This window comes from Gemmata obscuriglobus (assembly GCF_008065095.1).
Lineage (GTDB): Bacteria > Planctomycetota > Planctomycetia > Gemmatales > Gemmataceae > Gemmata > Gemmata obscuriglobus.
This window is the reverse complement of sequence record NZ_CP042911.1, coordinates 8,048,984-8,106,654: the sequence shown is the minus strand read 5'-3', so window position 1 is coordinate 8,106,654 and position 57,671 is coordinate 8,048,984. Positions and strand designations below refer to the sequence as shown.

Here is a 57,671-nt window from a genome sequence, read left to right as displayed (position 1 = left end):
GGTTCGCGGCGCTGACGCCTGTAACGCAGCCGCCGCCCGGGGAGCAACTGCTGGACGCGCCGCGCCCGTTCGACTGGGTGCCGGGGCTGCCACTGGAGAGCGGCGACCCGCTGTTCACGCTCGGCGAGCTGCTGACGAAGCTCGTACTGTTCGGGCTGCTGGGGGTGATCGTGGCCGCGTGGCGGCTGCCCCCGCGGTGGCGCGGCGGGCCGACCGGGTCCGTCCGGGTTTCGGCCGTTGCGGCGGGCGGGCTGGGGCTGTTCGTGTCCGCGCTGATCGAGAGCGGGCAGCGGTGGACCGGCACGCACACGCCGTGCGTCACGGACGTGCTGCTGGGCGGGGCCGGGGCCGCGCTAGGCGTGCTCGCGGTCAGCCGGCTCATCGCCGCACGAGCGGTGCGCCGCTGACGTTTAGGTCCGGTCGCGTGTGCTAAGTAGAGGACATGGTGGTTTCCGACGCAGAACCCAAAGCCGCTCCCGCGCCCGGCGACGCGCCCGTGGCGCCGGCTCCGATCGCTCCGGGGGCCGAACCGCCGCTGTCCGTGATCGAGCCCGGCACGCGCACGCTGCCCGACCTGCGCGAGCTGTGGCGGTACCGAGAGCTGCTGTTCTTCCTGGCCCTGCGCGACGTCAAGATCCGGTACAAGCAGACGGTGTTCGGGGTCGGGTGGGCGGTCGCCCAGCCGCTCGCCACGATGGGCGTGTTCGCGCTGTTCCTGGGCCGCATCGCGGGCGTGGGCGCCGGCGTGGAGCACTACCCGCTGTTCGTGTTCGCCGGCATGGTCGCGTGGGCGTTCTTCTCGAACACCGTGACCTCCGCGGCCAACAGCGTGGTGGCGAACGAGCGGCTCATCACCAAGGTCTACTTCCCCCGGCTCGCGATCCCGCTCAGCACGGTCGGGGTGGGGCTGTTCGACCTCGTGATCGCGTCCCTGTTGCTCGCGGCGATGGCCGCGTGGTTCGGGGCCGCGCCCGGGTGGTCGGTGCTGCTGTTGCCGCTCGTCGTGCTGGCGCTCGCCGTCAGCGCCGCGGGCGTCGGGGTCCTGCTGTCGGCCCTGATCGTGGCCCAGCGGGACTTCCGGTTCGTGCTGGGGTTCGGTGTGCAGTTGTGGATGTTCGCCACCCCGAGCCTGTACGTGCCGGCGGAGGCGCTCGGGCCGCGGGCGCAGGCCCTGCTCCCGCTGAACCCGGCGCACGGGCTGGTGGCGGCGTTCCGCCAGGCGGCGCTGGGCGGCCCGTTCGACTGGTACGCGTTCGCGGTGTCGGCGGCGGTCGGCACCGCGGTCGCGGTCGCGGGGTTGGCGTACTTCCGGCGCACCGAGCGCTCGTTCGCGGACACCATTTGAGGCGGCCATGCGACCGGCGATCCGGGTCGAACACATCTCGAAGCGGTACCGGCTGGGGGCGGCCCGCGCCGACAACAACCTGACCGAGAGCCTGCGCGCGGCGGCCGGGCGGCTGTTCGGCCGGTTCCGCGGCGGCACGGCCGCGCGCGCCAACGAGTTCTGGGCGCTCAAGGACGTCTCGTTCGAGGTGCTGCCCGGCGAGGTGGTCGGCGTCATCGGCCGCAACGGGGCGGGCAAGAGCACGCTGCTGAAGGTGCTGTCGCGGATCGTCGAGCCGACCGGCGGGCGCGCGGAGATCCGCGGGCGGGTCGGGAGCCTGCTAGAGGTCGGCACCGGGTTCCACCCGGAACTGACCGGCCGCGAGAACGTGTTCTTGAACGGCAGCGTGCTCGGGATGGCCCGCGCCGAGGTGAAGAAGAAGTTCGACGAGATCGTGGCGTTCGCCGGCGTGGACCGGTTCCTCGACACGCCCGTGAAGCGGTACTCGTCGGGCATGTACGTGCGGCTGGCGTTTGCGGTGGCGGCGCACCTGGAGCCCGAGATCCTGATCGTGGACGAGGTGCTGGCGGTCGGGGACGCGGAGTTCCAGAAAAAGTGCATCGAGAAGATGCGGGCGGTGAGCCGGGGCGGGCACACCGTACTGCTGGTGAGCCACAACCTGGCCCAGGTCGAAAGCCTGTGCCGGCGGGCGCTGACGCTCCAGCAGGGGCAGGCCGTCGGGTTCGGACCGGCCGCCGAGCAGGTGCAGAACTACCTGGCGCTCGCCCGCGCCGGCGGCCCGCCGGAGGTCGACCTGCGCGAGCACCCGCAGCGGGTGAACGGCTCCACGCCCATCCTGACCGGGCTCACGCTGACCGCGGGCGGCGCCCCCTCGACGGTGGCCCGGATGTCCGGCGGGTTCGGGTTCGAGCTGAGCTACGAGCTGCCCCGCGCGCCGCGGGACCTGCGCGTCGGGGTGGTGCTGGAGAACGAGTACAACGTGAAGGTGACGGCCGTGTCGCCGACGTTCGAGGACCCGCACCTGCTCGACAACCCGCCCGCCGCGGGCCGGGTGTGCGGCGAGGTGCCGGTCCACAACCTGGTCGCCGGCACCTACGCGGTGAACGTGTACCTGCAAGCCGAGGGGCTGTCGGACGGCATCACGCCGGCGGCCGATCTGGTGGTCGAGGCGGACGACGTGTTCGGCTCGGGCCGCATCCCGGACGGCCGGACGGCCGCCACTTACCAGCGGTGCCGCTGGAGCAAGTCCTGGTAGAGGTGTCTCGTGGGATCGCTGAAGGGGGCGCTCGCCGCCGCCGTGAACTGGGCCGCCCGGCCGCTCGGGGTGACGGTCGTGCCGACGTGGCAGTGGACCGAACTGTCGTCGGGCTCGATCCGCGCGTTCACCGCCGGCGGGGCCGAGGTGCCGTTTTTCTACCACCACCACAACTGCGGCGGCCGCGCCGCCACCGCGACCGAGCGCACGATCGAACTGGCGCTCGCCGACCGGTGGCTCGATCACGTGCCGGAAGACAAACTGGTCGAGGTCGGGGCGGTGACGCCGTACTACTGGCCCGGCCGGGTGCGGCGGGTGGTTGACCCGACCGACCCGCACCCGCGCGTGACCGAGCGGGCGTCCATTCTGGACCTGGACATGTCCGGGGCGGCGGTGCTGTGCATGTCCACCCTGGAACACGTCGGGAGCGGCGAGTACGGGCTGCCCCCGGACCCGGCCGCCCTGCGCCGCGCGGTGGACAAGCTGTTCGCCGAGGCGGCCGCGTTCCTGGTCACGATCCCGGTGGGGTACACGCCGTACGCGGACGCGGTGCTGTTCGACCACCCGACCCCGCCGGACGTCACCGTCCACCGGTTCGCGCGGTCGGCCGTGTCGCCGTACTGGCACGAGGTCGGCGCCGAGGCGGCGCGGGTGCCCTACGGCCCCGGCGCCAGCCCGGTGCCCGGCGCGCGGGGGGCCAACGCGGTGGTCGCGTGGGTCCGCGGCGGGAGCCTGGAGCCGCGCGCGTGCGGGTGACCATTTACCAGGAACCGGCCGGGGCCGGAATCGGCGGTTCGGAGCTGGTGGTCGCGACGATGGCCGCGGCGCTGCGCGAGCGCCATACCGTGCGCATACTGCACCACCACCAAGCCCTCACCAGCGCGCGCCTGGAAGCGTTCTCCGGGTGCGAACTGGACGGGGTCGAACTGCGGCAGTTGCCGCCCGTAACCGCAGGCTGGTTCCCGGCAGGCGCGTCCGTTCGGGGGCTGCGGGCCGGCTACCGCGCGTGGAAGGCCGAGGCGGTCCGCGGGTGCGACCTGTTCGTCACCTCCACGCACAACCTGCCGCCGTTCTGCCCGGACGTGCCCGGCGTCTTGTACGTGCTGTTTCCGGGGCCTGACCGCGCGAAGTTCTGGCCGTGGAACGCGCCACCGGCCCGCGGGCTGGGCGCCGTCAAGCAGCGGGTTGTTCGGTTGCTTCACGACCGGATGTGGCGCGAGCGGTTCGCCGGGTACCCGGTGCGGCTCGCCGACTCACAGTTCTCCGCGGACTGGACGCAACAGTATTGGGGCGTCGCGGCGGACGTGCTCTACCCGCCGGTCGTGCTGCCCGAGCGGGCCGCGGCGGCGAAGCAAAACCGGATCGTGGTCCTGGGCCGGTTCGCGCCCAACAAGCGTCAGGCGGACCTCGTGCGGCTCTTCCGGGAACGGGTCGTCCCCCGGCTGCCCGAGTGGGAGCTGGTGTGCGTCGGGTCCGTTGGTACGTCCGAGCCGGACCGCGGGTACTTTGAGCACGCGTGGGCGGAAGTCGGGGGCGCGCCGGTGCGGTTCGTGACCGACGCGACGCGCGAACAACTGGCCGCGGAACTGGCCGCGGCGAAGCTGTTCTGGCACGCGACCGGTCTGGGCATCGACGCACAGGCCGACCCGTTCGCGGTGGAGCACTTTGGCATTGCGACGGTGGAAGCGATGGCCGCCGGGTGCGTGCCGCTGGTGCCCGACCGCGGCGGGCAACCCGAGATCGTGCGCCACGGCGCGGACGGCTTCCTGTGTGGTGCGGTGAGCGAGTTGGGCGACCGCGCCATCGAACTGGCGGGCGATGAGCCGCTCCGTGAGCGGCTCGCGCGGTCTGCCCGGGCGCGGGCGGAAGAGTTCGGGCGCGAGCGGTTCGTGAGCCGGTTTCGGGCGCTGCTGCGCCCGCTCACCGGCGATTCGTGAGGAGCAACAGCGGTGGCGTTCACGGCGGTGTACGTTCTGGTGGACCACGGCCGCGGGGCGTACGCCTCAATGGTCGAGGTGTCGGTGCGGGCGCTCCGCCGCGTGCAGCCCGGCGTGCCGGCGGTGCTGATCGGCGACGAGGACAGCCGCGCGTACCTGACCGGCGACCGCGGCCGGCTGCTGGGGCAGTTCGATCGCGTGATCTGGGCCGCGGCCGACCTGCCCAACTTGGTCGCGCGGAGCTTCGAGCTGAAGACCCGCGTGCGGAGCCTGGTCGCGGGCGACCTGACGTACCTGGACGGCGACACGCTCCCGGTGCGCCCGTTCGCGGACCTGTTCGAGCGAGCGGACTGGGACGTGGCCCTGGTCCAGGACCGGAACCACCACCGCCCGGTACACCCGACGGCGCCGAACTGGATCGAGCCGAAGCTGCAAAAGCATGGCTGGGGCGGCCCGCTCCGGCGGTATTTCAATGCGGGCATTCAGTACCTGCGAGACGTTCCGGCGGTGCACCAGTTGGTCGCGGAATGGCGGGAGCGGTTGCGGGAGTCGCACGCGGTGGGCGAGCACGACGACCAGTTGCCGCTCAACTACACGCTGCACACGACCGAAATCCCGGTGCGCGTCCTTGAACTGCCAACCGCATACAACGCGATGGTCGCGGCGCACCCGGTTCACGCCCGCGGGGCGAAGCTGCTGCACTTCTTCGCCGGGCCGGCCGCTTTGGCGGGGAACACGCTGCTCGGGCACCTGGTGCGGCACCTCGACGCCACGGGCGAGATCGACTGGCCGAGCTTCGACCGGGCGGTCGCGCGGGGCCACCCGTGGGTGCCCCCGTACTGGCCGCGGCGCCTGTGGCAGACCGGGAGCCCGGTGCGGGCGGTGGCCACCGCGCTCGGGCAGCGGCTGAAGTTACTACCGAAGGCCACAAACGAGGAGGCCCGATGAGCGCCCCGGCCCTCACCGTCATCGTCCCGACGTTCAACCGCTCGGGGTACGTCCGCGACTGCCTCACGACGCTCAAGCAGAGCGGCGTTCCGGACCTGGAGGTCATCGTCGCGGACGACGGCTCCACCGACGACACGCGCGAGGTTGTGGCGGCAACCGACCCGCGCGCGAAGTACCTGTGGCAGCCGAACAGCGGCACCCCCGCGACCGCGCGCAACGCGGCGTTCAAAATCAGCACCGGCCGGTACGTCGGGTTCCTCGACTGCGACGACGAGTGGCTCCCCGGCGCCGCGGCCCGGGCGGTCGAATTTCTCGACAAGCACCCCCAGGTGGACGCGCTGTTCGCCGAGGCGCGGATGGGCAACCCGCAGGAGGGGTACGTTTCGTGGATCGAGTCCGCGGGCCAGGAGGCGTTCTTCAACCTCCCGCACAAAGAGCCCGAGCCCGGGTTCCGTGTTCTGGACCGCGGGCCGTTTTTTCGGCGCATGGCCGTTCGCAACCCGGTCTTTATCGGGGCCACGATCGTTCGGCGCGAGGCGTTCGAGTCGGTCGGCCGGTTCGAGCCGACGTTGTGCGGCGCGGCCGACTGGGAGCTGTGGCTGCGGATGGCGCACCGGTTCACCTGGGCGTACATGGCGGAACCGCTGGCGAAGTACACCCGGCACCTCGACAACATGTCGAGCAACCACGACAAGATGATCGCGGAGTTCGTTCAGGCGCTTCGCAACGTGCTGGTGAAGTGCGACCTCGCGCCGCCGGACCGCGCGTTCATCCAGCAGCAGCTCCGAACGCACCTGTTCGGGCACGCGTACCTGGCATACGACCGCGGCGACACGGCGACCGCGCGGAAGCGGTTCTGGCGGTCGCTCCGGGCGGGCGACTGGCGGCCGTACACGCTGGCGCTGACGGCACTGTGCCTGATGCCGGGGCCGCTGGCGCGCCGTGCGCGCGGGGCGAAGCAGACCGTGGGGGGGACACGCGCGTGACGCCGAACGTGTGGATCGTGCCGGTCAACTACAACGGCCTCGACGACACGCGGAAGTGCCTGCGGTCGCTGGCCGACCTGTCGCCGGCCGCGAACGTGGTCCTGGTCGACAACGCGTCCGAACCCGACCCGACGCCCGCGCTACGCGCGGAGTTCCGGTGGGCTCACGTCGTCCGCAACGGCGCGAACCTCGGCTGGTCCGGCGGGAACAACACCGGCATCCGTTACGCGCTCGAACGCGGCGCGGATTACGTCCTGCTGCTCAACAACGATACGACGGTCGCTCCCGACATCGTCGGCCGGCTGCTCGACGCGTTCCGGTCGCACCCGTCGTTCGGTGTGATCGGTCCGGTCATCCGGTACATGGACGAGCCCGACGTGGTGATGACCGACGGGGTGACGTTCAACCCGCCGGGCTTTCCCGGGTTCTTCCAGCGTAAAGAGGTGCCCGAGCGCGCCGCCGAGCCGCCCGCGGTGGACGACACCGACATCGTGAACGGGTGCTGCATGATGGTGCGGCGCGACGTGCTCGAGCGCGTGGGCCTGATCGACGATCACTTCTTCCTGATCCACGAGGAAGCCGACTTCTGCCTGCGGGTGAAAGAAGCGGGCTACGGGTGCGGGGTGCTGGCCGAGGCGCTCGTGTGGCACAAGGGCTCGACCGCGTTCAAACGCGCGGGGAAGAAGTGGCAGCGGTACTACGACACGCGGAACCTCGCGCGGCTGATCCGCAAGCACCGAAAGCTGAGCGGGCGCGGGCTGTTGTCGGCGTACAGCGCATACCTGCGCTACGCCTACCACCGTTACTGTCACGAGCGCGAGGACGCCCAGCCCGCCGCCGCCGACGCGGTGCTGGAGGGGCTGATCGACGCCGCGACCCGGCGGACCGGCCCGTATCTTACGCGGAAGCGTTGGGGCGTACCGGTGCTGCGCGGCGTGTTCGAGTTGGGGCGCCGACTCAAGGGCGGCTGAGAGCGGCGCCGCAGCGCGAGCCTCTGGCCCACGTTCGGGTCCCGGCGGTCGCCCGGTGAGGTGCCCGAGCCGGGCCGAAACATTTGAACGGCCGAGCTGCACACGCGGCCGAGGATAAAGTTAAGTGCTACCGTGCCCGGCGGCCCACGTGCCGGGCCGGGAACTACAATGCACGCATGAAGCACGTTACCGAACTCTTCGCCACGGTCGCGCACCGCGTCAAGCCGCCGGTGCTGATCGCGGTCGGCCCGCCGTGGCCGGTCGCCAACCTCGTGAAGGCGCTCAACCTCCCCGAAACCGAAGTCACCTGCGCGCAGCTCGACCTGCACCAGACCGACCGCGTGCGCGAGACGCTCGCCGAGGTGGGCGCGAGCGCCGAGGTGGTCACGGTCGCGGACATGTGGGACCTGCCGCAGCGGTTCGGCACGGTGATCTTCCCGGCGTCCTCGCAGGCGGACCGCGAGCTGAAGCTGGACATCGTGGAGCAGGCCGCGCACGTCCTCACGGTCGGCGGGCTGTTCCTGACGCTCTCCGAGTACGAGCGCGACAGCCAGTTCGCGAAGCTCCAGAAGAAGATCTTCGGCAAGTGCGGGGAGACGCCGGCGAGCGAGAACGGCATGGCGTTCTTCAGCACGAAGGCGGAGGAGAGCGGGAGCCGCCGGCGGCACGAGGTGAAGTACCACGCGAAGATCGGCGCCGGGGCGTCGATGGAGTTCGTGTCGCGCCCCGGTACGTTCAGCTACGGCCGGTTCGACGCGGGCTCGCGCGCGATGCTCGAGGTCGCGGAGATCCGCCCCGGTGACACCGTTCTCGACCTGGGGTGCGGAAACGGTGCGGTCGGGTGTCTGGCGGGCGCGATGGCGGGGCCGGACGCGCGGGTCACGTTCATCGACAGCAGCTTACGGGCGATCGCTCTCGCGGAACTCAACGCCAAGGCGAACGGCGTCACGAACACGCGGTTCGTGAACGCGACCCGGCTTCAGGGGTTGGAGGAAGACAAGTTCGACGTGATCCTGGCGAACCCGCCGTACTACGCGAAGTCGGAGATCACGCGGCTGTTCATTGAGGGCGCGCGCGACCTGCTGAAGCCCGGCGGCCGGTACTACCTCGTCACGAAGATGCCGACCGCGGTGATGCCGCTGATCTTCGACACGTTCGGCGACTGCTCGGTGATCGAGAACCGCGGGTACGCGGTGGTGCTGTCCGGCGCGGGCGAAGAGTAAAGGCCGGGTTCACCGCAGAGGGCACGAGAGGGCACAGAGAGAAAAGCCGAAGAGCGTTGAGCTTGCCCTCACGCTCTTCGGCTTTTTCTCTCTGCGCCCTCTCGTGCCCTCTGCGGTGAACCCGGCCTTTATCACCCCAACGGCGCGCGAAGCTCTGCGACGAACCGCTTCACGTCTTCCAGTCCCTTCGCGCGGTCGGCGCCGGCGGCTTCAAGCTTCTTCACCACCGCGCTGCCCACAATGACGCCGTCGGCGATCTCCTTGAGGTCGCGCACCTGCTCCGGCCGGCTCACCCCGAACCCCACGCACAGCGGCAGGTCGGTCATCGTGCGGAGCCGCGCGAGCTGCTCGCGCAACGCGCTCGGAAGCGCCTCGCGCGCACCGGTGATGCCGACCACGCTGACCACGTACACGAACCCGCTGCACGCCTGCACCACCTTCGCGGCGCGCTCGGGCGAGGTGGTGGGGGTGACGAGCAGGATCAGCTTGAAGTCGCGGTCGCGGGCGAGCTTTGACAGCTCTTCGGCTTCTTCGACCGGCACGTCGGGAACCACGGCCCCGCTCACGCCGGACTTCTGGGCCGCTTCGATGAACGCGGTCGGCCCCATCTTGAACATGAGCGAGTAGGACGCCATCGACACCAGCGGCGCGGACCAGTTGGGCCGCGCGGCGGTGTCGCGCAGCGCCGCGAACACGTCGGCGATCTTGAGCTTGTGGTTCAGCGCGCGGGTGTACGACGCCTGAATCACCGGGCCGTCGGCGATCGGGTCGGAGAACGGGAACCCGATCTCCATCAGGTCGGCGCCGGCGTCGGCGACCGCGGGCAGCAGCTCGCGGGTGAACGCGATGTCGGGGTCGCCGGCGGTCAGGAACGGCATGAACGCGGCGCGCTTCTGGGCGCGCAGCCGCTGGAAGAGGCTGTCGATTGGGTTCATGCGGGTGTTTTACGCGCGAGGGGCGGATTTTCCGCACGCGCCGGGCGGTTTCCGGACACTATGGGGGCATGAGCCGGCTTCTGACAGTCCTTCGCGGGTGCGGTGCGGTGCCCGCTCCCGACCAGAACCTGATCGACCGTTTCCTGCGCGAGCGGGACGAGGCCGCGTTCACCGAACTGGTCCGCCGCTACGGGCCGGTGGTGTGGGGCGCGTGCCGCCGCGCGCTCGCCAACACGCAGGACGCCGAAGACGCGTTCCAGGCGACGTTCTTGGTGCTGCTCCGCCGTGCGGCCAAGCTCGATCGTGACACGCCGCTCGGCCCCTGGCTGTACCGGGTCGCGGCGCTGACCGCGCGCAACGTGGTCCGCGCCAACCGCCGCCGCGCCGCAGTGAACGGTCCGATGGAGCACGAACCGCTCGCGCCAGCCGACCCGAACGCGGAACGGCTCGATCTGGACGCGGCCCTGCTCGCCCTGTCGGAACGCGAACGAGCGGCGGTGGTGCTGTGCCACCTCCAGGGGTTCACCCGGCGCGAGGCCGCGGAGCACCTGGGGTGCCCGGAGGGAACTCTCTCGGCCCGGCTTAACCGGGCGCTGTCGCGCCTGCGGGCGCGGCTCGGGACGGGTTGGTCGGCCGCGCTGGCCGGCGCGGCGGTCGCGCTGCCGGCCGGGTTCGCTCGCGCCACGGTTCGGTCCGCGACCGTGTACTCAACATCCGCGCTGGCCGCGCCGGGTTTGTCCCCGGCCGTAGCCCAGCTCACCGACGGAGTGCTTCGCATGTTCTGGATGAAGAAGGTGATGACCGCCGCGGCAGTTCTGGTGCTGGTGGCCGGGGCCGGGGTGCTCACGTTCGGCACAGCGGGGCGTACGGCAAACGCCGCGCGCGCGACCGAACCGCTGGCCGCGCTCAGCGTACCGCCAGCGCCGGCCGAGAGCGATCCGATCAAGAAGATCGAAAAGCAGTTGGCGGATCTCCAGAAGCAGAAGGAACTGATCGACCAGATGCATGCCGACCTGTCGAGCGAGAAGACGAAACTGGAAAACGCGAAGAGAGACAAGGACGCCGCCAAGTTGGGTCAAGACATCGCCGTCGAGATCGGCGACCAGTGCGGGACGCACCCGTTCGTGGTGCGTGAGACGGTGAACGGACAGGTAGCCGAAATGCTCTGCTCCAGTCTTGACGCCCTTACGAAGTATCTGACCCGAGCACACGCTGACCCAAAGGGACCCAAAGCGGTCCGCATTTCTGCGTACAAGTTGCATCCAGCCGAAGAGCTGCGGGAGGTTTTCGGAGCATGTGCCGCGGCCGGGTACACGAGAGCGGCGTTTACCCCGCTCGATCAGGTGCCGACGCAAACCAGAATATGGTTAAACCTATTCAACAGTCGACCCCTCTCCCGCGAGCCTGAGCGGTCAGCCGGCGAGATCGACCTGCGCCAGTACGCCGCGCCGAAGACGAAACCGTGACTGCGGTCACAGGTACTTCACGCACACCACCCCGACCACGACGAGCACCGGGCCGAGCGCCCGGCCGGGGGGGGCGTGCCTGTTGCGCCAGCCGCATCAGCCCGAAGTGATACTCGGAAGCCGACACCTCCCGCGCCTCGCACATCCAGGCGACCGGCCACTCGTCGGTGTTGTCGGCAATGAACCGGAACGTCCGGTGGGTTGGGGAAGTGCGCGGCGGCTTGTTAGCAGATCCCTCTTGGTGCCGGAGACGGGGCACCTCGGCGGGCGTCGAGGTGCGTGCCCCGAAAAGGCAGCGTCGCTACCGGCGCGGATCTGGCACGACATGGGGCGTTGTGCGGCGACCGCATCGCCCGGTGGTGATCGGTGCCATTGGATTAGAGACGGACGTGTCTTCGGTCGTGGGGTATCGGGGTACGTGATGCGACGATCGCAGTTCTGCGGCTCCTTGCGCGAGGCGATAGAACGAAGGCGACGAAACGGGCGGCGCGTGCATGATGGCGACTGCCGGTTGTGTGTCTGGTACGTTTGATTGCACCGCGCAATCAACCTGCGGCGGTGCGGTGCTCGCGGGCGGCGCTGTAACCCCCGTTACAGCGCCGGCAGATTGCAGCCGATGGGGCACCGGCGGGACATCTGCTGGCGTGCGACTACCGATTCGCTACCGGTTTGCTGGGTACCTGCGACCTCTCGGAATCGAGCGTTTGCGACCCAAATGCGACCCGAAGGAAACGAGGGCCGATTCCAGTGTGGCTCATGTAGATCGGCGCAAGGTATTGAAGCGAATGCGCTTGCGTGCATCCTGGCCCGTGGGGAGTGAGCGACCTTTAGCACGTGAGAACCGGGCACCCACCGCTCCACCCCGCGTCTGCGCGGGCGGTACGAACTTCCGGAAGCCCCGCAATGAGGGAATAGTGGTGGAGGGATGCCAGTAATACCGAATGTTCGACCGGCCGCCGCGATGCGACATCGCCCAGATCGAACGGACGCGGCCGATCCGGAAGATACCCGGGCGGGTTTAGGAAGGCAGGGCCTTTCCTTATTTCACCTTGCTTACACGAGGGAACGTGGCTATGTGGGGCGCCTTCTCGCAGCCAGGAAGGTACCCATGTCTCCTTGCACCCTGGTCGATGCCCTGGCGGCGGTTCCCGATCCCCGCAGCAAGCACGGCCTTATCCACCCACTCGCCCCCTTCCTCGGACTCGTCGCCCTCGCCATGCTCATGGGGCGCACCAGCCTCAATGGCATCGCTCGCTTCGGGCGACAGCACGGACCCGCCCTCGCCCATGCCCTCGGCTTCCGACGCGGCAAGACCCCGGCCGTTTCCACGCTCTCCCGCACCCTGCGACGCTTCGACGCCGACCAACTGGAGCACGTCCTCTCGTACTGGATCGCCAGCCGCGTCGACCCGGCCGCCTTCACACACATCTCCATCGACGGCAAGACCCTTCGAGGCTCTCGCAACGGCGCGATCCCCGGTCAGCACCTGCTGGCCGCATACGCCCCCACCGTCGGTGCCGTACTCGCCCAGGTCAAGGTCGATGCGAGCACCAACGGGCACAAGGCCGCCTTGACGCTCCTCGGCATTCTGCCGCTGCGAGGGAAGGTCGTGGTCGGCGACGCCATGTTCTGCCAGCGAGACCTGGCCGAGGAGGTGGTCGGGGCCGGCGGCGACTACGTGCTCACGGTGAAGGACAACCAACCCGGATTGGGGATCGACATCCGAGCCGGGTTCGCCTTCGAGACCGCCGCCCGATCGATCGCGGCGGCCACTTCCCCCTGGGGATCGGCCTCCGCCCGCCCCGAGCCGCATCGCCACGACCGTCGATAAGGGTCACGGCCGCATCGAGAAGCGGACGCTGCAAACGACCTCGATTCTGACGTGCTCGCCGACGTGGGCGGGGGTGAAGCAGGGCTTCCAGTTGACGCGTGAGCGGACGGTCCGAGGCCAAACGACGGTCGAAGTGCATTTCGGCATCACGAGCCTGTCGGCCGAGAAGGCGGATGCGGCCACACTCCTGAACCATGTGCGGACGCACTGGCGCATCGAGAACGAACTGCATTACGTGCGTGACGTGACACTGGGCGAGGACGCGTGTCGTGTGCGCATGGGGCACGCACCACAGGTGCTGGCGGCGCTGCGGAACGCCGTGGTGCACCTGTGGCGTGAGGTCAAGGCGGTGAGTTGCCCGGAGGCGATCGAGCGGCTCCAGATGGACCCGGCAATGGCCAAGGGACTTATCGGAGTTACGTAGAGTGAATCAAGGAAAGGCCCTGTTTAGGAAGGGGGCGCAGCCGAAAGCCGGGTGTTCGCGGCGCGGCTGATCGGGTATCGTGTGAGCCACTATACTAGCCCGACTCGGTTCCCTTCGATCACAACCACTGGAGTGTTGCGGATGTTGCGTGCGATCCGTCTGTTCGTCGGTGCGGCACTGGTTCTGTTCGGCGGGACGCTGCTGGCGCAGGCGCCCAAGGACGCGCCCCAGGCCGAAGGGTACTTCCCGCTCAAGGTGAACGCCAAGTGGACCTACAAGGTCGGCGACAACACCATTGAGGTCAAGGTGGTCAAGGTGGACAAGGTCGGCGGCGAGGAGCAGTACCAGGTGGACACGGTCGTCGGCAAGGACCCGAAGACGAGCGAGTGGTACACGGTCAAGGGCGACGGCGTGTACCGCGTTCGGGTGAAGGACGACAAACTCGACCCGGCGGTGAAGGTGCTGCCCCTCCCGATCAAGAAGGACGCGACCTGGGACATCAACAGCAAGGTCGGCACGCAAACCGTCAAGGGCGCCATGAAGGTGCTCAACGACAAGGAGAAGATCAAGGTCGGCGAGACCGAGTACGAGACGGTGTTCGTGGAGGGCAAGGACCTGGACATCGCCGGGGCGAAGACTACCGTGCGGCTGTGGTTCGCCAAGGGCAAGGGCATCGTGAAGGAAGAGTTCGTCCTCCAGACCAACGAGGTCGTGAAGCTCGAACTGACGAAGTACGAAGAAGGGAAGTAAGCTCCGTTCAGGGAACGGCGCGGCCCGGGCCGCGCCGGCGCTTCTGTGTGCCCCGCTCGTGTCTACCTGCGGTGCCGATCCCATCCCGGGCACCGGCGACGGAATTGCGGTCGGTGCCATCGGCCGGGTATGGGCACCTCAAAGTCGACGACCCGGTCAACGCGTTCCGCTCACGGCCGTAATCCGCCGAACATTTTTCGACCGCGCCGCACGCGACGCGCTCCACATTCGTTCCATCATCTTTGCCTCATTTCGGCCTCGTCGGGCGTGGTACGGAGCGCCCATCTTGAGGTTTGGGCCGCGGTCCGGATAATGTCCGTGCGCAACTTTCCTACGCGCTGCCATCATGGTTCTCACTTGCCCGCACTGCCACCGCTCGCTGTCCTCCGTGTCCGCGGACGGGCCGCCGCAGTTTTGCATGTTCTGCGGGCACAAACTCGCCGGCAGCACCCACCCGCCGGCCGCCCGCACCCAGACGTTCGCGCCCGGGGCGGACGCGCTCTCGGGTGTACCCGACGAAGACGACCTCTCGGCCGCCCCAGAGCCGGCTCTGAAGGAAATCGGCGGGTACCGGATCGGGAAGCTCCTCGGGGCCGGGGGCATGGGGTCCGTGTACGAGGCCGAGGCGCTCGGAACCGGGCGCCGGGCCGCGGTGAAGCTGCTGTCGTCCCGGCTCGCGTCCAGCCCGTCGTCGGTCGAGCGCTTTCGGCAGGAGGGGCGGCTCGCCAGCCAGCTCGCGCACCCGCGGTGCGTGTTCGTGCTCGCGGCCGACACCGAGCACGGCCGCCCGTACATCGTCATGGAGCTGATGCCGGGCCGCACGCTCAAAGACCTGGTCGATCAGGGCGGCCCGCTGAAGCCGCACGAGGCGATCGGCCGCATCCTCGACGTGATCGACGGGCTGATGGAGGCGCACCGGGTGGGGATGATCCACCGCGACGTGAAGCCGTCCAACTGCTTTCTCACCGAAGACGGCCGCGTGAAGGTGGGGGACTTCGGGCTGTCCAAGTCGCTCGCCGGGAGCGGCGCGAACCACCTCACCCAGACCGGCGCGTTCCTCGGGACGGTGCTGTTCGCGGCGCCCGAGCAAATCCGCGGCGAGCCGCTCGACTACAGCTCCGACGTGTACTCGGTCGCGGCCACGCTGTACTTCCTCCTCAGCGGCCAGGCGCCGTTCCACCACGACAGCGCCGCGACCGCCCTCGCCCGGGCCATCTCGGACCCGGCCCCGCGGATCCGCGCCACCCGCCCCGACGTGTCCGAGCAGCTCGAGCGGATTATTCTGCGGGGGCTGGAGCGGGACCGCTCGCGCCGCTGGCAGACGCTCGACGACATGCGCGAGGCGCTCGCGGACCTGCTGCCCGAGCGCCAGCGCCCGGGGCGCCCCCGCGCGCTGGTCGGCGCGTACGTGCTCGACCGCATCCTGCTGGCGTTCATCGTGTTCCCGGCGGAAGCGGCCCGCATCTGGGTGACCGAGGCCGGGGCCAGCAAGATCGACGTGCTCGAGCTGCGGTGGCTCGCCGTCAGCATCACGCTCCTGTACTTCGGGCTGTTCGAGGGGCTGCTCGGGGCGACGCCCGGGAAGATGCTGTTCGGGCTGCGGGTGAGCCGGGCGGGCGAGACCGACCCGCCCGGGGTGCCCCGCGCGCTCGCGCGCACGTTCGTGTTGCACGCGGTGCTCGCGTGCTTTTTCCTCGTCCCCGACTGGGTGAGCGAATTCATCGGGACGCGAGGTGGCGGGGCGGTTCGCGGGATCATGTTCGGGATCGGCGCGCTGGCCCTCTCGGTCCAGCTCCGGAAGCGGTTCGGGTTCCGCGGCCTGCACGACTTCGCGAGCGGGTGCCGGGTCACGCAGGTACCGCTCCGCGCGCGTCGGCTGCGGCTCCCGGTCGCGCAGCCGACGCCGATCGAAACGCTCCTTCCGCCCACGCCCGAGGCGCTGCCGGAGGCGGTGGGCGGGTACGTGGTGAACGGCCGTCTCTCCGCCGATCCCGTCGGCGAACAGGTCTGGATCGCGGAGGACCGCACACTCGGACGCAAGGTGCTCCTGTGGCTGCGGCCGTGGGGCGGACTCGCTTCGGGCGCGGAACCGGCGCGCACCACACGGTTACGGCGTCTGGGGGCCGGCAGCGTCGGGTGGGGCGAAACGGTGTACGACTGGACCGCTTACGCGGCCCCACTCGGCGGCCCCCTGATCGAGGCAGTGCGCCCGGGTGCCACCCTCCCGTGGGCCGACGCGCGGTTCCTGCTCGAGCAAATCGTTGAGGAGTTCCGCGCCGCAGAGGCCGACGGCTCCGTGCCGTCGCGCCTCGCGCTGGACCACGTGTGGGTCGAACCCGCGGGGCGGGTGCAGGTGCTCGACTTCCCGCTGGGCACGATCCGGTCGCGCCCGGGGCCGCCGTTGCAGGTGCTTCGCGAAGCCGCGGCGCTCGTCCTGGAGGGGAGCCCCCGGCACACGCCGGGGCCCGTCGCGGCCCCGCTCCCGCCGCACGCGGCCCCCGTGCTCGACAGGCTGTTCACGACGGACCCGCCGCTCGCGGAGTTCCAGAAGGAACTGGCCGACACCCACGCGCACAAGCCGGAGGTGACGCCGGTGATGCGGGCCGCGCACCTGGGCATTCAGGCCCCGCTGCTGGCGGTGCCGCTCGGCTCCATGTTCGGGTTCGCGTTCGTCGTATCGGTGATGACGACCTGGCTCGCGACGAGTTCCGTCGAGATCGCCGAGCGGGCCGCCGCCGGGTTCACCGATCCGGACGCGCGAGCCAAGCTGTCCGCCGGCGACCGGGACGCCCGTGCCGCGCTGAGCAACCCGCAAGCGCGGGCGCGGGTCGAGGAGGTGCTGGAACGCGCCCGGGCGGACGCGCACACGCGCCGGGCCGCGCTGTTCGCTCCGCAGCGGAACATGCTGGAGCAGGGCGAACTGGCGCTGCCCGACCACGGGGTGGCGGCTGAGGAGCACGACGCGGCCGCGCGGGCGCTGCTCGCGTGGGCGGGTGCCACCGACCGCGGCGACGACCCGCCGTGGGGCGGCCTGGAACCGCTACTCGTGCTGTTCGGTGTGGTGCCGCTCGGGTTGGTCACGGTTGCGGCGGTGCTGCGCGGGGGCGCGTCCATGATGCTCGCTGGCATGGCGATCGTGCGGGCCGACGGCCGGCGCGCCCGCCGGTGGCAGTGCGCGCTGCGGGCGGCGGTGGTGTGGGGGCCGCTGTCGGCGCTGCTGCTCGCGTGCGCGGCTGCACAGATCTACGCCCCGCACCGTCCGTACCTGGCCGCCGGGCTGTGGCTCGCCGGGGTGGTGCTGCTCCCGGTCTACGGGGTGATCGCCCTACGCTACCCGACCCGGCCCCCTCAGGACCGCATCGCCGGGACGTACCTCGTCCCGGTGTGACGCCCCGGTTCGGTCGTCTCTATTTCAGAGCCACGAGCGCTGCGAAAGCCGGGCGCGCCGGTCGGCGCGCCCGGAACACGTGCCGCACGCGGCTACTTCAGCTCTTTGATGTACACGTTGCGGAAGTCCACGCGGACGTTGTAGCTCTGGAACCCGATGTGCCCCTTCTCGCGCTTCAGCCCGGGGTGGTTCTTGTCCGCCTTCGCCTTATAATCGTCCAGGTTCGCGTTGACCAGTTCGATGTCGTTCTGCGTCACGGTCACCTTGCGGCCCTCGCACACGATCTTGACCGTGTTCCACTCGCCGATCTTCTTGTTCTTGGCCGCCTTGGCGGGCTGAACGTCGTAGATGGAGCCGGTGTGCTGGTAGTCGGCCAGCCTGGACTTGTGGACCCCTTCCCAGCCCTCGTCGTCGATGAGTTGGATTTCCATGCCCTGGTACGCCGGGTCGCCCTTTTCGGGCGTGCGCAGGCCCACCCCGCTGTTGCCGCCGGCCTTCGCCCACTTGTACTCGCACCGGAACTCGAAGTTGGCGTACTCCTTCTCGGTCAGCAGGTACCCGCCGCCGCCGCCCTTGCAGACGATGAGGCCGTCCTCGACGCCCCAGGCGTCGGCCTTGCCGGTGGGCTTCCACCCGCTCAGGCTCTTGCCGTCGAACAGCGCGGTGAAACCTTCCGGCGGTTTTTCGGCCGGCTTGGGCTTGTCGTCCGCGCGCAAGGCCGCGGCGCACACCGCGACCGCCAGAACGCCGAACCGCAACGCAGTTTTCATGTGGGAACTCCTGAGTGCCGCGGCGGAGGGACGGGCGCGCGGCTCGGGTGGTGGGAGGGACCGACGACATCTTACCCGCCGGGCGTAGAATGGCACGAAGAACCTCTCCACCCACCCCTCCCTGAGGAAGCGAGCCGGAGAGAGGGCCGCCTGGAGAACACATGCGCCGATTCATGATGAAGTCGAAGCTGCACCGCGCGACGGTGACCGAGACGAACGTCGAGTACGAGGGCAGCCTGACCATCGACACCAACCTCCTCGAGGCGGCGGACATCCTGCCGCACGAGCAGATCCACGTCTGGGACGTGACCAACGGCACGCGGCTCGTCACTTACGCCCTCGAGGGGCCGCGCGGCAGCGGCGTGATCTGCGTCAACGGGGCCGGGGCGCACCTGATCCGCACCGGCGACATCGTCATCATCGCGACGTTCGCCGAGTTCGAGGACGCCGAGGCCCGTAAGCACCAACCCCGCGTCGTGTTCGTCGATCCGAAGAACCAGGTCAAGGCGCTGGCGGCGGTGCCGGGCGCGGTTCCGGGTTGAGCGGCCCGAGCAGCACCAGCAGCGCGAGCGCCAGCGCCCCGCCCGGTCGGTAGTAATCGAAGACCGGGCTCGCGCTGTCGAACGGGACCGTTTGCACCGCCAGTAGTAGCACCGCCGCGGTCCCCCACCCGCGCCGGCCCGCGGCGAAGAGGTCTCGCACCCACGGCACCGCGATCGCCAGCGTGAGCATTTCATAGGCCAGCACCTGCGCGCAGACGGTGGCGCCCGCGACCGCCGCGGCGCACGCCCACCCGGCCGATGGCAACTGCCCGGCGGCGCGGCACCGCCCCAGCACCAACCCGCCCCACACCAGGTATCCCGCGAGCGTCGTCACCGCGGTCAGTTCGATCACCGGGCCGCCGAGCGACACGAGCAGCCGGTTCCAACTCGTGATCTGCGGGTTCAGTTCGGCCTGGTTGTACCGAACCGCCTTGTGACCGGTCGGCAGGTAATCGAGGTAGTCCTTCAGGAACAGCGGCGACCCGCCGGCGACGGTCGCCCCGATCAGGTTCAGCCCCGCGACCAGAGCGGCCAGCGCCAGCGCCCGTTTCCACCCGCCCAGGTACCACGCGAGCGGTATCAGCGGCAGCGCCACGTGCGGCTTCACGAACGGGACCGCCCACAGCAGCACCCCGAGGGCCGGGCGGTTCCGCGCGAAGCACCACAGCCCGGCCGCCACGCACCCGACCGAAACGATGGTCACCTGCCCGACGAAGGTGATAGCCAGTACGAACGGGTTGAGCACGAGCAGGAACGGGACGACCAGCCCCCGCGCTCCCGGACGGACCGGCCCGTCGGATCGGCGGAAGAGGTCCGGGATCGTGACGATACCGGCTGCGGCGCACCCGAGCACGACGCCCCACGCCACTTTCGCCGCCGGCCACGGCACCACCGCGAACGGGGCGAACGTGAGGATCGCCAGCGGCGGGAGAAAGTACCCGCAGTTCCGGACGAAACTGTTCTCGCCCGGGGCTTCCGGGTTCTCGTCCGGGAACTGCGCCGCGGCGAGTTCTCGGATGCGGGTGAGGTCGTAGGGCGATTCGCCGCGCAGCCCGATCGCGGCCCCGGCGCGGTAAATGAACAGGTCGGGGAAGTTGTTCGTTGCGAGCGCCAGGTACAAGCCCAGCGCGCCGAGCAGTACCGCGGGAACGAACCGAAGACCGCTACCCGGCGCCGCGTCCGTCCGAGAGGTGTCGATGCCCTTCTCAGCGGTGCCGGGATGGGCAGAGCCGTTTCCGTTCGCGGGGCTGTCAGCCGGCACATCAGGCATTACCCACCCCTAATTCGACTCAGTTTGATAGTTCTGGAAGTCCGCAACGCGCCTGGTGTAGTGACCGCACCCGGTTTTCGTTCACCGCGCCGAAACGAACGGCGCGAGCCAGCTCGGTCACAAACGCTTATACCGCAATACGTTACACACCATCATATCGAGTCGTCCGGGTTCTGCTCCGATCGGCTTCGAGAGCCGTATCCGGGCTCGGAAGCCTGTGATTCGGTGGTAGCTGTACCCCAGCGGGCCGGTAGCGAGTGGGTAGCCGGCTGGCAGCGAATGTCCTGTCGGTGACCCATTCGGGGGCCGCCGGTGCCGGGGTGTAACCCTCGTTACAGCGCGCCGTGCAAACTGCGGGCTAGGGCAACTCCGCAACTCGCGCTCGCTGCCCTGTCTACCAACCGGCACTCCCGCGCGCAAATACCGGGGGGCTTGATACCCCGGAAGGGCGACCAGCTAGCCGCCAGAGGCGCACACACGTGGTCGAGAAAACGCCCCCCAATACCAGATGGCACGCGGTGGATGGCGCGCGCGGCGAAAAGCCTACGGAACGCGAATACCGGTGCGCCAACGCGGTCGGGCGACGGCAAAAGTTTTCCACTACGAGCTTGACAATTTCCCTGCGATAAGACAGCATTCAACCCGCACAACTGAAATGCAGTGGTTCTCCTGACGACCCGCACCTCCGCGTTCCGCCACCGCGATTAATTGCATCTATGTCGATTTCTAACAATCTCGAAATCATTTTATATTTACACAATCGATCATTCCGGGTGATGGTAGTCCTGGATAGCAAAAACAATGATTTGATAAAGGGAAATGTGAATTCCGTGTAAATGATCGCCATATATCGAATATGGTCGCCATTTTAATAGACTGTACGTCAAATCCGAATTCTCCCAATGTGTTGTAAATCAGCCATTTAGGGGTTTATTCAGGGCAAACGCACTTAGAGGTGGTGACCTACTTGCGCTGCACGAACCTGGCTGGGTAGGCCAGCCACTCCGCCAAGGACCACACGTGATCCGTTGACCCGGCGACCATCGCCGGGGTCCGCTTCTGCCACCGCCCATTCTCACCCTTCACCCGCAGCGTCCGAACCGGCCAACAGAAGTTGTAACTGAAGTCGCGTAAGCGTTCACGGGGGATTTGCCCCGCGTTTTCCCGTGCCTTTTGAGCCCTTTCCGTGGGCGGTTGCCACTGGCGAGTGTGTCCTGTGACCGAGCTAACGCCATGACACCTGTTCCTCAACCGCCGGACCTCCCAGACGACCTGCCGCCTCACGTGGTGGCGTATATCCGGGCACTCGAAGCCACGATTGCCCAGCTCACGGACCAGGTCCGCGGGCTCACGGCCCAGGTCGCCGAACTGACCGCCCGTCTCAACCAGAACTCGACCAACTCGTCGAAGCACCCGTCGTCCGACGCCCCGCACGTGAACCCGGCCCCGCCCAAGGGGGCCTCGGGCACGCGTCGCGGGGCCAACCGGGACACCCCAAAGCGGAACGCACCGTTCTGCCGCCCGATGAGATCCGGGCCCTCCAGCCGTCCACGTGCCGGGGGGGGGCGCGCCCGCTGACGCCGTGACCACGCTGGTGGTGGCGTTCCTGATCCGCCGGACCCGTGGCCGAGCCGCCTTGGACGACCTCCGGGCCGGTTCGACCCAGGTGCACACGACCGACCGGTATCCGGTGTACACCCACTTGCGCCCGCACAAGCGGCAAGTGTGTTGGGCGCACCTGCGACGCGATTTCCAGGCGATGATCGACCGGAGCGGTTCCGGACAGGCGATCGGCGCGGCTCTGCTGGCGTGTTTGGACGCCCTGTTCGAGAACTGGTATCGGGTGCGGGACGGAGCCCTCGCGCGGTCCACATGTCGCTCGACCTACATCCCCGCGTTGCGTCGTCAGGTCGGCACGCACCTGCGGAGCGGGGCGGCGTGCGGCTGCGCCGAGACGGCCGCCACCTGCGCGGAGTTGTTGGCGGTCGAGGCGTCGCTGTGGACGTTCGCGCGGGTGGTGGGCGTGGAACCGACCAACAACGCGGCCGAGCGTGAGGTGCGTCACGCCGTGTGCTGGCGGAAGACCAGCTTCGGAACCGACAGCGAACGCGGGAGCCGGTTCGTAGAGCGGGTCCTCACGGTCATCGCCTCGTGTCGCCGGCAGAACCGCCATGTCCTGGAGTTCCTCACCGACGCCGTGACCGCGCACCGGACCGGCGCGAAGGTACCGACGCTTGTTCCAGCTGAAGCTCAACAACAGAACGTTGTGAATCCGCTCCTCGCCAACTGTTGATACACTGCCGCATCACCCGTGAACGCTTACCTTTAGGATAATTCGGATTTGCCGTACACCCTCTTACTCTTCAACCGGATTTGGTATGAGTTCCGGTCCGGCCGTTCGCGTGGATCGCTACCGCGCCGATATTCGGCCCGCGCGGCGCGCTGGCACGCCGCCCCCCCCGTGTGCGCGGGACACTCAATCGAGCTTGAACGGCGGAAGCGCGTTGTCCCCGTCACGGATCTGCACTTTGAACGTACTCTTGGCCGGGTCGCTGTACTTGCCTTTCCAGCGGTCCACTTTAATATCGCCTTCGTCCGGGTTCTTCGACGTGTCGTAGAGGGCGAACGTCACAGCGTACTCACCGACCGGCGCCCCGTCGCTGGTGCTCGCGGACCCGAGTTGGAACCGGCCGGCGCCGTCCGTCACCGCGGACGGGGCGAACTTCCGCGGCCCGACATCGAACAACGGATGGAACACCACCTGCACCCGGGCGGCCGGCTTGTTCTGGTACAACACCGTCCCATGCACCGGTGTCATTTTCGGAAGCGGCGGCGGGCCGGCCGGTCCACACCCGACCGCCACCGCAAGCAGGCTTCCGAGGAGTATTCCCACCGGTACGTGCGTCGTCATCCGAATGGCCCTCGCCGACGTGCTGAGAAGTGTTTACGCGACGAAGGACCGCCGCTCCGCAGCCCTTCGTCGCGGGCCGCGGTTTAGTAGTTGCCGACGGCTTCACCATCGTCGCGGATCAAGAGCTGGCCGAGGGTGCGCCCGCTGATACCGGCGGAGACGAACCGTACCGCACCGTCGCCGAGCAGCAGCACCGCCCCGCCGCTGTGGAACGAGTACACGCCCTGCTGGTTGTCGCAGTTGATGGTGCAAGAGAGCAGGTCGCCCGCGGCAGGAGTGTTGCCCGAGTGCTGAGTCATCAGCCCGTTCGCGTCGAGGCTGCTCGGGTTGTAGGTGTAGATGGAGATCGATCCGTACCCGGCCCACGTTCCGCGGGTGCTGTTCGAGGCCGGTGCGGTTTCGTCGCCGTACTTCTTTCCGAGCTGCCACTTCTGCGGGCGCCCGGCCTGTTCAAAGATCACGGCGGTGTTCGAGAGGCCGTCGGTCGTCTGGCTGAACTTGACGTAAATGTTATCGTCCACCGGCTGGTGGCGGTTGGACCCGACGTCCTGATTCCACCCCGTGCCGTATCCGGTGGTGGGCATGCTGAACCCGTTCGACATCATGTAGTCGTTCGACCCGGCCGCTGCCGTGAACGTCGTGCTCTTGTCGGGGTTCGCGGACACGTCCGTGGCCCGGGCGCTCACCGCGACCGTGCGCGTGAAGGGAACGGACGGGCACATAAACGTCTTGATCGGGGCGGAGACGTAGGGGGCGTTAATCGGGTCGTAGAAGTCGTAAGCCGGGTTCATCTTCGACGCGACGGCGTTTTGCTCGATGTACGGCAGCAGCAGCAGCCCCCACCCGCCGATCGGACGCACGGTCGCGCCGCTCGGGCCGAGGGTAGGGGAGTTCGTCAGCCGCCGGGCCGGAAAGCCGCCGTTCGTACCCTCGAAGTTGTGACACGCAAGCCCGAGCTGTTTGAGGTTGTTCTGGCAGCTCATGCGGGCGGCGGCCTCGCGCACCTTTTGCACGGCGGGTAGCAGGAGGCCGATGAGGATCGCAATAATTGCGATCACCACCAGCAGCTCAATCAGGGTAAAAGCCCGGCGGACGGCGGTTCGCATGACAAACCTCCACAGAGGGTGCGAGCCGCATTGCGAGGGCGGGGACGCCGCCAGTAGCTTAGCAGGCTGAGCAAGTTGAGACGGAGTCGCAAGAGGGCGATGGTAGAATTAGGCATTCACCGATCAGGGGGCAAGGCCGAAGAACTGGCACCCCCACCCGCCCGAGCCCGTGCGTCCCGATCCGGCGTTCGGTTCACGCATACTTGGCGGTGTAAGTCGTTTCACGTTCCAGGTTTCTAGTTCCACGTTCCACGTTCCACGTATGGTCCGGAACTTGGGCCGAGTCGGTTCCCACTTGGAACCTGGAACTTGAAGCCTGAAACGACTGGGTGTGGTATCCTGGGCCGCATGAAGCTCACCCTTTCCGCGCTCGCCGCAGCCCTCGCGCTGGGGGCGCACGCGCGCGCCGCCGATCCGACCCCGAGAAAACCTGTGGACACCTCGTTTCTCAAGCGATTCGCGGAGACGCGCCGGTTCATGCTCGGTCGCCCGCAGAACCCGAAGGTGGCCCCCGACGGTAAGACGGTTCTGTTTCTCCGCGCCGACGCGGACAAGCCGGCGCTCAAGCTGTTCGAGTTCGACGTGGCCACCGGCCAGACGAAGGAGTTGCTGTCGCCTCAGGCGCTGCTCGGGAGCGGTGACGAGAACCTCACGCCCGAGGAGAAGGCGCGGCGCGAGCGGATGCGGCTCACGGCCGGCGGCTTCGCCGACTTCCACTTCGACGCAGCCGGCAACAACATTCTCCTGCCGCTCTCCGGACGGCTGTTCGTGTACGACCGCGCCACCCGGAAAGTGACCGAGCTGAAGACCGGGGCCGGCGGGGCCGTTGTGGACCCCAAGTGGTCCCCGGACGGGAAAAAGGTGGCATACGTCCGCGGGTTCGACGTGTACGTAATCGACCTCGCGACTAACACCGAAACCGCAATCACGACGGGCGGCACGGTGCAAAAGACGCACGGGCTGGCGGAGTTCGTGGCGCAGGAAGAGATGGGCCGGTTCACCGGGTACTGGTGGTCCCCGGACTCCAAGTACATCGCCTACGAAGAAGCCGACCACGCCGGGGTCGAAACGTGGTTCGTCGCGGACCCGTTCAAGCCGAACGCGAAGCCGCTCGAACAGTTCTATCCGCGTCCCGGCAAGAAGAACGTGGCCGTGCGGCTCGGTGTGGTGCCGGTCGCGGGGGGTGAAACGGTGTGGATGGAGATGCACCGGTATGAATACTTGGCCCGGGTCGATTGGGGAAAGGCCGGGTTGGTTTACCAGTTGCAAAGCCGCAACCAGAAAGAGTGGGGCCTCCAGCGGTACGACCCCGACACGGGAAAAACGTACGGCGTTTGCCACGACCTCGGGGCGCCCGAACTGCCCTGGCAGGAACTGGTCCCGCTCCTCCCGCGTTCGACCGAGTTCAACGGGAACTCGGTCGTCCTCTACGGGTCCGATCAGTGCGACAGGAACACTTTACCGAAGCTGCCCGGTGCCGGAAACCACATCCTCAACATGACCGAACACCTGCCCGACGGGCGATTTCGGCACTACACGCTGACCCGATTCAACCAGTTCCTGTCGCTCGACTCGGCAAACAAGCACGCGTACATCGTCGATTCGGCCGACCCGACTCAGGCCCACGTCTGCCGGGTCGGAATCGACCGGGACCGCACGTTCGAGCACCTGACGAGTGCCCCCGGCCAGCACACGGCCGTGTTCTCGAAGAACCACGCCATCGGCGTGTTCACGTCGACGACGCTCACTCGAATGCCCACCTCGACCGTCCGCATCGCCGATCCGTCGGGTGCCAAACTGGGCGAGTTGCCGTCGGTCGCCGTGGAACCCGACCTCAAGCTGAACGTGACGATCGCGAAGCTGGGCGACTTCTGGACCGCGGTCGTGCGCCCGCACGACTTCGACCCGAAGAAGAAGTACCCGGTGATCCTCGACGTGTACGGCGGGCCGCGGCACCTGCACGTCGTTCAGGCGATGCGGAACTGGCTGGTCCCGCAGTGGCTCGCGAATCAGGGGTTCGTGGTGGTCGCGGTGGACAACCGCGGCACGCCGGGCCGGGGCCGCGAGTGGGAGCGCGCCGTGTACCAGAAGTTCGGAACCGTCCCGCTCGACGATCAGGTGAAGGGGCTCCGGCTGCTGTGCGAGAAGCACCCCGAACTCGACGGGGACCGCGTGGGAATTGTGGGCTGGTCGTTCGGCGGGTACATGGCGGCCAACGGGGTGTTGCGGCGCCCCGATGTGTTCAAGGCCGCGGTCGCGGGCGCCCCGGTGACCGACTGGGAGGACTACGACACGCACTACACCGAGCGGTACATGGGTCTCCTGCCAGAGGCTCAAAAGGCCTACGACGAGGCGAGCCTGCTGCCGCTCGCGAAGGGCCTGACGCGCCCGCTCCTCCTGGTCCACGGAACGGCCGACGACAACGTGTACTACCGGCACTCGTTGAAGCTGTCGGACGCGCTGTTCCGCGCCGGCAAGAACTTCGACTCGCTCCCGCTGCCCGGGGTGACGCACATGTACACCTCGGACCCGGTGGTGACGGAACGGCTGTGGGGGCGTGCCGCGGTGTTCTTTGCAACACACCTCGGCGCGCCGAAATGAAGAAGAAGGCCGCGGGCGCACCGCCACCGCAGTCGCGATTGCCCGACAGGGTTACGAGTCGCGAGACTTCTCTGCGCTCCCGATCTTGGCGAACGCCCGTCAGGACGCCGGGTGCGACTCCGCCGACGTTCTGCAACACTGCCGCGACCCGAACGCCGCACACGTGCGCGGGTGCTGGGTGGTGGATCTGGTGCTCGGAAAGGGATAGACGGGGCCGAAAACCGCGAACGGCGGCTCGCGAGTTGTCACCGTCCGGCGCGTCTCCTATGCTGAAAGCGGGTGAACCTTCTAGCGCCGTCGGGCGTCCGTAGGTTCATCCCACCTGGAGAGGTGGCAGAGTGGTCGATTGTGCAGCACTGGAAATGCTGTGTACGGGAAACCGTACCGAGGGTTCGAATCCCTCCCTCTCCGCTCGAAAAGAGCCCGCAGTTGCGGGCTCTTGTTTTTTAGTGTTGTGAGCCCGCCTTCAGTAACTGACAGGTCGACCGAACCTCCCCTCCGCAACGAACCGAACGCGAGGCCGGTATGGCACGGGCCGGACAGGAGCGCGAAGCGCTGACCGCGGAGCAGGCGTTCGACCGCCTGACCACCGAACACCTCCGACCATTGGTGAGGCTTCTCGGCTCCGATCCGCCCAAGAGGAAGGGAGAGTTGGTCGCGGCGGTGGCCGGGGCGATGACGACGCCCGCCCGCCTACGTGCCCTCTACGACCGGCTCGAACCGCTCGCGCAGCTCGCCGTCCGCGAAGCCGCCCACGCCCCCGACGGGCGCTACTCCCGCACCCGGTTCGTTGCCGCACACGGTCGCGAGCCGGACTGGTTTCAGCCGTCGAACAACCCGCACTCGTACTGGGACCGCCGCGAGACCCCGACGCACCTCGTCCTGTTCTTCCCCGACTACGAGCACCTGCCGACCGACGTCCGGCCGCTCCTCCGGTTTCTCCCGCCGCCGGACCCGTTCCGGATCCCGACACGCACGGAACCGCCGGCCGAACACACCCTCCCTCAAGCGAGTTGGGACCAAAAGGGGCCGGACGAAACGGTTCCGGTCCGGGTGCGGGAGACGGCCCGCGAGGCGGAGGCGGATCTGTTCGCCGTTCTCCGGCTGATCGACGCCGGCAAGGTCCGGGTGACCGACAAGAAGCAGCACCCGACCGAATCGAGCCTCAAAGTGGTCGCGGGGGTGCTGACCGGCGGCGACTTTTACACGGCCGAGGATGAGGACGAGTTCGACCACGACCCGGCCGCGGACCTCGCGATCAAGGCGTTCGCCTGGCCCATGCTGGTGCAGGCCGCGGGGCTCGCCGAGAAGCGCAGCGGCGTCCTGAAGCTCACACCCGCCGGCCGGACGGCTCTGAACCGCGAACCGTCCGAGGTGCTGGGTAAGGTGTGGGCCGCGTGGGAGAAGAACCGGCTGTTCGACGAGTTCGCGCGGGTCGAGGCCGTCAAGGGGCAGGGGCGCGCGAGCCTGACCGCGGCAGCGACCCGCCGGAAGGCCGTGTTCGCGGTGCTCAAGGACTGCCAGCCCGACGCGTGGTTCGCGATCGACGACCTCTGGCGCTTCATGCGCGCGACCGAGCGCGGGTTCTCGCTCGTCGGGGAGCGGGACGCCTGGAAATTGTACATCACCGACGCGGAGTACGGCAGCCTGGGGTACGACGACGAGCACTCCTGGGAGCAACTTCAGGGGCGGTTCGTGCTGGCCCTCCTGTTCGAGTACGCCGCCACCGTCGGGCTGCTCGACGTGGCTTACGTGCCGCCCCAAGGGGCGCGCGGGGACTTCTGGGGGCGGTGGGGCGCGGACGACCTGTCCTGTTTCAGCCGCTACGACGGCCTGCTGTACGTGCGCATCAACCCGCTCGGGGCGTGGGTGCTCGGCCAAGTGAAGGCGTACCAGCCCGCGGCCCCGCAGAAGACGGACGCCGTCCGCGTGCTGGCGAACCTGGACGTGGTCGCCACCCATACACCGTCGGCCGCCGATCGGCTGACGCTGGAGCGGTTCGCCGACTCGACCTCGCCGGCGGTGTGGAAGCTGTCGGCGGCGAAGATCGTGAGCGTGGTCGAACAGGGCGGCCGGATCGAGGAGCTGCGCGAGTTCCTGGCGACGCGGTCGGCGGAACCGGTGCCCGCGACCGTGGAAACGTTCCTGGCCGATTTGCAGCATAAGGCCGAGCAGATCCGGGACGACGGCCCGGCCCGGATCATCGCGTGCGCGAGCGCGCACGTGGCGGCCGAACTGGCGAACGACCGGCAACTGAAAGGGAAGTGTTTCGTCGCCGGGGACCGGTTGATCGTCCGCGAGAGCGACCTTGCGGCGGTGCGGAAGGTGGTCCACCGGCTCGGGTACGTCTGGCCGATCCCGAGCGAGTGACCGCCGCCCGGGCGAACGCGGGCGTTACTTTTTGTCCCCGCCCTTTTTCATGTTCAGGAACGGGTTGGGCTTCAGCTCGATCTTCTTCACCGATTGCAGGTAATCCACCATCCTGTCCGCATCGGGACCGGCGAGCTGCGCGTGGAAGTGCAGGCTGAACCCGTGCGGCCCCTTCGCGTCGATCAGCTTCGGCTGGAGCGTGAGGAACGCCTTCACCGCCTCGAGCTGCCCCATCATCGTGGCGCAGAAGATGTCCATCCGAGCGCCGCGCTCGAGGAGCAGCGCGACCATCTCGCGGTTGCCCATGTGCGCCGCGGCGCCGAGCCCGCTCTCCCAGTCGCCCCCGCCCCAGTCCATGAACGCGTTCGCCAGCGCGGGCTCGCGGTCGAGGAGCTTCTTCACCATCGCGATGTCGGTGTGCGCGAAGATGACGAAGTCCTGCACCATGAGTTTGTTGATTTGCGGCCGGCGCCACGCCGGGTTAAACCCCGGCTTGGGGTAGTCGCGGGTGAAGGGCGCCTCGGTGGCCTTGGCGTGCGGCAGCGGCGCCACCTCCGCCGGTGTGTCGGCGCTCAGGGCTTCGCGACCGAGCACGACGGTCGCGGTCAGCGCCGCGAACGTGCGGCGGTCTATCGGTTCGGACATCGGGAGGCACTCCTGTAGCGGTTGTGTGCGTTCAGGATACCGCGACGGCCCGGGCGCGCCCCGTTAAAAGCCGTCAGGTGACCCGCGGATTGCCTCGCAAGGTGAGCACACGCCGGTGCGAGACCGTCTGCCGCCCGCCGGGAAACTGGTTTGAGTCACGGCGTTCGTGACCGCGTCGAGCCGCGCGACCAGTTCCAGGCGCAACGCGCGGCCCGCACTTCCGTAAACCAACCCCGATGGCCCTTTCGCGCACCGGACGACGAATGCTGGCGACGCTCCGGGACACCACGTTCCGCTCGCTGCGGCACCGCAACTACCGCCGCTACTTCGCGGGGCAGATCGTGTCGTTCGTCGGCACGTGGATGCAGTCCGCGGCGCTCATGTGGCTCATGTACGACCGCACCGGCGACCCGCGCTGGCCGTCGTGGCTGCTGGTGGCCCAGGTCGGTCCGACCCTCGCGTTCGGTGCGTGGGGCGGTGCGCTCGCCGACCGCTATCCGAAGCGCACGCTCGTACTCTTCACGCAGACCGCGTTCCTGGTGAACGCGGTCGTTCTTACCGTGCTGGTCGGGACCGGGGTGGCTACGCCGTACCTCGTGCTGGCGCTGATCGGGTTCAACGGGGTGATCCAGGCGGTCGATTTCCCTGCCCGTTTGGCGTTCGTCCCGGACCTCGTGCCCAAAGAAGACCTGATCAACGCGGTGGGGCTGAACTCGCTGGTGTTCAACTCCGCCCGCGCGATCGGGCCTGCGATCGCGGGGTTTCTGTTCGTTGCGGCGGGCAAGGTCGCGCCGCATTTACCCGAAGGGGCGAGCGGTGTCACGATCGGCGCGACCACGTGCTTCGCGCTGAACGCGCTGAGCTTCCTGGCGGTGTTGCGGGCGCTGCGGCGCATTCCGGAGCCGCGGCGGCACGAGAAGCCGGCGGCTTCGCCTCTCGCCGGCGTCCTCTACCTGCGCGAGCACCCGGCGCTCGGCGCGGTGGTGCTGTTCACGTTCGCGCTCAGCGCGTTCGGGTGGCCGGTGATTACCGTCCTGCCCGCGTACACCCGACTCCAGCTTGGGCTGAAGGAGGAGGCATACAGCTTACTGCTGAGTTCGCTCGGGGCGGGGGCGCTGGGGGCGGCGCTCGCCACCGCGACGTTCGGCAGCGTATCTCGGCGCGGCGCGTTCCTGATCACGGGCGCGGCGGCGTGCGCCGCGGGCATGGCGGGCTTGGGTTTCGCCCAGGTAATCGGGCTCGCGTGCGGGTGTTGCGCGGCGGTCGGGTTCGGGATGATCCTGTTCCTTTCCACCGCGCAGTCAACGCTCCAACTCGCGGTGCCGGACGAGGTGCGGGGCCGAGTCATGGCGGTCTGGGCCATGACGCTGAGCGGCAGCGCCCCGATCGGGCACCTGCTCGCGGGGCATGCGATCACGGTGGCGGGCGTCGGCCCGGTACTGTTCGGCATGGCCGCGGGAATCGGCGCGGTGTTCTTGCTGCTCGCTGGGATGGCGCTGGCGCGCAGGAATTCTCCCGAACCTGTCTCTTGAGCAGCGAACGCAGCTACTCCGCGGCGATCCGCTGGAGGTCGGCGCGCTTCGCCTCGTAGGTTTCGGCGAACGCGAGCGCCTGCGGGTCCGGCTCCGTGCCGTCCGCGGCGCACGCCATGCGGTACACCGCGGGCCACCAGTTTTCGTGCTGCGTCAGTCCCTGTTCCTTTACGGTGGCCCAGTTGCTCAGCACCTTCGACCACGCCGCGTCGCCGTAGTCGAGCGCCTCGCGTAGGCTACCGAACTGCGGCACGTACCACGACCGGCCGATCTGCGAGTGCAGCACCTCGTCCGCCCAGTCGAAGTCCTGAATGGTGGCGATGAGCGGCAGCCCGGACGCCTGTCCCACCTCGAACTCGTACCGCTTGCCGGTGCGCGGCATCAGCCCCTGCTCGATGAAGTACAGCACCCCGTGCCGCTCCATCGGGGTGCATTCGGTGTTGAGCCGGTGCGACCAGTTGAACGTGATCTTGGCCTTCGTCCAGTCGACGCCGAGCGCGACGAACCCGACTTCGCCCATCATCGCGTGCCGGGCCTCGTCCCACAACTGGCGCGACATGTCGCGGTAGTACCCCCACGGCTTGCCCGGCGTCTGGGCGATGATGCTCGCCATCATCTCGGGCACATCGATCTCGCGCAGGCGCTTGTAGAGCATCATCAGCGCCTTGGCGCGGGCCGGGTACGCCTCGTTGTAGAGGAACGCTTCCGCGTTCACGCCCTGGTTCCACGGATCGGTGAACCGCTCATCGCGCTTCGGGACCGGGTCGTACTGGTAGGGTGTTGCGGAATAACGGCGCGGCGGCCCTGCCCCCCAGCCCCCTCCCCGCAGGGAGGGAGAGTAAGTCGGTGCTCCTTCTTGTTCCCCCTCCCTGCGGGGAGGGGGCTGGGGGGTGGGTTCTTGTGAACCGTCGAGGCCGCCTGCCGCTTCGAGCAGCCGACCGAGGTAACGGCACCACTCCAGGCGCTGTGCTTCGTTCTCGGGATCTGCAATTCCATTGAGGGCCAGACTGCCCCAATTCATCATGTCGTCAACTTCGATCCGAGCAAAGCGAAGCAGGCGGCGAGACGGGGCGTCCGTGAGCGGGTTGGTGTCCGCCTCATATTGTGCGATGGCGTTCCAGAGCGCGTACACCGCCGCCCCGTGCCCACTCACCAACTCCTCCGTCGTTGGCGCGCACAGGATCTCATCGAAGAAGACTTCCAGTGCCGGGTGCGGCACGTCTTCGAGTCCCAGTGGCGGTTCGCGCATCTCGCCGATGCGCGTGCGCAGCGCGGTGACGTGTTCGGCGCAGAGGTAGGCGTGGTGAGCGAAACCGGTTTTGAGTTCGTAGATCGGCTCCGCGGTGATGCGGGCCGTCAGGATCTGATGCAGTCGCTTAAAACAGTAGTGGAACCGCTTCAGCCGCCGAACGCACTCCTCCACCGACAACCCGGGCTTGGCCGCTTCTTCAACGGTACAAAGCCCGGCGAGTGGGGGCAGGTTCTTGTACGGAGTGTATCCCGCGAGCGGCGTCGGCATGGGTTGCTCCTGTTCCCAGAGGGTTCGGGAGCATTCTACCAGCTCACCTCCGCGGGTGCGGACGGGCGGATCGCCACGGGCGGCGCAATAGAAGGTCGATGACCCAGCACCCGCGCACGTGGCCGGACGCGGCCGAGCGGTGCTTGGGCGCGTCACCGCCGACGAAGAACGGCTCGTGGCGGCAGTGGTCCAGGATGTCGTCGTTGTCGCAGCCCGCTTCCTGGAGCGCGTCGGCCAGAATCGGCATCCGCTCGAACGCGTGCTCGTCGTAGATGCCGCGGGCCAGCGCCAGCACGTCGGACGTGAGCCACGCCTGGGGTACGGTTATGTCCCGGAACGGGAGCGGCCCGAACAGGTCGCGGATCACTCGCAACTGGTGCGCCAGCGCTTCGGCCTGTTCGCTCCGCGGGTGAGCGCAGAACACGGCCTCCGAGACGACGTGCGGGAACGGGCCGAGCAGCCAGCCGCCTTCCGAATTCTGGTACACGTATTCCCAGTACGCCGGCCGCGACTGCCACCCGCGGCCCTCCCACAGCGCACCGGTTCCGCACAGCGCGGCGTTCCGCGCGTGCCACTTCGGGGTCCGGTGGGCGGAACTGACCGAGTACAGGTTGTCCCGGCCGGCACGCCGGAGCCGCTCGATCTTCGCCGCGTCAACCGGGTCGTCGGCCAGAACCTCCATCAAAACCAGGAGTTGCGGGAACGCGCTGTCGGCGAGCAGGTCGCCCACCTGGCGGCAGCACGCGAGCGAGAACAGCCGGAACTTGCGCTCGGACGCCTGCGCGGTGTAAAAGAGCCAGTTCAGCAGTTTGTCGGGGTACGATGTCGCCCACCAGTCGGCCTCGGTCATTCGTCCCTCTCGCTCCGGCGGGCGAGAGCAATTGTCCCGCCCGCCATGGAGTACGTTACTTCGCCGCCTTGCGCGGCTTCGCGACGTGGGTCGCGGCCCCGTAGGCCAGTTCGGCGCTCTCCATCACCGTCTCGCTGAGCGTCGGGTGCGGGTGAATACTCTCTAACACGTCCCGCGCCACCGCGCCCATCTCGATGGCGAGCACCCCTTCGGCGATCATCTCGCCGGCCCCCGCCCCGACGATCCCGACCCCCAGCACCCGCTTGGTTTCCGGATCGACGATCATCTTCGTGCGGCCCTCCGTGCGCGCGATGCTCACGGCCCGGCCGCTCGCCGCCCACGGGAACGTGAGCACCTCGTGCGGAACCTTCTTCTCTTCCGCTTCCTTCTGGGTGATCCCGGCCCAGGCGATTTCGGGGTCTGTGAAGATGACAGCGGGAATGGCCCGCGGGTTCCATTCGGCCGGCTCGCCGTGGAGCACTTCCACCGCAACTCGTGCCTCTGCCGTCGCTTTGTGCGCGAGGCCGGGCTCCTCGCCCACGTCGCCGATCGCGAAAATGTGCGGCACGTTGGTGCGGCGCTGTTTGTCGATCGGGATGAACCCCCGGTCGGTCACGTTCACCCCGGCCTTGTCGAGCCCCAGCCCCGCGGAGTTCGGCCGCCGGCCCACGGAAATCAACACGCGGTCGAAGGTGAGCGACGCGGGCGCGCCGGCCCCTTCGAGCTTCACCACGATCCCTTCGGGCGTGGCTTCCAGCCCCATCACCTTCGTGGACGTGTAGATCGCCTCGAACTCGGTCTTGAGCTTCCGCTCCAGCGGATCGACCAGGTCCTTATCGGCCATGAACAGGAGGCGTTCGAGCGCCTCCACCACCGTGACCTTGCTCCCCAGCGCCGCGTACACGCTGCCGATCTCCAGCCCAATGTAACCGCCGCCGATGACGAGCAGCTTCTTGGGCACGTCCGGCAGTAGCAGGGCGCCGGTGCTGTCCATCACGCGGTCGTCGTTGATCTGCCACTGTTTCGGGATCGCCGGCAGCGACCCGGTCGCGATGATGCAGTTCTGGAACTTGATGGTCTGGGGCTGGTCGCCGGTCACCTCCACCGTGTTGGGGGAGGTGAAGACCGCGCGGCCCTTCACCACGTCGACCCCGCGGCCTTTCGTGAGCTGCCCGATGCCGCCGGTGAGCTTGCCGACCACCTTCGCCTGCACGAAGTCGCGTAGCTTGGCGAGGTCGAGTTTCGGTTCGCCGAACGTGACTCCGTAAGCGGCCATTTCGTGCGCTTCGCGAATGATCTTGGCCGTGTGCAGCAGCGCTTTGCTGGGGATGCACCCGCGGTTCAGGCACACGCCGCCGAGCTTCGCGCCTTCGTCCACCAGCGTGACCTTGATGCCGCTATCGGCCGCGTGCAGGGCGGCGGGGTACCCGCCGGGGCCGCCGCCGATAACGAGGAGCGCCGTTTCACGAACGTCGGACATGTTCGGTTCTCCGTGAAAACGCAAACAGGGGGCATACGCCCCCCGCTCGCCTTACCGGAATTGTATGGGCGGCGCCCGGCGCCGGTGCGGTCAGTCCTCGGAGTGACCGAGCAGCCCGCGGACCACGGCCACCAGTCCGAACACGAACAGGACCGGCGGGTAGAAGTAGATGACCCCGGCGGCCCAGCCCAGCCCGAACCACACCACCGCGCCCAGCATCATCCCACACCCGCCGAGCACGCCGGAGGAGATGTGAATCCCGCCGCCGCGCGACGGGGGCGGGTCGTAGTCGTCCGCCCGCGGGGCCGACGGAACGGACCGGCGCTTCTCAAGAGCCGGGATTTTGGGTTTGGGCTTCGGAGCCGGCTCGTCCGGTTCCGGACGCGGAGCGCTCCAGGCCGGCGCGTTTGCCGGCTCCGGTTCGGGGCTGTCCATCAGCGCCCGGTACGCGGCCTCCTCCTCGGACGCCGGTGCGAGGGCCGCCACTTCCGGCGCCGGCACCGTGAGCGGCGCGGCGCACGACGGGCATTTGGTGCGTTTCCCCGCGTACTCGTCGGACACGCTGAAGTGCCGACCGCACGCGCAGTCAAAAGTAATGGGCATTCGAATCGGTGAGTGAGGGAATAACGTCAGCCGTAGTTCTTGCGACCTTTGTTAAAATTCGGAAGCCCCTTCGTGCCCTTCTGGCGCGCGTTACCGTCGCGGTCGAGGGCGGAACTGGTCGGTTCCGACTCGGCCAAGCCGTAGGTGCTTTTGTCCTCTTCGTCGTCTTCGAGTTGTGGCTTGCGATACCCGGACGGTCTGGGAACCGCCGGCGGCTGTTCCGGTTCGGGCGGCAGCGGGGGCGGCACGACCTCCGCGACATCCAGAACCTCAACGATTTCCAGCACTGGCTCGGGCTCGGGTACGGTGAAAACGGAGTTGCAAACGGGGCACTTAGCCCGCTTGCCCGCGGACGCATCGGGCACGCGTAAGATTTTTCCGCACTTACAGTTAATCGTAATGGGCATGGGCAACTCCGGACGAACTACGGCACCAGCGCCGCGGTACTGACAAACGCCGCTACCTTTGCGTCTGTTCTTTATCGATCGACCGACCGCCCTTCACGGTTTGGAACGATCCGGTGGCCCGGTTACTCTTGTGCCTCAAACTGCCACCTACTGGTTCCAGGAACGCAATTCAGCCCGGCGGCCGGGGGGACCGATGCCATCGGGGGAGTGGGCACCACGGGACGGCAGAACGGCAGAGCCAGCGTGGGGAGAAACACCAAGAGGAGCATGGGGCAAACCGCCACGGCGGGACTTCACCTCGTCACACGGTCGGGGACCATCGCTGACTGATTGTGAAGCAGTGCCGCGCGTTACGCAATGAGAAACGGTACTTCGGCTGAGTGGGAGAGGAGCCGGACGACGGCACGTGCGCGGCGGCCGATTGGGGCCGGCCACCGCGTACGCGCCGCTATCGTTTAACTGACCTTGGGGGGCATCATCACGCGCTCGATGTACGTCGTGTCCACGTTGCCCGCGATGAAGTCTTCGTTGTCGAAGATGGTTTTCAGGATCGGGATCGTCGTGTGGATGCCCTCCACCACGAACTCCCGCAGGCACCGCCGCATGACCGCGAACGCCTCCGCCCGCGTCGGCTGGTGGACGAGCAGCTTCGCCACCATGCTGTCGTAGTTCGGCGGCACCCGGTAGCCGGCGCACACGTGCGAATCGATCCGCACTCCCGGGCCGCCCGGTGGTCGCCACGTCTTCACGGTCCCCGCGCTGGGGCGGAAGTCGTGGGCCGGGTCCTCGGCGTTGATACGCACCTCGATCGCGTGCCCGCGCTGCTGAACGTCCTTCTGCTCGTACCGCAGTTTTTCGCCCGCCGCGACCCGAATCTGCTCGCGGATCACGTCCACGCCCGTCACCAGTTCCGTGACCGGGTGCTCCACCTGCACGCGGGCGTTCACCTCGATGAAGTAGTAGTTGTTCTGCTGGTCCACGAGGAACTCGCACGTCCCCGCGTTGTAGTACCCCGCCTCCTTCGCCAGCCGCACCGCCGCGGCGCACATCTCCTGCCGGACGCTGTCCGGCAGGTTCGGCGACGGCGACTCCTCTACCAGCTTCTGGTGCCGCCGCTGGAGCGAGCAGTCCCGCTCGAACAGGTGGATCACGTTCCCGTGCTGGTCGCCGATGAGCTGCACCTCGACGTGCCGCGGGCGGTCCAGGTACTTCTCCAGGAACACGCTCCCGTCCTTGAACGCGGCCTCGGCCTCGGCCCGCGCCGCCGAGAGCCCGGTCGCCAGCGAGGCGTCATCGCGGGCCACGCGCATCCCGCGCCCGCCGCCCCCCGCCGACGCCTTCACCAGCACCGGGTAACCGACCATGTTGGCGAACTTCTTCGCCTGCTCCTCGGTCTCTACCAACCCGTCGCTGCCGGGCACCGTGGGCACCTTCGCGGCCCGCGCGACCGTCTTCGACTTGTCCTTGTTGCCCAGCCGGTCCATCGCCCCGACCGGCGGCCCGATGAACTCGATGCCGGAGTCCCGGCACTGCTCGGCGAACTTGCTGTTCTCGGACAGGAACCCGTACCCGGGGTGGATCGCCTGCGCCCCGGTCTTCTCGGCGGTGGCGATGATGCGCGGGATGTTGAGGTAGCTCTGCGCCGACACCGCCGGGCCGATGCACACCGCCTGGTCGGCGAAGTCGAGCCACGGCGCGCCGCGGTCCGCTTCCGAGTACACCGCCACCGCTTCGATGCCCAGGTCGTGGCACGCCCGGATCACCCGCAGCGCGATTTCGCCCCGGTTCGCGACAAGAATCCTATTAAACATGCTTCACCAATGCGGAATGCGGAGTGCGGAACGCGGAATGAAAAATGAAGGGAAGAACGGGTCTTCTCGCCTTCAATTTCGCATTCCGAATTCCGCACTCCGCATGTGGATTTTTAGGAGGGGTCCACCCGGAACAGGACGGTGCCGAACTCGACGAAATCGCCGCTCTGTTTGCACACCTCGGCGATGGTGCCGGCGCAGTCCGCGGTAACCTCGTTGTACAGCTTCATCGCCTCGATCGTGCAGACGACCGTTTTCGGCGTGACCTTCGCGCCCAGCGCGACGAAATCGGGCTTCTTGGGGTCGGGCTTGGAGTAGAACGTGCCGACCATCTGCGACTTGATTTCGATCAGGTTCTTGGCGGGCGCCGGGGTTGAAGTCGGCGCCGCGGCGGGCGCAGGCAGCGCTGCTCCGGGGGGCGCCGCAACGGGCGCCGCCGGGGCCGGCAGCCGTGCCGGTGCTGGTGCCGGGGCGGGCGCGTACCCGATCACGGCGCCGCCCTTGCGGAGCCGGATGCGGTGCTCGCCTTCTTTCAGATCGACCTCAGCCAGGTCGTGCTCGGTCATCAGTTTCAGGAGGTACTCGACCGTGCGCACATCGAACGGCCGGGGGGCGTCCCGTTGATCGTCGGCCACCACGTAACCCTCAAATATGGCGAAACCCCGGTCGGGGCCGGGGAGTGAATGATGGAACAGTGTATGAGCGGGGCGGCCGCGCGGCAGCCGGCGCCTCGACCGGTCAGCCCGCCGCGAGGGTCGCGGGCTCGCGGGACAGGGTGGTGAGGAGCTTGCACCCGTCGTGGGTGATGAGCACGTCGTCCTCAATGCGGATGCCGCCCCAGCCCGGAATGTAGATGCCCGGCTCGATGGTGACCACCATGCCGGACTCGAGCACGTCCTCGGAGTTCGCCCGGATCTTCGGGGCCTCGTGGATCTCGAGCCCGATCCCGTGCCCGAGGCCGTGCGTGAAGTGGTCGGCGAGCTTCAGGTCCGGGTACTTGTCGAACCGGGCGTTCGCGAACACCTTGCGGGCCGCGGCGTCCACGTCCTTCGCCTTCACACCCGGGCGGATCGCCGCCAGCGCGGCGTTCTGCGCCGCCAGGACCACCGCGTACAGCTTCTCGAAGTCGTACCCGATCCGCTCTAACTTGTTGCGGCGGCTCGGCGAGGTGCCGAACGGGCTGCGGAGCGTGCGGGTGATGTCCGACTTGTACCCCACCAGGTCCGCGCCGAAATCGACCAGCAGTTTTGCCCCGTCGCCCAGCGGCTTGTTCGTGGGCGTGGCGTGCGGCAGCGCGCCGCGCTCGCCGACCGCGATGATCGGCGGGAACGCGGTGCATTTGGCCCCGGCGCGCCGCACGTACCCCTCCAGCGCGTCCACCATGTCCTTTTCGGTGTCGGCCTCGCGCACGGTCGCGAGGAACATTTTGAACCCGCGCTCGGCCACCTTGACGGCGTCGCGGATCTTCTCCACTTCGCCCGGGTCCTTTACCGCCCGTTGCGCCTCAATGGCCCCGTCCACGGACACGAACGTGATCTTCGGGGCCAGTTGCCGCAGCGCCTCGAGTTCGCCCAGGGTGATCCGGCTGCCCTCGACGCCGACCGCTTTGGCCCCGGACTTGTTGAGGGCCTCGGCCGCGGCTTCGAGGGTGGTCTTGTTGTGCCCCCGGATGACCGCGTCCTGGTCCGGGCACTCCTCCCGCACCTGCTCCTCGAACCGGGTGTCGCTGACGAGCAGCGTGTTCTTGGGCAACACCGCGTAGTAGCTGGAGTCCCCGGTGAACCCGGTCAGGTAAGTGACGTTGACCGCCGCGGTGACCAGGAACCCGTCGAGGTCGCGCGACTTCAGCGTCTGACCCAGAGCGTTCCGACGTTGCTGCAGATAATTCATACGCAAATGCGGGGGACAGGGGGACGGGGCAACGTGCCGCCGGGCAGACAGTGTAGCCCAAACCCAGTACGGAGACACAAAGTTGCAGGTAGTAGTTACCACCCCGCTATCGGAATTCAACAATGAACTAAATTAATTGACAAAGATCATGTCGCAGCGGAACCGCCGGCTGACGCGACCAGAATATCTGTCGCTCGAAATCAGGTGTGACGTTTTGGGTATGCCGGCCGCCGGGCTCAACCGTGGGGGCTCTGATCGCTCCCACGGGCCACCTTCGGCATCAGGCGGCTTGCGCCTCACCGCCCTCGTCGTTCCAGTCCTCGAACCGCATGGGCAGCAGCCGGCTGATGCCGCTCTCCTGCATGGTAACCCCCCACAGCCGGTCGGCGGCGGCCATCGTCCGCTTCTTGTGGGTGATGACAATGAACTGGCTGCGGTCCAGGAACTCGCGCAGCACCCCCGCGAGCCGCGCCGTGTTCGCCTCGTCCAGCGCCGCGTCCACCTCGTCGAGGATGCAGAACGGCGACGGTTTGTTGCGAAAGATCGCGAGCAGGAGGGCGACCGCGGTCAGCGTCTTCTCGCCGCCCGAGAGCAGCGACAGTGATCGCAGCTCTTTACCGGGCGGGCGGGCGGTGATCTCGATCCCCGACTCCAGCACGTCGGCCTCGTCCTCCAGCACGATGTCCGCCTGCCCGCCGCCGAACAGTTTGCGGAACAGCTCCTGGAAGTACCCGCGGACCGCGTTGAGGGTGTCCAGGAACAGCTTGCGGCTGTCGCCGTTGATGGCGTCGATGATCTGCTGGAGCGACTGCCGGGCGGCGTTCAAATCGCTGTGCTGCGCCTGGAGCGCGTTGAACTCGCCCTCGACCCGGGTAAGCTCCTCGAGCGCCTCCATGTTGACGCTGCCGAGCCGGGCCAGCTTGCGCTTCAGGTCTTCGATTTCGGCCTGGGCTTCGAGCACGTTGACGCCCACGAGCGGCGGCTCGATGCGTTCCGAACTGGTCGTGTCGGCACGAGCGTCTTCGGTGCCCGAAATGTCCGCGCTGGAGCCCTCGGCGGGCCGGAGCGCGCCGCCCGCCAGTTCGGCCAGTTCGATCCCGTAGTCCTCGCGGATCCGCTGGCCGAGCGCGGCGAGCCGGGCGCCGAGGTCGTGGGCGGCGAGTTCGCGGGCGTGCGCGGCGGCCTGCTTTTCCTGCCACCCGTGGCGGAGCTGCTGGAGCCGGGCGCGTACCCGGTCGCGGTCCGCCCGGTCCGCGGCGCCTTTCGCCGACAGCTCCGCCGCGAGCCGCTCGCGCGACTCCTTCTCGCCGTACGCGTCGGCCTGGCCCGCACTCGCGCGGAGGGCCGCGAGCGTGCAGTCCGCGAGCCGCCCGCGGGCGTTGCGGTCCGCGGCGGCCAGATCCAGGGCCTCGATCTTGCGCTTGCGGATGTCGGCTTCGAGCTGGGCGGCGCGCTCCCGGGCGCGGTCCCGGTCCGCGGCGGCGCGGGACAGGGCCACCTGTGCGGCGGTGTGGGCCTGCTCGCGGGCGGTGCGGTCGGCGGCGCCGGCCGCGAGCGCGCGCTTCACCTCCGCGAGCCGGGACTCCAGCTCCGCCGCGGCGCGCTCGGCGTCCTCCGCCGCGAGCCGGGCGGCGCTCCACGCCGCCTCGCCCTCTTGCACCTGCTGTTCGAGGGTCCGGCAGTCGGCCTCGATCAGCTCGATGTCCGCGTCCAGGTGCTCGACCTGCTGGCGCTGCCGCGCGATCCGCTGGAGCAGGCCGCCGGCCTCGTCCGAGAGGAGCGCGATCTCGGCCTCGACGGCCTCAATGGTGCCCTCGGCGGCTTCGGCCCGGCGCCGGAGGTCCGCGAGTTCGACTTCCGCCCCCGCGACGAGTTCCGACGTGGCACGGAACTGCTCGCGCAGCTCGCGCAGCTCGCTCTTGCGCGACACCAGCCCGGCCTCGCCCCGCAGCGGGCCGACCGTGAGGGTGCCGTCCGGCTCGAGCAGCTCGCCGCTGCGGGTGACCACCCGGTGGCCGGGGTGCAGCGCGACCAGCCACCGCGCGTCCGCGAGCGTGTCCGCCATCAGGACGCGGCCGAGGAGCTGCGCGGGCAGCCCGGCGCAGTGCGGTCGGTCGCAGGTCACAAGCGCCGCAAGGGAAGGCCCCCCGCCTGCGCCGCCGTGTTCGCCGCTCGCGTCGGCCGAGCCGGCGTGCGTGGCGGAAAAGCTCAGCGGCACGAACCCGACCCGCCCGGTCAGTTCGCCCACCGCGGCGGCCACCGCGTCCACCGCCTCCGGCGACCGAACGACGAACCGCTGGGCGGCATCTCCCAGGGCCAACTCGACCAGCGGGGCCACCTCGCGCGGCACCGTGAGCAGGTCCGCAACCAGCCCGACCACCGCGGCGCTCAACTCGGTCGGGGTGTAATCGTCCGCGGCCTCCGCTTCGAGCCGGCGCCACACCGCCGCGACCCCCGTGCCGAACCCCTCGAGCGACCGCTCGAGGTCTTCGAGCACCTCCATGCGGGCGCGGAGCGCGCCCTGCTCGACGCGCAGCCCCTCGAGCCGCGCCTGCCCCTCACCGAGTTGCTCGGTGAGGGTGTCGCGTGCCGCGGTCAGGTCGTCGAGCTGCTCGCGGGCCGCGGCGAGCCGGGCCTGCACGTCGGCGTCCTCTTGCGACAGGCCGTCGAGCGCGTGGGTGAGCGTGGCCCGGTGCGCGGCGCGGTGCTCGCGGGCCGCCAGCCGCCGCGTGTACTCGCTCTGGAGCCGGTTCACTTGCGCGAGCGTGGCGTCGGCGGTGGACCGGCCGGACGCCGCCTGGCGCACCAGCTCCATGTGCTGCTGAAGGTCCTCGGCCTGCGCCCGCTCCAGGTCCGCGAGGCGCGCCACGACCGCCGCCAGCGCGTCGCTCACCTCGTCCGCGCGGCCCCGCTCGTCGGTGAGCCGCCCTTCGGCCGCGGCGCTCTCCGCGGCGGCGCGGACCGAATCCGCCTCCAGCCCCTTCAGGCGGTAGCCCAGATCGGCCCGCTGGCGCCCGACCTTCAGCAGCTCGGCGCCCAAGTTCTGCGCCGCGGCGCGGTCGTGCTTGAGCGACGCCTCGAACCCCGCGAGCTGCTGCCGCGCCTCGGCCAGCCGGGCCTCGTGGTGCCGCAGCGCCTCCTCGCCCCGGGTCACCTGCCAGTCGAGCTGCGCGGCCTGGTGTTCGAGCTGCTCGGCCTCCGACGTGGCGCCGCTCACCTCCGCCTTCAGCGCGGCGAGGGCGCCCTGCTCGGTCGCCAGCGCCGCGGTGAGCTCGCGGTACTCGCGCGCCCCCAGCCCGACGCGCAGCTCCCGCAACCGGTCCGAGTGCTCCTTGTACTTCTGGGCCTTCGTGGCCTGGAGGCGCAGCGTGCGGAGCTGGCCGTCGAGCGCGTCGAGCTTGTCCTTCGAGCGCGTCAGGTTCAGCTCGACGGACGCGAGCTTGCGGAGCGTTTCGTTTTTGTCGGCTTTGAACCGGCTGATCCCGGCGGCCTCGTCGAAGATCGCGCGCCGGTCCTTCGTCGACGCCTGGAGCATCTCGTCGACGCGCCCCTGGGCGATGATCGTGTACCCGCCGGCCCCGGCGCCGCTACCCAGGAAGATGTTCTTGAGGTCCTTCAGCCGGGACATCTGGCCGTTGATGAGGTACTCGCCGGTGCCGTCGCGGTACACCCGGCGGGTGAGCTGCACCTCGTCGGCGTCGACCGCCAGCAGCCGCCGGGCGTTGTCGAACGCGACCGTCACCTCCGCCATGCCCAGGCTCTTGCGCGAGCTGGAGCCGTTGAAGATCACGTCGGCCATTTCGCCGCCGCGCAGGCTCTTCGGGGACTGCTCGCCCAGGATCCACCGCACCGCGTCGACGACGTTGCTTTTGCCGGACCCGTTCGGCCCGACCACCCCGGTCACCCCGGGCGCGAAGTCGAACCGCGTTTTGTCGGCAAAGGACTTGAACCCGACGAGTTCGAGGCGCTTCAACATGGGAAGTCAACAGTCGAAAATCGGAAGCGCGAAGTCGGAGCCCGCTAACTTCTGAAGGCTCGAGCGTGAGTGCAGGTTAAAAGCCGGCCGCGGCGGACGGAATGTCCGCCGGGCCGTTTTCAACGTTTGCCTTCTGCCTTTACACGGTTAACTTCTACCGCCCCCCGGCCGGGACCACGGCCGGGTCGAGGATGGGGGCGTCGGACGCCCGGCTCGGCCCGAACAGGCGCCCCGGGTTGCGGTTCAGCGCCTGTTTCGGCAGCGCCGCCCCGGCCGGGGCGACCAGCGGCCCCTGGTCCACCGGCACCTCGAACCCGTTGGCGTCCACGGCGGGCTGCACCGTACCCACCTTCGCGACCTCCACGTTCGCTTTCGCCAGGGTCGTGTCCACCTTGGCGAAACCGGCGAGCTGCTGGATGCTCATCTCGCGCGGCACCGCGTCCATCACCACGGGGGCCGAGAGCGCCTCCGCCCGGGCGGACCGGCGGACCAGTTCGACGGCCTCCGAGTACCCGCCGCCCAGGTTCGCCAGCGCGCCGAGCACCGCGCTCAGGTCGGCGCCGCAGCGCGCCTCCTTCACCTCGGGGTCGCGGTCCTTGAGGCGCACCACCCGGGTGACCTTCGCGCCCTCGTCGCCGGCCGGCACCGACACCGTGAACTCGCTGCCCAGCGGCACCGGTGGCATCGGCCCGCGGAGCTTCACGTTGTCGCCGAACACCAGGATCTCGCTGCGCCCCGCGGCGGTGAGGTGGACCGCCGACGCCCCGCGGCCGCCGACCCGGTGCAGGTAGTACGAGCGGTTCATGAGCGCCCCGCCCAGCGCCGGGTGCCGCTCGTCGGCGAGCCGCAGGGCGATGAACGCCCCGTGGCGGAGTTCGGCGTCGCCGCTGGTCAGCATCTCCACCAGCTTGTCGGTGCCGGCGGCGTCGTCCAGCGACGCGAGCGCCTTGAGGCTCTGGGCGCGGAGGGCCGGGTGGTCCTCGGCGAGCCGGGCGAGTTCGGCGGCGCCGTCCGTCTGCCCCAGGTACGCGAGCGCCTCGGCGGCCGCGAACCGGACCCACGGCGACGCGCTCTCCAGGCCGATCTTGAGGCTCCGGCGGCAGTCCCCGCCGAGCGCCTCGAGCTTCACCGCCGCGGTGAGCGCGGTGGCCGGGTCCATCAGCTCCTCTTCGAGCTTCTGGCGGTACACGCTGTTCGCGCCGACCGGGTTGTACGGCACCTGCCGGGCGACCAGCAGGAACCGGTAGTGGTTGTGCCGGTACGCGGCCGGCACGCTCAGCAGGATCAGCTCGCGGTCCTTCGCGTCGGCGACCTTGAACCGCGGGTCCGAAGTGGTGTGGAAGGTGGTGTTGATCCGCTCGGCGATGGCGGCCCCGACGCGCGGGTTCTGGTCGCCCGAGTTCAGCAACAGGTAGTACGGGCGGGTGTGCGCGACCTTGGCCCCGCCGGCGATGAACCCGGCCCGGTACAGCGCGCGGCCCTCGGCGTCGGTGTCGGGCTTGGCCTCCTTACCGTCCGCCCCGTCCAGGACGATGTTGCCGGCCACGAGCGGGCCCTGCGCCCGCGCCCACACGCTCCCGGCGACGAGCTGGTTGCCGCCCCGCGCCGCGGGGCCGCGCACCTGCGCCCGGATGTTGCCGGTGGTGTCGAACGTGATCAGCTCGGTGGCGAACAGCTCGCCGCCCCGCAGGCTGGTGGTCTTGCTGTCGTCGGGCAGGGTGACCTGCACGTCGATCGGGTCGCCCTCCCGCGCCCCCGGCGGGATCTGCGCCGACACGATAACCAGCGAGGTGGTGCGGCCCGGCCCGTCGAGCAGCTCGCGCAGGTTGAGCGTCTGGTCCCGCTTGAGCTTCTTCAGGCTGTCCTCGAGCATCGTGCGCCAGCTGCCCGCGGCCGGGCTGCTGCCGGTGCCGGGCAGGTTGTACACCAGCCCGACCCCGCTCACCGTCAGCGCCTCGGTGTTGCCCACCGAGGTCTTGGAACCGACGGTCGGGACCGTCTCCGGGTCCGCCGGGTCCTCCCCGATCTGCGACCGCGGGGTCTGGAGCTTGGCGGCTTCGGTGCTCTTGCACCCGGCCAGCCCGGCCGCCCCGACCGCGGCGGACCACGCGAGGAAGTGGCGCCGGCTGATCCCCGCTGCGAGTTCCCACGCCCGGTTCATGCGTCCGTCCTAGACAGTGGCGCGCCGAACGGCCCGATTCCCCCCGGAACCGGACCGGCCCTCGCGAACAGTGTTTCTGCTTGGGACGTGGGCATACCCGCGCGCCGCAGCCGGTCAATAGCGCTTGAGACAAACTGGCCGGAAAGTGTGCGGGCGGAGGGTTGCCGAGATCCCCCCGGCCCGCCAAAGGACGTGGCCCCAAGTCCCGGTGCTTACGGGTGCTCCCACACGAGCACGATGCGGGGCACCGGGCCGGGCACGGAGAGCCGGATGTGGTCCACCGGGTCCCGCGTCACCGGGTTGGAACACTTGAGGGGCTTCACGTAGCTCGGGTACGCGTGCAGCCCACCGAAATCGTGGAAGCTCAGGTCGACGTAGCCGAGTGCGTTCGGCTCGACGTTGGTCAGCACAATTCGCTTCGCGTCCGCCGATTCCAGTACGGCGCGCCCGTCGAGCACGAACGTGAGCGGGCGGTCGAGCGCGAACAGCACCACGGGCTGGCCGTTCTCGGTGAACCGCGTGACGGCCCTCGCGAGCGGCTTCTTCTCGCCCCGCTCGTTCACCTCGGCGCACCGCTCCCACCGCTCCGCGGTGCCCGCGGTGCGGCACACCACCCAGCCCACGTTGTACCAGCGGCAGAACTCGGACAGCTCCTTGTCGGTCCACTCGGCGAGCGGGCGCCCGCTCAGGCACTGGTTCCGGAGCCCGCAGTACCCGTGGTCGATCTCCGAGTCGGTGTCCAGCCCCCCTAGGAACGCCCGGCCGGTGTACAGCGGCAGCAGCACGGACCAGTTCCCGCCCGGCCGCTCGCCCGCCTCCTCCCACAAGACGCGGGCCGCGGGCGTGGTGTGCTCGCGGAGCGCGCCCACGAGCCGCTGCTGCTCGGGCGTGAGTCCCAACAGGAACGGTTGCGTGCGCACGCCCATCAGGTTCGCTAACGGCGCGCCCGGCCCGTCGGCCCAGCCCACCAGGAACAGCGCCGCCGCGCAGAGCGCCACGCCCGCACCAGCCGCCCGCGCCCGCCGCATCACCTCCCACACGCCGAACGCCGCCGCCGGGGCGAGCAGCGCCAGCGCGAACGGGGCCACCCGCGCAGGCACCTCCGGGGGGACCCGCGGCCACGTCGCCGCCAGCCGCGCGGCGCACACCGCCAGCACCGCGGTCAGCAGGGACAACCACGCCGCGGCCCGGTGCCCGCCGGCCCACAGCAGCACCAGCCCGCCGAACGCGACCAGCGGCACCACCGCGCCGCCGGGCAGGCCCCCGCACAGGGCCGCATAGTCGGCCGGGGCGCCCAGCACCGCCTCCCACGACGGCAACGGGATGTGGTCGCTCGACGACGGCTGCCGGAGCCACCAGTATTTGCCCCAGTCGACAAGCCACCACGTGTTGGGCACGACGCCGAACGAAACGATCCCGGCGAGCCCGAGGTGCCACCCCGGGCCGTGCTGCGGCGCGAACACGAGGTAGAACACGAACATCACCGGGAGCAGCCCGACCCACACCAGCGGGTGCGCGTACCAGCCCGCCAGCGCCAGCCCCGCGAGCACCAGGCACGGCTCCGGCCCCGGGTATCGCGCGTACCGGCCGAGCCACGGCACGAACACCGCCGCCGCCAGCCCGGCGCCGAGCAGGTCGAGTTGCCCCTCCTCGAGCATCGCCCGGACCGCCGGGCACCACGCGAGCAGCACCCCGAAGCACCCGGTCAGCACCGCGGGGCCGGCGGGCAGCCCCGCCCCGCGGGCCGCCGCGATGAAGGCCCCGGGGATTAGCATCAGGAAGACGAGCACGCCCACCTTGTACGCCGCCGGGCGGTACCCGGGGCCGCCCACCAGTGCGAACAGCTCCGCCGGCCGGCTGCCGCCGTCGAAGACCGGGGTTTTGGGGTACCCGGCCTGAAACGCCGGGTCGTAACAGGTGGCGTTCCGGTGGTCGCGGAACGCCGCGGCGCCGAGCGTCCCGTGGTACAGGTGCAGCGGGTGCCGCCCCGACACAATCGGGCGGTCGTCGGTCACCGCGGCCCACGGGCGGCCGGGGCCGAACAGCCCCAGCGCCAGCCCGGTTTGTGCCACCACAACCACCGCCGCGGCCACCAGCCACGCGGGCTGCTCGCGGAATCCGCCGGTCGGCGTATCGTTCATGAGTTCAGGTCCTTGCCGCAGTTCCGGGCGGGAGCCTAGCAGCAACCCGACGAACCGAGCAAGGTCAAGACCGCGCCGCCGCGCCACGGGTGGCACGAGCTTCGGGTTGACCACGACGGTCGGTCTGCGCGATGATCCCGCTTCCTTGTGGCCGGGAGGGGGTGGAGCGTGCGTCTGTTGTCGTTCTCGCGGTTCGCCGGATGGCTCCGCACCGCTCACGCAACGAATCCCGCCCGGGTGCGGGCCGGGTTCGTCGGGCTGCTGGCTGTCGTGGTCGTGCTGATGAGCGTGAAGTACGCGGCCAAGATCGCCAAGCCGGGTGACACCGGACAGCAGACCCGGTCGGCGTTCCTGCGGTGGCGCGAGATGGTGAACGGGGTATTCGCCGGGGAGAACATCTACGTCGGCCGCAACGAGTACCCGAACCCGCCGATCATGGCGGTGCTGCTGCGGCCGTTCGCGGCACTGCCGCCGGCGGCCGGGGCGCTGGGCTGGTTCTACGCGAAAGCGCTGCTCGCGGCGCTGGCCGTGGTGTGGGCGTTCCGGCTGTGCCGGGCGAGCGGGGAACAGCCCGGCGAGCCCGCGCCGCCGCAGGCGGGCCGCGAACGTGATGCGGGTGGGCTCACGCGCTCCGCCCGCCTCGATTTGGCGAAAGCCGCGGCGATCGTCGTGTGCCTACCGGCCCTGCTCGGCGACCTGTCGCACAACAACGTCAACATCTTCATCCTGTTCCTGGTCGCGGCCACGCTGGAAGCGTTCCGCCGCCGCCTCGACACGCTCGCCGGGCTCACCCTCGCGCTCGCGATCGCCTGCAAGGTGACCCCCGCGCTGTTCGTCGCGTACTTCGCGTGGAAGCGGTGCTGGCGGGCGCTCGCCGCCTCGCTCGCCGGTCTGGTGCTGTGGCTCGTGGTGGTGCCGGGCGCGGTGTTCGGCTTCGACCGCAACCGCGAGCTGATGGGGGACTGGTACGCGCTCATGGTCGAGCGCCCGCTGCTCAAGGGAGAGATCACGACCGAGCACCCGAACCAGGCGGTCACAGGGTTCGTGTACCGGCTGTTCACCAACAGCCCGTCCTACATTACGTACCTGAAGACGCCGGAAGGCGACATCCCCACGCCCGCCGAGTACCACAACCTTACGGACATCGGGCGGCCCGCCGCGTGGGTCGTGGTGAAGGCGCTCACGGCCCTGTTCGCGCTCGCGGTGGTGGTGCTGTGCCGGGCGCCGGTGCGCGGCCCGACCGACCCGCGCCACGGCTGGCGCGTCGCCGCCGAGTGCGGGCTCATCTGCGTCGGGATGCTCCTCTTCAGCGAGCGGACCTGGAAGCACCACGCGGTCGTACTGCTGCTCCCGCTGGCGGCCCTCGCCTGGGCGGTTGCGGTGGCGAACATCTCCCGCCGCGTGCGCATCTTCGTAATCGGGGCACTGGGCGCTTCGTTCGTACTGATGGCCGGGCCTGGGCTGCTCGGCGGTCGGGGCGCGGACCTCGCGCTGGTGTACGGCACCCACACTGGCGCGTTCGTGCTGCTCGCCGCCGCCCTGTGCGCCGTCCTGGGGTGCCGAGAAGGCCGCGCGCACGACCTGCGCAGGTCGACCGGGGGATTCGGGGAACCGATTCCCGTTTGATGGGGCAAATCGACTGCGGGGTTTGGGTATACTGAGTTGGAGATGGCGGAGCCGTCGCCAACGGGAACGACCCATGCCCGCACACGCGGAGAACCTTATCCCTCACGGCCCCCCGTTTCTTAAACGGGGTGTGAGCCGCGTTGCGGAACCCGCCTGCGACTCGAATGCGCGCGGGAGAGTGGCGTTCTCCCCTCCCGCGTCCAGCCGCAGAACAGGCTTTGTCGCTCTCGCCACCCTGATAATCGCTTCGGCCGCCCTATCTGCTCAACCGCCCGTCGGGGAACCGTCCAAGAAGTTGCCCGAAGCCAAGGGCGATAAGGCCGACGCCAAGTCGCTCGCGGTGAAACTCCCGGACGGGACGTTCCTCCTGCTCGGGGTGGCGGACGGTGTGACGCTCAGCCCGCAGGACTTTCAAAAGTTGTCCGAGCGGGCCGAGGCCCTGAGAAAGGAACTCGCTGCTCGCAAACCGGTTGCGCCGCACGAGTGCGTCATCGGCGGCCGCCTCGAGAAGCGCGGCGACCAGCTCGTCGCCGCACTGAAGCTCACGTACACGTTCCGCACCGCCCAGCCCAACGCGGCGGTCGCGCTGGGCGGGCGCCGCGCGTTCGCCACCGGCGCGGCGCTCGACGGGGCCAAGCAGCCGGTACTCGAAACCGCCGACGACGGGCTCGCGGTGCTAGTCGAGTCCGCCGGAGCCCACGCCCTCGTTCTCGACCTCGAGGCCCCGGTCACGGCGCGCGGCACGAAGGCGGAGATCGGGTTCGAGTTCGGGCTCCCGCGTGCGCCGGTCACGAAGCTCGCCGTCGAAATGCCGGGTGACGTCAAGCGCCTCGCCCTCATCACCAAAACGCCGGACCCGCCCAAGCTGACCGAACCGCGGCGCTTCCCCGTGGACGCGAAGCAACTGGCCCCGAACGACGCCGGGGGCGGCTTCCCGCTCGGCCCGGTGGAATCGCTGGAGGTGGTCTGGGACCCGCCCGCGGCGGCCGCGCAGCCCGCGGATCAGGTGTCGAGCGCCGACCTCGACGTGGGCGTCGTGTTAACCGACGGGTTCGCCGAATCGACGGCGAAGTTCAAGGTGCGCGGCCCCGGGCGCGAGCTAAAGCTCGTCGCGCCGCCGGCCGCCGATGTGAGCGTGGAGCGGGTCGCGGCGGCCGGGGAGACCGGTCCCGCTCAACTGCCCGTCGTCATCCGACCGGGCGAGCCGGGCAAGCCCGTTTGGAGGATCGCACTGCCCGCCGACTCGACCGGTGCCGACTGGCTGGTCACCGCCGTGGTGCGCCAGTCGCGGCCGAAGGCCGGAACGATGTCGGAGCCGGTCCCGGTCGGCCCGTTCGGGGCACTCGACGTGCTGCGGCAGACCGGGACGGTGACCGTGAAGACCGGACCGCACCACCGGTTCATATTCCGACACGGGCCGGACCTCCGGCGTGCGGACCCGGCCGGGGGGGGCGCGGACGAGGAGCTCAGCGTCGCACAGTTCAAGCTCACCACCGGCCCGACGGGTTCGGCTCCGGTGGACGTTCCGCTGCTGACCGTCGAAGCGCTTCCCGTCGAGGGCGCGGTGCGGGTGCGGCCGGTGTACCGCCTCGATCTCGCCGAGAGCGGTGCGAGCTGGCGCGTGCGGGCCGAAATCAACGTCAGGCCGATCCGCACGGAACTCGACGCCCTCACCGTCGAGGTGCCGGCCGAGTGGCGGGGGCTGGAGTCCGAGTTCGATCCCGAGGCCGTGCAGGGCGTCGGGCAGGGGAAGGGGGATGGCGCGTGGCTCCCGGTCACGGTGCGCCTCGCCCGCCCCACCAAACAGCCGTTCAGCGTGGTGCTGGTCGGCGCCGTGGAGGTGCCGGCGGGTAGCAGCGCAACGACCGTCCCGCTGCCGCGGTTCCCAAAGGCCCTGGAGCGGGACACGACCGTCACCGCAGTCGTACCCGACGGGTTGGAGCTGCGTGGCTCCTGGCGCGACCGCGAAGGTGATCACATCGCGGCGGCCGGCGCGGCGCTGGGGGCCGTGCCCGGGACAGACGGCACGCCGCCAAAGGTGCCCGTTTCCGTAACCGGTCGGGCGGAACTCGGGGCCGCCGGGGTCGCGCTGAGCTGGCGCCAGCCCCGCCCAGATGTGACCGCAGAGGTGCGCGCCGACGTGACCGTGGGCGAGCGCCAGTTGGTGGTGTCTCAAACCCTCCGGTTGCGCGCGGTTGACGGGTTCTCGCGCCCGGTGCGGCTCCGCGGCCCCGCCGACGCGCTGGGGCTGAAGACCGTTCCCGCCCTCGACGCCCTTTCACCCGGCGTGTGGTCGTTCGTTCCGATCGCCGACACGGCCGATCACACCGTACGGATCAGTTTCGCGCTCCCGCTGCCCGAACGTACCGACGGGCCGGTGGCGGTGCCGGTGGGGCTGTTTTGGCCGGCCGAGGCGGCGCGCACCGAGGCGACGGTTCGCGTGTGGGTCAACTCGATGACGGGGCGAACGGTGAGCGCCGCCGCCCCGAGGTGGCGCGAACTGCCCCCTGAAGTGATTCCCGAGCGCGACACGCTCCCTGCCCTCACACTCGGCGCGTCCGCGGAGCACCCGTTCGCGGTGGAGTTGCACCCCGCGCCGCCGGAATCGGCCGCCGCCGTGTGGATCGATCGCGCGTTGGTCGAAGCGGGGGCCACCGAGGACGGGAGCGTCAGCTACCGCGCGCGGTTCCGGCTCGTCCGGTGGCTCGCCCCGGCGGTCGAGGTGTGGCTGCCGAACGAAACCGGTCCCAACCCGACGGCCCGTCTGGACGGGTTGACCGCCCCGTTACAGCCGGCCGGTGAGGCGAACGGCGGGCGGCTGTTCCGCGTATCCCGGCCCGAACTGCCGGCCGGGCGCGCCGCGGTTCTGGAGGTGCAGTACGCGCTACCCGGAACGCGCCAGGCGGTCGGGGAAACGCTCTACGTCCCGCCGCGGGTGACGGCCGCGGCGTACTCCGGTCCGGTCCGCTGGCTGATCACCGAGCCGTCGGGTTCGGCCCCGCTGCTGCTCGGGGGGCGGACCCGCCCGGAGCTACGGTGGCGGTGGCGCGGGCCGGTGTTCGCGCCGTCGGCCGCCCCGCGGGCCGAGCTGGAGCGCTGGTTCACGTCCGGGGACGAGCCCCTGTCGGGCGCCCCGGCACCGCTCCAAGAGGGCGAGCCGCTGGCGGCGCGACAGCTCGGCCCCGAGCCGGTGCGGGTGGCCCGCGCCCCGTGGACCGCGGTCCTGGTCGTGTGCTCGCTGGTGGTGTTCCTGCTCGTGGTGCTGCTGGCGTGGCTCAACCCGGTGGCCGCGGCGCTGACGATTGCGGCGCTGGGAGGCGGGTTCGCGGTGGCGGTGGTGCTGTACCCGCAGCCGGCGGCCCAAGCGGTTGCGGCGGCGCAACCGGGGCTCGTGTTCGGGTTGGCCGCGGTCGCGGTGCAAGCGGCGGTGCGGTGGGAGGTGCGGCGCCGGGTCCGGTACCTGCCCGGGTTCACGCGCACGCTCCCGGCGCCGACCGCCAGCGCGACGATCCCGCCGTCGCCGTCGGCGCCGAGCCGCCCGGGGGGCGCCGGCACACCCGCCCCCACAGGCAGCGGCGCATAGCAGCTTCGGTTACCAAACGCCATGAGCCCGCCGGCGCGGCGCCGACGGGGAGTAAGCGGATCGGTGGCGCGTATGATGTCCAGGTCGGGCTGGCTGATTCTGGCGCTCGCGTGCGCGGCCGGTGCCGCCCTCGGGGCGGCGCCGCGCCCGCCCGTCGGTGCCGCCGTGCGCGGCGCCCTCGACGCGACCCCGGCCGACGACCCGTTCCCGATCCGCCGGGTCCGCGCCCCGGCCGCCAAACTTCCCGAGTTGCTGAAAGAGTTCGAACCGGGGCCGGTTCTCCGCCTGCCGCGCAGCGAATTTGAAGCCCGGGTGCGGGCCGCGGGTCGGGCCGTCGCGCGAGCGAAGCACGCGCCGCGAATCGTCGAAGCGAACTACACGGCCGCAATCGACGGCGGCGATCTCGTCGGCACCGCGACGCTCGGGGTGCTGAACGCGACCGGCGGCGCCGCGTTCCTGTCGCTCGACCCGTTGCGCGTGGCGGTCCGCTCTCCGCGGTGGGGCGCCGACGGGGCCGCGGTGCTCGCCGTCCCGGCCGGGGCTGCGGCACCGGCGGTGTGGGTCACCCGTGAAGGGCGCCAGGCGCTCCAGTTTCGGTGGTCCCTCGCGGGCACCGCGGAACCCGGTGAACGACGGTTCGACCTGAAGGTGCCGACGTGCGCGTCGGCGGCGCTGGATCTGGAACTGCTGGACGACCAGGTGCCCGCGCCGCTCACCGACGCCCTCCTCACCGGCCCTTTCGCCGCCGAGGGCAAGCCCGGCCGGAAGCGGTGGCGGTTTCAGTTCGGCGGCCGGCCCCGGCTCGAGTTCGCGGTCCGCGCCACGGCTGCGGCGTCCGCGGGGGCCACGGCGGCGCTGGTCGCGAAGTACGAGCTGAGCCCGCACCAACTCACCGCGGCGTTCGAGTACGAGCTGCGCCCGGTGCGCGGGTCGGTGGGAGAGTGGACGCTCCTCGCGGACCCGGGTCTGCGCGTCACCGAGGTGATCGCGAACAACGGCGCCGGGTGGTCCGTCGGGCCGCCTGCGGCGCCCGGCGGCCCGCGCCGCGTTACGGTCTCTCTGCGGCAGCCCGGCCCCGGTGGGAAAGTGCTCGTCACCGCGGTCGCGCCGCTCCCGGACGCCGCCCGCCACGCAGACGCGCCGCTGCCCGCGGTCCGCCCGCTCGGCGCCGTCACCGAGAGCGAGTCCGTTGAACTGCGAGTGGCCCCCGGGCTGAACATCGGGTCGTGGGCGCCGGGGGACTACCACCTCACGGACGCGGTTACGGCGACCGATCTGTCGCGGGTACTTTCGCTCAGCGGCGCGCTGATGGCCCCCGGGAGCAACGCCCCGTTCCGCCGGATGCCGTCGATCCGCCTGACCAACCCCGAGAGCGCGTTCAACACCTTTGAGCGGTTGGAGTGGTTCCCGGGACCGGCGGCATCGCTCCTCGTCGCCCGGGTGGGCGTGCGGGCGACCCGCGGGGCGCTTTTCCAACTCACCGTGCGCCCGCCGCCGGGGTTCGCCCTCGACCGCGGCGCAGCCGGGACGGACGAACTCGTCGCACACATCGGCCCCCCGTGGGCGGACGGCCAGGTCATCGAACTGGCGCGCCCGCTGCTCGCCGGCCAACAAGCCGAGCTACGGTTCGAGTTCCGCGGTCCGGGAGCGCGGCCCGGCACGCCGGTGCCGTTCCCGACGTTCGCCGTGGCCGGCGCGACCGAGCGCGACGGGTGGCTCAGCGTTTCGGTCGCACCCGCCTGGGTGCCACAGCTTCGACCCGATGCCGGAGCGACGCCGGCGGGGCTGTGGGGTTGGCTCGCGACCGATGCTCCCGCCGACGCCCGGGCCGTTTACACCTACCGCGCGAAGGAGCCCGCCGGCACGCTCGTACTGGCGCCCGCGGCGCCGGTGCTGAGAGCCGACGCCGTCGTGTCGCTGGGAACGGCCGACGGGCGGTGGCTCGCGACCACGCGCGTTTCTCTTTCCGCGGCCGGCGGCGCGCTCACCGAGGCGCTGGTGTTCGTGCCCGGCCCGCCCGACGACGGCCGGACGTGGGGCCTCACCGGCCCGGCCGAGAACGCCGCGAGCGCGATCCCGATTCCGCCCGCGCTGATCGAGCCCCCTTTCCTGGGAACGATCGACGGGCTCGCGAACCTCGTCGGTGCCCCCGCGCGGGTCGGCGCGGGTGGCGCGGGCACGTTCTGGCTCGTGCGGTTCGCGCGGCCGGTGGCCGGCGCCGCCGTGCTCGAGACGGTTGCACCCGGCCCGCCACTCGGGACGGACGATTTTGTCCTCGGAGTGCCGCGACTGGTCGGTGCCGACCAGAACACCCGGGTCGAACTGGCCGCCGCACTTCGCGGGCGCGCGACGGCCGAGCTGAAAGGCGCCGAGCTGCGCGTGCGGCCGGCGCCCGTGGCGGCCGGGCTACAGGCGACGGGCGCGTATTTGCTCACCGCAGTGCGCGGCCCCGATGAGATAGTTGCGGCGTTCGGGGCGACCGTGCGCGACTCCGGGGGCGGTACGCTGCCAGTGGAACTGCCCCACCGTGCAGAAGTGCGCGGGGTGTGCGTCAACGGGCGCTGGCTTAGCCCGGCCGCGTGCGCCGTGCGTGGCGGAGCGCTGTCGGTCCCGATCCCCGTCGGCGATGCGGTGCGGTTCGAGGTACGATACCGCCTACCCGCTGAGCCGGGGTGGCCGACCCGGACGGTCACCAGTCCGGTACCGCTGGTCCCGGGCGACCCGCCGGTGCGCCGGTGGTGGAGCTTCGCGGATGGGGTGTTGCCCGGGTGGCCGGCGCGCCCGGACGGGGCCGTTGCGGACGGCCCGCCGCTGCTCGGCGGGCCGATCACCAGCGGCCCGCCGGCGCTCGTTATCCGGTCCGACGACGGGTGGGTACGGGTCGGGGCCGTGCGCACCGCCGACGCCGTCGCGGCGGTGGCGGCCGCGGTCGTGGTTGCGCTCGGGGTTGTGGGCGCCGGCCGGGCGCGCGGGGCTCTCGTGTTCGGGGCCGTTGCGGCGGCCGCGCTTGGCGCCGCGGAGTTCGGGTCGCCGTGGTGGGCGCGGATCGCGTGGCCGGTGCTGTGCGCCGCGCCCGTTGGGTTCGCCCGCGCACTTGTGTGGGCTGCCGCCCGCCGTGCGGTCGCCGCCGGGATCCTGGTCGGCACGCTGGCGCTCGGGTCGTTCGGGTTGATCGCCCAACCGCCGGTTCCGGTCACCGTCTTCATCGGCACCGGGGCCGGCGGCGCCGAGGAGGTGACCGCTGCGAATGCGCTGCTGGAGCGGCTCGACGCGCTCGCCCACCCCGCCCCGTTACCTCCAGTGGTCACGGCGGTGACTTACGACGTGCGGGCCGACGACACCGGGGCGTGGGTCGCGGCACGGTTCGTTGTGCATGCGTTCCGCCCCGGGGACAACGTGCTCACGCTTCCGCTGGGGGACGCGCGGCTGGAGCGGGTGACGGTGAACGGGGCGCCGGCGTTCGCAACCGCTCCCAAGCCCGACACGTACGCGGTTCCGCTGGGTGCGGCGGGTCGGTACGAGATCGACATCCGGTTCGCCGCGACCGTTACTGCGTCCGGGGCCGAGCGCGAGCTGCGGTTCGGGACGCCAGACGTGCCCGACACGAAGCTGACAGCGGTGCTGCCCGGCGCGGCGCGTCAACCGCAATCGGTGGGGCGACTCGGCCGTCAGACGACGGCCACCGCGGGCGAGCGGACCACGATCGAGGCGGACCTCGGCGCGGTGAAGCACGTTCACCTCCGATGGCGCGAGGGCGTGGACGGGGCCGCCGCGATCAAGGTGCGCGAGGCGTGCGTGTGGGACGTGACCGACGGCGGGGCCGAGCTGACGGCCGCGTACCTCGTGCGGGTCGAACAGGGCACCGTTCCGGGGCTGCGGGTCGACGTCCCGGCGGAACTGGAGGTGCTGCGGGTCGCGGTCCGGGCGCCCGACGCGCTCGGCACGGCGCCCGCGCTGCGGGACTGGCAACTGGAACCGGAGAAGGGCGGCGTTCGTCCACTGCAGATCGACTTCCAGGGGGCGTCCGCGGGTCGGTTCCTGGTAGTGCTGGAGTGCGCGCCGCGTAAGCCGCTGACCCGTCAACCGGTGCTGCGGTTCCCGCGGGTGGTGTTCGGGTCCGTGAAGGGCGAAACGGACCCCGTCTACGCGCTCCGCCCGACGCGGGTTGCGGTGGAGGAGGTCGGCCGCACCGGGGTGATCGATTTTTCGGCCGACGCGCTGCGCGACTTCGTTCCGGTAACGGACCTGAAGCTCGACCCGAACCAACTGCCGCGGGCGTTCCGCCCGGCGCCCGGCGCGGCCGCCGAACTGCGGCCCGTGTTGCGCACGGGTGAGGCCCCCCGGGTGCTCTCGTCCACCGCCTGGGCTGTCGGGCCGACCCGCGCCGACGCGAACGGGCATCTTTCGTGGAGCAGCGA

The 57,671-nt window shown here is 69.8% G+C and carries 39 protein-coding genes, 1 tRNA gene and 1 pseudogene (2 of these 41 running past the window's edge); 24 read left to right on the top strand and 17 right to left on the bottom strand.

Annotation, left to right across the window (positions count from 1 at the left end; genetic code table 11):
- From GobsT_RS33600 to GobsT_RS33560, 9 genes are all read left to right on the top strand, one after another.
- Positions 1-407 carry the end of a VanZ family protein gene (locus tag GobsT_RS33600; protein WP_010046456.1) on the top strand. 907 nt of this gene lie to the left of the window's left edge, so the window shows 407 of its 1,314 coding nt (coding positions 908-1,314); its start codon lies beyond the left edge, outside the window; its stop codon occupies positions 405-407.
- 35 nt (positions 408-442) lie between these two features.
- Complete coding sequence (locus GobsT_RS33595; protein ID WP_010046458.1) at positions 443-1,345, top strand: ABC transporter permease; 903 nt, start codon at positions 443-445, stop codon at positions 1,343-1,345.
- A gap of 7 nt (positions 1,346-1,352) precedes the next feature.
- Positions 1,353-2,600: an ABC transporter ATP-binding protein gene (locus GobsT_RS33590; RefSeq protein ID WP_010046460.1), complete on the top strand. Its 1,248-nt coding sequence runs from the start codon at positions 1,353-1,355 to the stop codon at positions 2,598-2,600.
- A gap of 9 nt (positions 2,601-2,609) precedes the next feature.
- Positions 2,610-3,356, top strand: a complete 747-nt coding sequence (locus tag GobsT_RS33585; protein WP_010046462.1) for a hypothetical protein — start codon at positions 2,610-2,612, stop codon at positions 3,354-3,356.
- Positions 3,347-4,537, top strand: a complete 1,191-nt coding sequence (locus GobsT_RS33580) for a glycosyltransferase family 4 protein (RefSeq protein ID WP_010046464.1) — start codon at positions 3,347-3,349, stop codon at positions 4,535-4,537. Before GobsT_RS33585 ends, GobsT_RS33580 begins: the two co-directional genes overlap by 10 nt.
- A 12-nt stretch (positions 4,538-4,549) precedes the next feature.
- A complete protein-coding gene (locus GobsT_RS33575) occupies positions 4,550-5,485 on the top strand; it encodes a glycosyltransferase family protein (protein WP_010046466.1) in 936 nt (311 codons plus the stop codon).
- Positions 5,482-6,471 carry a glycosyltransferase gene (locus tag GobsT_RS33570; protein WP_010046468.1) on the top strand — a complete coding sequence of 330 codons (990 nt, stop codon included), beginning with the start codon at positions 5,482-5,484 and terminating at the stop codon, positions 6,469-6,471. The genes GobsT_RS33575 and GobsT_RS33570 overlap by 4 nt, the downstream gene beginning before the upstream one ends.
- Positions 6,468-7,442, top strand: coding sequence for a glycosyltransferase family 2 protein (locus GobsT_RS33565; protein WP_010046471.1), 975 nt, complete (start codon positions 6,468-6,470; stop codon positions 7,440-7,442). The genes GobsT_RS33570 and GobsT_RS33565 overlap by 4 nt, the downstream gene beginning before the upstream one ends.
- A gap of 176 nt (positions 7,443-7,618) precedes the next feature.
- Complete coding sequence (locus GobsT_RS33560) at positions 7,619-8,665, top strand: class I SAM-dependent methyltransferase (RefSeq protein WP_010046474.1); 1,047 nt, start codon at positions 7,619-7,621, stop codon at positions 8,663-8,665.
- Positions 8,666-8,796: 131 nt separating this feature from the next.
- On the opposite strand, the gene trpA is transcribed toward GobsT_RS33560, so the two are convergent.
- Positions 8,797-9,600, bottom strand: a complete 804-nt coding sequence (gene trpA, locus GobsT_RS33555; protein WP_109571426.1) for a tryptophan synthase subunit alpha — start codon at positions 9,598-9,600, stop codon at positions 8,797-8,799.
- A gap of 68 nt (positions 9,601-9,668) precedes the next feature.
- On the opposite strand from trpA, the gene GobsT_RS33550 reads away from it, so the two are divergent.
- The 5 genes from GobsT_RS33550 (at position 9,669) to GobsT_RS33530 (ending at position 17,459) form a co-directional block, all read left to right on the top strand.
- Positions 9,669-11,066: an RNA polymerase sigma factor gene (locus GobsT_RS33550; protein ID WP_010036043.1), complete on the top strand. Its 1,398-nt coding sequence runs from the start codon at positions 9,669-9,671 to the stop codon at positions 11,064-11,066.
- A 1,108-nt stretch (positions 11,067-12,174) separates the two neighbouring features.
- Positions 12,175-12,897 carry an ISAs1 family transposase gene (locus tag GobsT_RS33545; RefSeq protein WP_010033685.1) on the top strand — a complete coding sequence of 241 codons (723 nt, stop codon included), beginning with the start codon at positions 12,175-12,177 and terminating at the stop codon, positions 12,895-12,897.
- Positions 12,878-13,321 (top strand): ISAs1 family transposase, encoded by a 444-nt coding sequence (locus tag GobsT_RS33540; RefSeq protein WP_109570720.1) that lies wholly within the window; start codon positions 12,878-12,880, stop codon positions 13,319-13,321. Before GobsT_RS33545 ends, GobsT_RS33540 begins: the two co-directional genes overlap by 20 nt.
- Before the next feature lie 141 nt (positions 13,322-13,462).
- On the top strand, positions 13,463-14,071 hold the full coding sequence (locus GobsT_RS33535; protein ID WP_010036045.1) for a hypothetical protein: 609 nt from the start codon (positions 13,463-13,465) through the stop codon (positions 14,069-14,071).
- A gap of 346 nt (positions 14,072-14,417) precedes the next feature.
- Entirely contained in the window at positions 14,418-17,459 is a 3,042-nt protein-coding gene (locus GobsT_RS33530) for a protein kinase domain-containing protein (RefSeq protein WP_081471481.1), read from the top strand.
- A gap of 92 nt (positions 17,460-17,551) precedes the next feature.
- Here GobsT_RS33530 and GobsT_RS33525 read toward each other — a convergent pair whose 3' ends face one another.
- Positions 17,552-18,229, bottom strand: coding sequence for a 3-keto-disaccharide hydrolase (locus GobsT_RS33525; RefSeq protein WP_010036047.1), 678 nt, complete (start codon positions 18,227-18,229; stop codon positions 17,552-17,554).
- 161 nt (positions 18,230-18,390) lie between these two features.
- Here GobsT_RS33525 and panD point away from each other — a divergent pair, with 161 nt between their 5' ends.
- Entirely contained in the window at positions 18,391-18,771 is a 381-nt protein-coding gene (gene panD, locus GobsT_RS33520) for an aspartate 1-decarboxylase (protein WP_010036049.1), read from the top strand.
- Here the strand turns inward: panD and GobsT_RS33515 are convergent.
- Positions 18,731-20,041, bottom strand: a complete 1,311-nt coding sequence (locus GobsT_RS33515) for a glycosyltransferase family 87 protein (protein WP_010036050.1) — start codon at positions 20,039-20,041, stop codon at positions 18,731-18,733. The genes panD and GobsT_RS33515 overlap by 41 nt on opposite strands.
- 1,233 nt (positions 20,042-21,274) lie before the next feature.
- On the opposite strand from GobsT_RS33515, the pseudogene GobsT_RS33505 reads away from it, so the two are divergent.
- Positions 21,275-22,334 (top strand): annotated as a pseudogene (locus tag GobsT_RS33505) (IS66 family transposase).
- Between the two features lie 183 nt (positions 22,335-22,517).
- Here the strand turns inward: GobsT_RS33505 and GobsT_RS33500 are convergent.
- Both GobsT_RS33500 and GobsT_RS33495 read right to left on the bottom strand, forming a co-directional pair.
- Complete coding sequence (locus tag GobsT_RS33500) at positions 22,518-22,952, bottom strand: hypothetical protein (RefSeq protein WP_010036054.1); 435 nt, start codon at positions 22,950-22,952, stop codon at positions 22,518-22,520.
- A gap of 83 nt (positions 22,953-23,035) precedes the next feature.
- Positions 23,036-24,058, bottom strand: a complete 1,023-nt coding sequence (locus GobsT_RS33495; protein ID WP_010036056.1) for a DUF1559 domain-containing protein — start codon at positions 24,056-24,058, stop codon at positions 23,036-23,038.
- A 348-nt stretch (positions 24,059-24,406) separates the two neighbouring features.
- On the opposite strand from GobsT_RS33495, the gene GobsT_RS33490 reads away from it, so the two are divergent.
- The 4 genes from GobsT_RS33490 (at position 24,407) to GobsT_RS33475 (ending at position 29,029) form a co-directional block, all read left to right on the top strand.
- The gene (locus GobsT_RS33490; protein WP_010036057.1) at positions 24,407-26,659 is read left to right on the top strand and encodes an alpha/beta fold hydrolase; all 2,253 of its coding nucleotides are present in this window, start codon (positions 24,407-24,409) and stop codon (positions 26,657-26,659) included.
- 85 nt (positions 26,660-26,744) lie between these two features.
- Positions 26,745-26,867: a hypothetical protein gene (locus tag GobsT_RS40680; protein ID WP_010036058.1), complete on the top strand. Its 123-nt coding sequence runs from the start codon at positions 26,745-26,747 to the stop codon at positions 26,865-26,867.
- 116 nt (positions 26,868-26,983) lie between these two features.
- A tRNA-Ser gene (locus GobsT_RS33480) sits at positions 26,984-27,070 on the top strand.
- Positions 27,071-27,184: 114 nt separating this feature from the next.
- Entirely contained in the window at positions 27,185-29,029 is a 1,845-nt protein-coding gene (locus GobsT_RS33475; RefSeq protein ID WP_010036059.1) for a hypothetical protein, read from the top strand.
- A gap of 24 nt (positions 29,030-29,053) precedes the next feature.
- Here GobsT_RS33475 and GobsT_RS33470 read toward each other — a convergent pair whose 3' ends face one another.
- Positions 29,054-29,476 carry a hypothetical protein gene (locus GobsT_RS33470; protein WP_050790224.1) on the bottom strand — a complete coding sequence of 141 codons (423 nt, stop codon included), beginning with the start codon at positions 29,474-29,476 and terminating at the stop codon, positions 29,054-29,056.
- A 461-nt stretch (positions 29,477-29,937) separates the two neighbouring features.
- On the opposite strand from GobsT_RS33470, the gene GobsT_RS33465 reads away from it, so the two are divergent.
- Positions 29,938-31,206, top strand: a complete 1,269-nt coding sequence (locus GobsT_RS33465) for an MFS transporter (protein WP_010036061.1) — start codon at positions 29,938-29,940, stop codon at positions 31,204-31,206.
- A gap of 13 nt (positions 31,207-31,219) precedes the next feature.
- Here GobsT_RS33465 and GobsT_RS33460 read toward each other — a convergent pair whose 3' ends face one another.
- From GobsT_RS33460 to GobsT_RS33410, 11 genes are all read right to left on the bottom strand, one after another.
- A complete protein-coding gene (locus tag GobsT_RS33460; protein ID WP_010036063.1) occupies positions 31,220-32,725 on the bottom strand; it encodes a hypothetical protein in 1,506 nt (501 codons plus the stop codon).
- A 43-nt stretch (positions 32,726-32,768) separates the two neighbouring features.
- The gene (locus tag GobsT_RS40185; RefSeq protein WP_010036064.1) at positions 32,769-33,575 is read right to left on the bottom strand and encodes a hypothetical protein; all 807 of its coding nucleotides are present in this window, start codon (positions 33,573-33,575) and stop codon (positions 32,769-32,771) included.
- Between the two features lie 55 nt (positions 33,576-33,630).
- Positions 33,631-35,055 carry a dihydrolipoyl dehydrogenase gene (gene lpdA, locus GobsT_RS33450; protein WP_010036065.1) on the bottom strand — a complete coding sequence of 475 codons (1,425 nt, stop codon included), beginning with the start codon at positions 35,053-35,055 and terminating at the stop codon, positions 33,631-33,633.
- Between the two features lie 90 nt (positions 35,056-35,145).
- Complete coding sequence (locus tag GobsT_RS33445; RefSeq protein WP_148087968.1) at positions 35,146-35,658, bottom strand: hypothetical protein; 513 nt, start codon at positions 35,656-35,658, stop codon at positions 35,146-35,148.
- Between the two features lie 26 nt (positions 35,659-35,684).
- The gene (locus GobsT_RS38465; RefSeq protein ID WP_010036069.1) at positions 35,685-35,945 is read right to left on the bottom strand and encodes a hypothetical protein; all 261 of its coding nucleotides are present in this window, start codon (positions 35,943-35,945) and stop codon (positions 35,685-35,687) included.
- Positions 35,946-36,520: 575 nt separating this feature from the next.
- Positions 36,521-37,876 (bottom strand): acetyl-CoA carboxylase biotin carboxylase subunit, encoded by a 1,356-nt coding sequence (gene accC / locus GobsT_RS33435; RefSeq protein WP_010036070.1) that lies wholly within the window; start codon positions 37,874-37,876, stop codon positions 36,521-36,523.
- A gap of 113 nt (positions 37,877-37,989) precedes the next feature.
- Entirely contained in the window at positions 37,990-38,511 is a 522-nt protein-coding gene (locus GobsT_RS33430; RefSeq protein ID WP_029600715.1) for an acetyl-CoA carboxylase biotin carboxyl carrier protein, read from the bottom strand.
- A gap of 103 nt (positions 38,512-38,614) precedes the next feature.
- Positions 38,615-39,766, bottom strand: a complete 1,152-nt coding sequence (locus tag GobsT_RS33425) for a M24 family metallopeptidase (protein WP_010036072.1) — start codon at positions 39,764-39,766, stop codon at positions 38,615-38,617.
- 280 nt (positions 39,767-40,046) lie between these two features.
- Positions 40,047-43,742, bottom strand: coding sequence for a chromosome segregation protein SMC (smc, locus tag GobsT_RS33420; protein ID WP_010036073.1), 3,696 nt, complete (start codon positions 43,740-43,742; stop codon positions 40,047-40,049).
- A gap of 154 nt (positions 43,743-43,896) precedes the next feature.
- The gene (locus GobsT_RS33415; protein ID WP_010036074.1) at positions 43,897-45,903 is read right to left on the bottom strand and encodes a flagellar basal body P-ring protein FlgI; all 2,007 of its coding nucleotides are present in this window, start codon (positions 45,901-45,903) and stop codon (positions 43,897-43,899) included.
- Positions 45,904-46,115: 212 nt separating this feature from the next.
- On the bottom strand, positions 46,116-48,044 hold the full coding sequence (locus GobsT_RS33410; protein WP_010036075.1) for a hypothetical protein: 1,929 nt from the start codon (positions 48,042-48,044) through the stop codon (positions 46,116-46,118).
- A 168-nt stretch (positions 48,045-48,212) separates the two neighbouring features.
- Between GobsT_RS33410 and GobsT_RS33405 the strand changes: the two genes are divergently transcribed.
- The 3 genes from GobsT_RS33405 to GobsT_RS33395 form a co-directional block, all read left to right on the top strand.
- On the top strand, positions 48,213-49,670 hold the full coding sequence (locus GobsT_RS33405; RefSeq protein ID WP_010036076.1) for a glycosyltransferase family 87 protein: 1,458 nt from the start codon (positions 48,213-48,215) through the stop codon (positions 49,668-49,670).
- A 295-nt stretch (positions 49,671-49,965) separates the two neighbouring features.
- On the top strand, positions 49,966-53,253 hold the full coding sequence (locus GobsT_RS33400) for a hypothetical protein (protein WP_010036078.1): 3,288 nt from the start codon (positions 49,966-49,968) through the stop codon (positions 53,251-53,253).
- A gap of 72 nt (positions 53,254-53,325) precedes the next feature.
- On the top strand, positions 53,326-57,671 hold the 5' portion of the coding sequence (locus GobsT_RS33395) for a hypothetical protein (protein WP_010036080.1). 394 nt of this gene lie beyond the right edge of the window; the window shows 4,346 of its 4,740 coding nt (coding positions 1-4,346); it begins with the start codon at positions 53,326-53,328; its stop codon lies off the right edge, out of view.

What these genes read in the sequence shown, in the direction of transcription:
- GobsT_RS33560 (WP_010046474.1), top strand. Translation starts at nt 7,619, where the DNA reads ATGAAGCACGTTACCGAACTCTTCGCCACGGTCGCGCACCGCGTCAAG.
- GobsT_RS40185 (WP_010036064.1), bottom strand. Translation starts at nt 33,575, where the DNA reads ATGACCGAGGCCGACTGGTGGGCGACATCGTACCCCGACAAACTGCTG.
- panD (WP_010036049.1), top strand. Translation starts at nt 18,391, where the DNA reads ATGCGCCGATTCATGATGAAGTCGAAGCTGCACCGCGCGACGGTGACC.
- GobsT_RS33425 (WP_010036072.1), bottom strand. Translation starts at nt 39,766, where the DNA reads ATGAATTATCTGCAGCAACGTCGGAACGCTCTGGGTCAGACGCTGAAG.
- accC (WP_010036070.1), bottom strand. Translation starts at nt 37,876, where the DNA reads ATGTTTAATAGGATTCTTGTCGCGAACCGGGGCGAAATCGCGCTGCGG.
- GobsT_RS33530 (WP_081471481.1), top strand. Translation starts at nt 14,418, where the DNA reads ATGGTTCTCACTTGCCCGCACTGCCACCGCTCGCTGTCCTCCGTGTCC.
- GobsT_RS33475 (WP_010036059.1), top strand. Translation starts at nt 27,185, where the DNA reads ATGGCACGGGCCGGACAGGAGCGCGAAGCGCTGACCGCGGAGCAGGCG.
- GobsT_RS33410 (WP_010036075.1), bottom strand. Translation starts at nt 48,044, where the DNA reads ATGAACGATACGCCGACCGGCGGATTCCGCGAGCAGCCCGCGTGGCTG.
- GobsT_RS33465 (WP_010036061.1), top strand. Translation starts at nt 29,938, where the DNA reads ATGCTGGCGACGCTCCGGGACACCACGTTCCGCTCGCTGCGGCACCGC.
- GobsT_RS33470 (WP_050790224.1), bottom strand. Translation starts at nt 29,476, where the DNA reads ATGGTGCAGGACTTCGTCATCTTCGCGCACACCGACATCGCGATGGTG.
- GobsT_RS33415 (WP_010036074.1), bottom strand. Translation starts at nt 45,903, where the DNA reads ATGAACCGGGCGTGGGAACTCGCAGCGGGGATCAGCCGGCGCCACTTC.
- GobsT_RS33545 (WP_010033685.1), top strand. Translation starts at nt 12,175, where the DNA reads ATGTCTCCTTGCACCCTGGTCGATGCCCTGGCGGCGGTTCCCGATCCC.
- GobsT_RS33515 (WP_010036050.1), bottom strand. Translation starts at nt 20,041, where the DNA reads ATGCCTGATGTGCCGGCTGACAGCCCCGCGAACGGAAACGGCTCTGCC.
- GobsT_RS33445 (WP_148087968.1), bottom strand. Translation starts at nt 35,658, where the DNA reads ATGCCCATTACTTTTGACTGCGCGTGCGGTCGGCACTTCAGCGTGTCC.
- GobsT_RS33550 (WP_010036043.1), top strand. Translation starts at nt 9,669, where the DNA reads ATGAGCCGGCTTCTGACAGTCCTTCGCGGGTGCGGTGCGGTGCCCGCT.
- GobsT_RS33495 (WP_010036056.1), bottom strand. Translation starts at nt 24,058, where the DNA reads ATGCGAACCGCCGTCCGCCGGGCTTTTACCCTGATTGAGCTGCTGGTG.
- lpdA (WP_010036065.1), bottom strand. Translation starts at nt 35,055, where the DNA reads ATGTCCGACGTTCGTGAAACGGCGCTCCTCGTTATCGGCGGCGGCCCC.
- GobsT_RS33590 (WP_010046460.1), top strand. Translation starts at nt 1,353, where the DNA reads ATGCGACCGGCGATCCGGGTCGAACACATCTCGAAGCGGTACCGGCTG.
- GobsT_RS33595 (WP_010046458.1), top strand. Translation starts at nt 443, where the DNA reads ATGGTGGTTTCCGACGCAGAACCCAAAGCCGCTCCCGCGCCCGGCGAC.
- GobsT_RS33490 (WP_010036057.1), top strand. Translation starts at nt 24,407, where the DNA reads ATGAAGCTCACCCTTTCCGCGCTCGCCGCAGCCCTCGCGCTGGGGGCG.
- GobsT_RS33500 (WP_010036054.1), bottom strand. Translation starts at nt 22,952, where the DNA reads ATGACGACGCACGTACCGGTGGGAATACTCCTCGGAAGCCTGCTTGCG.
- GobsT_RS33460 (WP_010036063.1), bottom strand. Translation starts at nt 32,725, where the DNA reads ATGCCGACGCCGCTCGCGGGATACACTCCGTACAAGAACCTGCCCCCA.
- GobsT_RS33525 (WP_010036047.1), bottom strand. Translation starts at nt 18,229, where the DNA reads ATGAAAACTGCGTTGCGGTTCGGCGTTCTGGCGGTCGCGGTGTGCGCC.
- GobsT_RS33535 (WP_010036045.1), top strand. Translation starts at nt 13,463, where the DNA reads ATGTTGCGTGCGATCCGTCTGTTCGTCGGTGCGGCACTGGTTCTGTTC.
- trpA (WP_109571426.1), bottom strand. Translation starts at nt 9,600, where the DNA reads ATGAACCCAATCGACAGCCTCTTCCAGCGGCTGCGCGCCCAGAAGCGC.
- smc (WP_010036073.1), bottom strand. Translation starts at nt 43,742, where the DNA reads ATGTTGAAGCGCCTCGAACTCGTCGGGTTCAAGTCCTTTGCCGACAAA.
- GobsT_RS33570 (WP_010046468.1), top strand. Translation starts at nt 5,482, where the DNA reads ATGAGCGCCCCGGCCCTCACCGTCATCGTCCCGACGTTCAACCGCTCG.